Consider the following 56,345-nt stretch of genomic DNA (forward strand, 5'->3'; position numbering starts at 1 on the left):
GCCCGACGCCGGGGGTGGAGGCGGTGGTGCTGGAGTCGGCGCCGCAGGCCGCCGCGCGATGGGAGCTGCCGGCGGTCGCCCGGGGGGCGGGCGCCCCGCCGCCGCAGGGCCCGGAGGTCTGCCCGCTGTGGTCACCGCTGCCGTGCACGACCGGGCCGACACCGCACTGACGGCGCCCGCGGACGCGCGAGCGCCCCTGCCCGTGAAGGGCAGGGGCGCTCGCTGCGCGGTCGACCGACGTCAGCCGGCGATGATCTCGCGCGCCAGGCGGGCGGTCTCGGACGGCGTCTTGCCGACCTTGACACCGGCGGCCTCGAGGGCCTCCTTCTTCGCCTGGGCGGTGCCCGAGGAGCCGGAGACGATGGCGCCGGCGTGGCCCATGGTCTTGCCCTCGGGAGCGGTGAAGCCCGCGACGTAGCCGACGACCGGCTTGGTGACGTGCTCGGCGATGTAGGCCGCGGCACGCTCCTCGGCGTCGCCACCGATCTCACCGATCATGACGATGAGCTCGGTCTCCGGGTCCTCCTGGAACGCCTTGAGGGCGTCGATGTGGGTGGTGCCGATGACCGGGTCACCGCCGATGCCCACGGCCGAGGAGAAGCCGATGTCCCGCAGCTCGTACATGAGCTGGTAGGTCAGGGTGCCGGACTTCGAGACCAGGCCGATCTTGCCGGAGGTGGTGATGTCGGCCGGGATGATGCCCGCGTTCGACTGTCCGGGGCTGATCAGGCCGGGGCAGTTCGGGCCGATGATCCGGGTCTTGTTGCCCTTCGAACCGGCGTACGCCCAGAAGGCGGCGGTGTCGTGCACCGGGACGCCCTCGGTGATGACGACGGCCAGGCCGATCTCGGCGTCGATGGCCTCGACGACGGCGTCCTTGGTGAACTTCGGCGGCACGAAGATGACGGTGACATCGGCACCGGTCTTCTCCATGGCCTCGGCGACGCCGCCGAAGACGGGCACCTCGGTGCCGTCGACGTCGACCGTGGTGCCGGCCTTGCGCGGGTTGACACCGCCGACGATCTGGGTGCCGGAGGCGAGCATGCGGCGGGTGTGCTTCATGCCCTCGGAGCCGGTCATGCCCTGGACGATGACCTTGCTGTCCTTGGTAAGGAAGATAGCCATGGTGTGAAAGTCCCCTTCCTTACTTGTTGGCCAGCTCGGCGGCGCGGTCAGCGGCGCCGTCCATGGTGTCCACGCGCTGGACCAGCGGGTGGTTGGCGTCGTCGAGGATCTTGCGACCCAGCTCCGCGTTGTTGCCGTCCAGACGGACGACCAGCGGCTTGGTGACGTTCTCGCCCTTGCTCTCCAGGAGCGCGAGGGCCTGCACGATGCCGTTGGCGACCGCGTCGCAGGCGGTGATGCCGCCGAAGACGTTGACGAACACCGACTTGACGTCGGGGTCGCCCAGGATGATCTCCAGGCCGTTCGCCATGACCTCGGCGGAGGCGCCGCCGCCGATGTCGAGGAAGTTGGCGGGCTTGACGCCGCCGTGGTTCTCACCGGCGTAGGCGACCACGTCGAGGGTGCTCATCACGAGGCCCGCGCCGTTGCCGATGATGCCGACCTGGCCGTCGAGCTTGACGTAGTTCAGGCCCTTGGCCTTGGCGGCGGCCTCCAGCGGGTTGGCCGCGGCCTTGTCCTCCAGGGCCTCGTGCTCGGGCTGGCGGAACTCGGCGTTCTCGTCCAGCGAGACCTTGCCGTCAAGCGCGATGATCTTGCCCTCGCCGGACTTGATCAGCGGGTTGACCTCGACGAGGAGCGCGTCCTCGGCGATGAAGACCTTCCACAGCTTCTGCAGGACGTCGGCGACCTGGTCGGCGATCTCGGCCGGGAACTTCGCCGCGGCGACGATCTCGGCGGCCTTCTCCGGGGTGCAGCCCTCGTTGGCGTCGACCGGGATCTTGGCGAGCGCGTCGGGGTTCTCCTCGGCGACGACCTCGATCTCCACGCCGCCCTCGACGCTGGCCATCGCCAGGAAGGTGCGGTTGGTGCGGTCCAGCAGGAACGAGACGTAGTACTCGTCCTTGATGTCCGCGGTCTGGGCCAGCATCACCTTGTGGACGGTGTGGCCCTTGATGTCCATGCCGAGGATCGCCTCGGCCTTGGCGACGGCGTCAGCCGGGTCGGAGGCGAGCTTCACGCCACCGGCCTTGCCTCGGCCACCCACCTTCACCTGAGCCTTGACGACGGCGCGGCCGCCGAAGCGCTCCGCGATGGCGGCAGCGTCTGCGGCGGTCTCGATCACATCACCGTCAAGCACGGGCACACCGTGCTTGGCGAAGAGGTCCCTCGCCTGGTACTCGAACAGGTCCACGTGTTTGTCCTTGTTCGTGGTCGCGGATTGTGTCTCTACGAGCGTGCCACGGCAGGATCTTCGCTGCGGGTCGTCGGGGCGGTGCGGGTACGCAGAGGTACGGCCTTGCGGCCCACACAGCCACGGGCGCACACGTCAATCAACACGCGCGTCACGTCCGTCTGGCAGGTTATCCCCGTACGACGGGACTGTTTCGCCCGGGGCCTGCCCGTCCGTGGTGAGAACCGTCACAGACAGCCTACGGGGGCGGTCGGCGCACCCCCCGTCCGCCGGTCGGCCGGTTCGCACGTCCGGGTGAATCCTCACACTCCCTGGTCAGGCACCGGCAGCGGGCGCTTCTCGATCGCCGCGGCCATGATCTCCGGAAAGGCGTCCGGGGTGCAGGCGAAGGCCGGGGCTCCCAGGGCGGCCAGGGCGGCGGCGTGGGCGTGGTCGTAGGCGGGCGCGCCTTCGTCGGAGAGCGCCAGCAGGGCGATGAACTGGACGCCGGCCGCCTTCATCGCGGCGACGCGCCTGAGCATGCCGTCCCGGATACCGCCCTCGTAGAGGTCGCTGATCAGCACCACCACGGTCTCGGACGGCCGGGTGATCCTCGACTGGCAGTAGGCGAGCGCGCGGTTGATGTCGGTACCGCCGCCGAGCTGGGTGGCGAACAGGACGTCGACCGGGTCGGTGAGCTGTTCGGTGAGGTCGACCACCGAGGTGTCGAAGACGACCAGCCGGGTGTCCAGCGTGCGCATCGAGGCGAGCACCGCGCCGAACACCGCCGAGTGCACCACCGACGGGGCCATCGAGCCGGACTGGTCGATGCAGAGGATGACGTCCTTCTTCACCGCGCGCTGGGCGCGGGCGTAGCCGACCAGCCGCTCGGGCACGACGGTGCCGTGCTCGGGCAGGTAGTTCTTCAGGTTGGCCCGGATCGTGCGGTCCCAGTCGATGTCGCGGTGGCGGGGCCGGTTGACCTTGGCGCTGCGGTCGAGGGCGCCGCCCAGGGTGGCCCTGGTGCGGTCGGCGAGCCGGCGCTCCAGATCGGCGACCACCTTGCCGACCACGGCCCGGGCGGTCTCCCGGGTGGTCTCGGGCAGCGCGTGCTTGAGCGACAGCAGGGTGCCGACCAGGTGCACGTCCGGTTCGACGGCCTCCAGCATCTCGGGCTCCAGCAGCAGCCGATCCAGGCCGAGCCGGGCGATCGCGTCCTGCTGCATCAGCTGGACGACGGTGGACGGGAAGTACTCGCGGATGTCGCCCAGCCAGCGCGCCACCTGCGGGGCCGAGCCGCCCAGCCCGGCGCTGCGCCGACCGCCGCGGGCCGCCCGGCCGCCCTCCTCGGGCGCGCCGCGGTAGAGCGCGGCCAGGGCGCCGTCCATCGCGGCGTCCCGGCCGCGCAGGGCGCAGCCGGTGCCGTCGGCCTCGCCGCCGAGCACCAGCCGCCAGCGGCGCAGCCGTTCGTCGGTCGTGGTCGCCATCAGGTCCTCCTTCACGGGTGTCAGGTGTTGCGGCCGGCGGCCTGCCGGGGGATCCGGGGGCGGGCGCCGAGCAGCAGGGCCACCACCGGGACGGCGGCGTCGGCCCGGGCCCGGTCGAGGGTGCCGCCCGGGGTCCGGGCCGCCGGGGCCTCGCCGAGCGGGCCGGCCGCGACCCGGCCGCCGATGGTGCTGCGGACGCCCGCCTCCAGCCCGGCGAAGGTGCGGCGCAGCAGCGGCAGGACGTCGGTGAAGACCTCGCCGGGCACGCCGGTCAGCCAGTCGTCGACCAGGGCGAGCAGGCGCGGGTCGTGCAGCAGCAGGGCGCCGCCGCCGGTGAGGAAGCCCTCGATCCAGCCGGCCGCGTCCGCCGGGGCGTTGGCGGTGGACAGGACCAGCCGCAGCCGGCCGGCGGCCTCCTCGGAGTCGAGCCGGCCGTCGTCCAGCAGCAGCCGGACGGCGCGCCCGCGCAGCAGGCCGGGGGCTCCGGTGGCCGGGCCGCCGGCCGGCTCTCGGCGGGCCAGCGAGCGCAGGGCGGCGGCCCAGCGGTCGGCCAGGCCCTCGGAAACGGCCGGGCCGTCGGAGCCGTCCGGGCCCGGGGAGGCTGCCGGGGCGTCCGGACCTTCCTGGGCGTCCGGCTCCGGACGGGCGGCCGGGCCGAGCAGGCCGATCGCGCCGTGCACCTCGTCGAGCCGGCCGCGCATCGCCGCCGCCCCCTCGGCGTCCAACCCGACGCAGGCGGGCGGCAGCCCGACGCAGATCCGGTCGGCCAGGCCGGTGGCGACCTCGCCGAGCGCGCCGTGGTCGGTGCCGCGCACGTCGCCGTAGCGCAGCGCCCGGACCAGCGCGGGCAGCGCCCCGGCCAGGTGCGCGACGTCGGTGTCCAGGGCGGCGCAGTCGGCGAGCACCCGCATCACGGCGGGCAGCGCGCCGGCCAGCCCGGCCAGCAGGCAGGTCTCCACCAGGCCGGTCAGCTCGGCGAGTTCGACGGCGGCGCGGGCGGTGCCGACGGCCTTGCCGGTCGCCGCCTCCTCCACCGTGGTGCCCCACTGGGCGGCCTCGGCGATCCGGACCGCGAACTCGGGCTGCCAGCACAGCCGCCAGCTCTCCCGGAACGTCCCGGTCGAGTTGACCGCCGAACGGGCCGGCACCCCCCAGTCGACGCCCAGCAGCCGCAGCCGGTGCAGCAGCCGCGAGCGGGCCGCGTCGGTGTCCTTGCGCAGGTCGAGGTCGAGGTCCTTCGGCGCGGCCTCGGGCTTGAGCCGTAGCGTGCGCTGCCAGCGGGTGAGGTCCCGCTGGAGCGGCACCGCCGGTGCCTCGTCCGGGACTTCGCCGAGCGCGTCGCCGACCACCAGGCGGTCCCGGACGAGCTCCAGGGCGACGTCCGAACCCTCGCAGAGCACCGCGCGGACGGCGTCCAGGGTCTCGGTCAGCCCGGCCAGCGGGCGGCCGCGCAGCACCGCCAGCGTGCGGGCGAGCCGGACCGCCTCGATGACGTGGGCGGAGGAGACCGGGTGGTCCTCGGCGCGCAGCAGTTCGGCGGCCCGGGTGAGCCAGCTCGGCACCGGATCGCCCTCGGTGCCGAACAGGTGGTGGTACCAGCCCGGTGACCGCACGCCCGCGCCGTAGCCGGTGGCCTGGGAGAGCCGGCGGTGCGTCCACGGCACCCAGGTGATGTCCGTCCGCACCTTCCGCGGCAGTCCGGCGAGCAGCGCCCGGTCGTGCGCGACCGTCGGCAGCACCGCCAGCGCGGGCACGTGGAAGGCCCCGCACACCACGGCGATCCGGCGGTGCCCGGCGCGGCGGGCGGCCCGGATCTGCTGGCGCATGTACGCCTCGCGCAGGTCGTCCCGCCGGGACTCGCCGAGGCCCTCCGCGCGCAGCGCCGCCATCGCCTCCGCGACGGCGGCGAACGGCGCCAGTCCGTCCGGGTCGTCCGCGCCGGGCGCGCGGTGCTCGACCACGTCCTCCCACCAGCGCTCCGGGTCGTCGTACCCGGCCGCCTCGGCGAGCAGCGCCAGCGGGTCGGCGACCGGCCCTGCGGGCTCCCCCGGCTCCCCAGGCTCCCCCGGCTCCCCGGCCTCGGCGGTGGGGCCGAGGCCGTACCCGGCGGGCAGGTCGATGAAGCGGACCGGCAGCTCCCGCTCGACGCCGTAGCGGATCGCCACCCACTCCGGGGAGAACTCGGCGTACGGCCAGAACGCGGCCCTCGCCGGGTCGTCCACCGCGTGCGCCAGCAGCGCCACCGGCGGCACCAGGCCGTTCCCGGCCGCGAGGTGGACGATGCCGTCGGCCTCCGGCGGGCCCTCGATCAGCACCGCGTCCGGCCGCCACCGCTCCAGCGCGGCGGCCACCGCCCGGGCCGAGCCCGGGCCGTGGTGCCGGATGCCGAGCAGCGCGACGTCCGCGGTCATCGCACCTCCTCGCGGGCGGCCCGGTAGAAGTCCTTCCAACCGTCGCGCTCGCGCACCACCCCTTCGACGTACTCGCGCCACACCGCGTGGTCCGCCACCGGGTCCCGGACGACGGCGCCGAGGATGCCGGCCGTCACGTCCCCGGCGCGCAGCACGCCGTCCCCGAAGTGGGTGGCCAGGGCGAGGCCGTTGGCCACCACCGAGATCGCCTCCGCCGTGGAGAGGGTGCCGCTCGGGCTCTTGACCTTCGTCCGCCCGTCCGTCGTGATCCCGGCCCGCAGCTCGCGGAACACGGTGACCACCCGCCTGATCTCCTCGGCGCCACCGGGCAGTTCGGGCAGTTCCAGGGAGCGGCCGAGCTGGTTCACCCGGCGGGTGACGATGTCGACCTCCTCCTCCAGCGAGCCCGGCAGCGGCAGCACGACGGTGTTGAACCGCCGGCGCAGCGCGCTGGACAGCTCGTTGACGCCGCGGTCGCGGTCGTTCGCGGTGGCGATCACGTTGAAGCCGCGCACCGCCTGCGTCTCACCGCCCAACTCCGGCACCGGCAGCGTCTTCTCGGACAGGATGGTGATCAGACTGTCCTGCACGTCGGCCGGGATCCGGGTCAGCTCCTCGATCCGGGCGAGCTTGCCGTCCGCCATCGCCCGCATCAGCGGCGAGGGCACCAGGGCGTCCCGGCTCGGGCCGTCGGTGAGCAGCCGGGCGTAGTTCCAGCCGTACCGGACGGCCTCCTCCGGGGTGCCGGCGGTGCCCTGCACCAGCAGGGTGGAGTCGCCGCTGATCGCCGCGGCCAGGTGCTCGGACACCCAGGTCTTCGCGGTTCCGGGCACGCCGAGCAGCAGCAGCGCGCGGTCCGTCGCCAGAGTCGTGACGGCGACCTCCACCACCCGGCGCGGGCCGATGTACTTGGGGGTGATCGGGGTGCCGTCGGGCAGTTCGCCGCCGAGCAGGTACGTCGCCACGGCCCACGGCGAGAGCTTCCAGCGCTCCGGTCGCGGACGGTCGTCCTGCGCGGCCAGCGCGGCCAGTTCACCGGCGAAGGCGTCCTCGGCATGCTGCCGCAGAACGTCGGTCACGGGGGCTCCTTCGGGTCGGCCGCCGGGCACACGGGTGCCCCGGCGGCAGGGTGATCGGGGGGAGCTGGGGCCGGCGTCCCGGCCTGTGGGAACCACCCTGCACCCCGGCACTGACAAACCCCGGGGCGCTCCCGACGGGCAGTCAGCCGATGTCAGTGGCACCGCCTACCGTCGGTCGCATGGAGGAACGCTGGAGCACCGAACACGTCCTGTCCCTGGCACCTGACGCCGCGTCGCAGAAGGCGGCCGGCAAGCTCTCCTCGCCCGCGCCCTGGTCCGGGGCGGGCACCGACGGCACCGCGCTCTGGGGCGAGTGCAAGGGCAGCGGCAGCACGCCGTACCGCACCGTGATCGAACTCGCCACGCCCGCCTACCAGTGCAGCTGCCCCAGCCGGAAGTTCCCGTGCAAGCACGCGCTCGGGCTCCTCCTGCTGTGGAGCGGCGCCCCGGAGGCCGTCCCCACCGCCGAACCCGCCGCGTGGGCGGCCGACTGGCTCACGTCCCGCGAGGAGCGCGCCGAGAAGCGCGCCGCGCCCCCGGCCGACCCGGCCGCCGCCCGCCGCCGGGCCGAGAAGCGCGGCGCCCGGGTGGCGGCCGGCGCGGCCGAACTGCGGCTGCGCCTGGCCGACCGGATCCGGCACGGCCTGGCCGACCAGTCCACCGCCGGGCCCTGGGAGGAGGTCGCCGCCCGGATGGTCGACGCCCAGGCCCCCGGCCTGGCCACCAGGGTCCGCGAACTCGACGCCGCCCCGCAGGACCGGCTCCTGGAGGAGTACGCGATGCTGCACCTGCTCGCCACCGCCGCCACCCGCGTCGACGAGCTGCCGGCCGAACTGGCCGCCACCGTCCGCACCCGGGTCGGCTACCCCACCGACACCGCCGAGATCCTGGCCGGCCCCACCGTGCGCGACCGCTGGCAGGTGCTCGGCAGCCGCGACTTTGCCGACGAGCGGCTCACCACCCGCCGGGTCTGGCTGCGCGGCGCCAAGACCGGCCGCCCCGCCCTGCTGCTCGCCTTCGGCCGCCCCGGCCAGGCCCCCGACCTCGCCCTGCCCACCGGCCACCTGCTGGAGGCCGACCTGGCCTTCCACCCCGGCGCCCGCCCGCTGCGCGCCGCCCTCGGCACCCGCTACGGCGCCCCCGGGCCCGGCCCGGCCGGCCCGCCCGACGGCCTGACCGTCGCCGAGGCGGTGGCCGGCTACGGCACCGCCGTCGCCGACGACCCGTGGCTGGACAGCTGGCCGACCGTCCTCGCCGGCGCCGTGCCCGTCCGCACCCCGGACGGCTGGTACCTGACGGACGGCCACCACACCCTGCCCGTCCGCGCCTCGGCCCTCCCGGAGGCGGCCCTGTGGCGGCTGGCCGCGGTCTCCACCGGCCGCCCGCTGACGGTCTTCGGCGAGTACGGCCACCAGGGCTTCACCCCGGTCACGGCCTGGGCCGGCCACGACCGCCCGATCGGCCTCACCACCGCCTAGCGTCCAGCACAGTCAGGAGCATCGAAGATGACGATCACCCAGGACCCGTGGGAGACCCTGCACACCACCGCCCTGCTCGGCACCGACCGCCGTCCGCTCCCGGCCACCACCCTGCCGCTCGCCGACACCGTCGACCAGGCCGACCCGGCCACCGCGCTGCTGGAGCTGGCCGCCCTCGCCACCGTCCGCCGCCGGGCCGGCGCCCTGCCCGTCCCCGCCGCCGGACCGCCCGGCCCGCCCGCGCCCGAGGACGGGCGCCCCGAGCTGCCCGCGGCGGCCGCCCGCCGGCTCGCCGTCCTGCTGGCCGGCCGGTCCGGCGGCAGCGGCGGCGCCACCCTGGCCAACCTCGCCGAACTGCTCCCGCAGTGGCTCGCCACCGCCCGCGCCCGGGGCCTGCGCCCGCCCGGCGCACTGATACCCGGCCTGCTCGACGCCGCCCGCGCCCGCAGCGAACTGCGCTCCGACGCCGTCGCGCTGGCCGGACCGCTGGGCCGCTGGCTGGCCGAACAGAACCCCGACTGGCGCTTCGTGCTGCGCACCGCCACCCCCGATCCGGCCGAGCAGCCCGGCGGGCCCGTCGACCACCAGCTGTGGCACGAGGGCCTGTTCGCCGAACGGGTCACCCACCTCACCCTGCTGCGCCGCCGCGATCCGGCCGCCGGCCTGGAGCTGCTGAGCGGTACCTGGTCCACCGAGCGTGCAGAGGACCGCCTGCTCTTCCTGGACTCCCTCCAGGACGGCCTCTCCGCCGCCGACGAACCCTTCCTGGAGGCCGCCCTCGGCGACCGCAGCAAGAACGTCCGCGCCACCGCCGCCGAACTGCTCTCCACCCTGCCCGGCTCGGCCCTCGCCCGGCGGATGGCCGAGCGGGCAGGGGCCGCCGTCCGCCTCGCCACGGCCGGGACGCACCTGCTGGTCACCCCGCCCGCCGAGTGCGACGCGGCCATGCAGCGCGACGGCATACCGCTCAAGTCCCCCACCGGGCGCGGCGAACGGGCCTGGTGGTTCGGCGAGGTGATCGCCGCCGCACCGCTACGGCTCTGGCCCGAGAGCACCGGCCTGACACCCGAGCAGCTGCTCGCCCTGCGGGTCGGCGACAGCATCGACGAGACCAGCAGCAGCTGGGCCGACGACCTGCGCGAGGCCTGGGCGCGCGCCGCCGTCCGCCAGCACGACGCCGACTGGGCCCGGGCGCTGCTCGGCCCGGCACCCGCACCGCCCACCCGCGGCGCCGGACGGGCCCGCGCGCCCCGCGTCACCGGCGCCCCCGCCAAGCTGCTGGCCGTCCTTCCCGCCGAGGAACGGGCCGCCTGGACGGCCGCGTTCATCGAGGTGCACGGCCTGGGCGAGGCCTTCCAACTGCTCGGCGCCTGCGGCACACCGTGGACGCCGCCGCTGTCCACCGCCGTGGCGACGGCCCTGGCCCGCGCCGCCGGCTCCGGCGCGTACCCGTGGAGCCACAGCGGGGTGCTCGGGATGACGGAACGCGCGCTCGCCCCGGAGACGGCGGCCGCCGTGGAGGAGCTGGCCGCCGGGGCCGCGCCCGACTCCGCCTGGTCGGAGACCTTCGCCCGGCTGGCCGGGACGCTGCGCTTCCGGGCCGCGATGCTCGCCGAACTCGGCGCCTGACGCCCACTCCCGAAGCGACGGGACGGCGGAACGACGGGACGGGCCGGCCCCGCCGAAGCCTGGGGCCGGCCCGTCCCGCGCCGTCAACCTCAGCCGGCCGCCCGCAGGTTGGCCGCGACCCAGGCCACGACGTCCCGGGTGGACGTGCCCGGGGTGAAGATGTCCGCGACGCCCATCGCCTTGAGCTCGGCGATGTCGTCGTCCGGGATGATCCCGCCGCAGAAGACCTTGATGTCCGCCGCGTCGCGCTCCTTCAACAGCTCCAGCACCCGCGCGCACAGCGTCATGTGGGCACCGGAGAGGATCGACAGCCCGATGCCGTCCGCGTCCTCCTGGATCGCGGTGTCGACGACCTGCTCGGGCGTCTGGTGCAGCCCGGTGTAGATGACCTCCATACCGGCGTCGCGCAGGGCGCGCGCAATGACCTTGGCGCCACGGTCGTGACCGTCGAGCCCCGGCTTGGCGACCACCACACGGATCGGCCCCGACACACTCATGACTGCCTCCTGGACCTCGTCGTCCACCATCCGACCGGACCTCGCGGGCCACGGGTGCGGTTAACGGTCAATAACCAACCTGAGGGGAGGTTAGCGCCACCCGGCCCGGTTGGCCGCGCCACCTCCCAAGAGGAGGGCAAAGTCACAGCCCCCGGCCTTGCTACCAGTGGGTATACCCGTCCACCCGTCCACCGCACAGACCCCCGGCCGACCTCTTGACAACCGGAGGTTTTTCCGGGGCGTCGGCCTTGCGGATACAGTCTCGGCTGTTTTCTCCCTGCTTCCCCGGTACCGCTTCTCCCCGCCGCTTTTCCCCGCCGCTCCCCCTGCCGCTCCCCCTGCCCGACGACGCGCCCCAGGCCCACCGAGGAGGCAGCCCCCGATGGCTCCCGACGCAGCCGCCCGCCCGACCCGTGCGGAGCTGCGCCTCGCCGCCCGCGAGCAGTCCCGCGCCCAGCGCCGCGGCGCCGCCAAGGCTGCCACCAGAACCGCGCTGCTGCGGGTCGCGCTGCCGTCGGTGGCCGCGCTCGGGGTCGCCGCCGCGGCGGCCGTCACCGTACAGGGCGAGGCCGATCAGCACGCCCAGGCGGCCGGCCGGACGGCACGGTCGGCGGTCGACGCCCCGGGCACCCAGGACAGCCCGAACGGCCCGGACAACCCGGCCGACGGCGGCGCCGAGGCCGCCAAGGCGGCCGCCCGGCAGGCGGTCGCGGCCGGCGACCCGGCCCAGGCCTCCCGCGGTGACGCCCGCCGGCCGCTGGCCGGCGCCCAGCCCGCCGACGCCCAGGGCACCCGGGACGCGCAGCCGAGCGCCGAGCCCGTCAAGCCCAAGGTGGTCATGCCGGTCGCCCGGCACGGCCTCGGCGAGCTGTTCGGCGAGGCCGGCACCCACTGGGCCAACCGCCACACCGGCATCGACTTCCCGGTGGACGGCGGTTCCGAGGTGATGGCCGTCACCGACGGCACGATCCGCACGCAGTGGAACCCGTCGTACGGCTACATGACGGTGCTGAAGATGTCCGACGGCACCGAGGCCTGGTACTGCCACCTGCGGGCGTACAAGGTCCGCAAGGGGCCGGTGAAGCAGGGCGACGTCATCGCCTTCGTCGGCAGCAGCGGCAACAGCACCGGGCCGCACCTGCACTTCGAGATCCGCCCGGCCGGCAGCGGGCCGGTCGACCCGCTGCCGTGGTTCCTCTCGAACGGGCTCGACCCCCGCTAGGGCTAGGGCGCGCTAGAGCTTCTCCACCGGCGCGTAGCGCAGCAGCAGTTGCTTGCGGCCCTCCGAACCGAAGTCGACCGTGGCCTGCGCCCGGTCGCCGACGCCGGTGACGCCCACCACCGTGCCCAGCCCGAAGGTGTCGTGGGTGACCCGGTCCCCGACCGCGAGCGAGACGGCGTCCCGCTCCACGACCTGGCCCCCGCGCCGCGCCGACTGACCCCAGCCCGCCTTGGGCTTCGACGAGGCCGAGGAGCCCGAGGAACCCGACGAGGAGCGCGAACCGCCGCCCCCCGACGAGGACTTGCCCCAGGACGACCCCGAGGAGAAGCCGCGCGCGGCCGGCGCCTGCGCCGCCCCCGTCCGCTTCCACTCCACCAGGTCCTCCGGGATCTCCTCCAGGAACCGCGAGGCCGGGTTGTACGCGGGCTGCCCCCAGGCACTGCGCAGCACCGAGCGGGTCAGGTAGAGCCGCTGCCGCGCCCGGGTGAGCCCCACGTAGGCGAGCCGCCGCTCCTCCTCCAGCTCCTTGACCTGGTTGAGCGCCCGCATGTGCGGGAAGATCCCGTCCTCCATGCCGGTCAGGAAGACCACCGGGAACTCCAGGCCCTTGGCGGTGTGCAGGGTCATCATCGTGATGACGCCCCGGCCCTCCTCGTCGTCCGGGATCTGGTCGGAGTCGGCGACGAGCGCGACCCGCTCCAGGAAGTCGGGGAGCGAGCCGACCGGCGGGGTGCCCTCCTCGTCGGCGTCGGGCCGCTCGCCCGGGTCCTGCTCGTACTCCAGGGCGACGGAGGCGAGTTCCTGGAGGTTCTCCACCCGGGTCTCGTCCTGCGGGTCGGTGGAGGCCTGGAGTTCGGCCAGGTAGCCGGTCTCCTCCAGGACGGCCTCCAGCACCGCGGCCGGGCCCGCGCCCGACTCGACGACCTGCCGCAGCCCGGCCATCAGGACGTTGAACTTCTTCACCGCGTTGGCCGAGCGCGCGGCCATCCCGTACGCCTCGTCGACGCGCAGCAGCGCCTGAGCGAAGGAGATCCGCTCCCGCGCGGCCAGCGCGTCGACCATCGCCTCGGCCCGCTCGCCGATGCCGCGCTTGGGCACGTTGAGGATCCGGCGCAGCGGCACGGTGTCCTCCGGGTTGGAGAGCACCCGCAGGTACGCCAGGACGTCCCGAACCTCCTTGCGCTCGTAGAAGCGCACCCCGCCGACCACCTTGTACGGCAGGCCGACCCGGATGAACACCTCCTCGAACACGCGGGACTGGGCGTTCGTCCGGTAGAAGATCGCGACGTCACCGGGCTTGGCGTCGCCCGCGTCGGTGAGCCGGTCGATCTCGTCGGCGATGAACTGGGCCTCGCCGTGCTCGTCGTCCGCGACGTAGCCGACGACCTTCTCGCCGTGCTCGCCGGCCGTCCAGAGCTTCTTCTCGCGCCGGTTGGCGTTGCGCTCGATGACGGCGTTGGCGGCGCTCAGGATGGTCTGCGTGGAGCGGTAGTTCTGCTCCAGCAGGATCGTGGTCGCGTTCGGGTAGTCCTCCTCGAACTGGAGGATGTTGCGGATCGTCGCGCCTCGGAAGGCGTAGATCGACTGGTCCGCGTCACCGACGACGCACAGCTCGGCCGGCGGCACCTCGGACAGGCGCCCGGCGGCCGGGTTCACGAACTCCCCGTCCACGGTGCGCTTCGGCGCGGCCGCGACGGATCCGCCGCTCAGCTCGCGGACGAGCATGTACTGGGCGTGGTTGGTGTCCTGGTACTCGTCGACCAGGATGTGCCGGAACCGGCGCCGGTAGTGCTCCGCGACGTCGGGGAAGGCCTGGAGCAGGTTCACCGTCGTCATGATGATGTCGTCGAAGTCGAGCGCGTTGGCCTCGCGCAGGCGCCGCTGGTAGAGCGTGTACGCCTCGGCGAGCTTCTTCTCCATCGGGTTGGCGGCCTGGTCGGCGAAGGTCTCCTCGTCGATCAGCTCGTTCTTCAGGTTGCTGATCTTCGCGGTGAAGGACTTCGGCGGGAACTGCTTCGGGTCCAGGTCGAGGTCGCGGCAGACCAGCGACATCAGCCGCTGCGAGTCGGCCGAGTCGTAGATCGAGAAGCTGGAGGTGAAGCCCAGCACCTTGGACTCGCGGCGCAGGATCCGCACGCACGCGCTGTGGAAGGTGGACACCCACATCGCCCGGGCCCGCGGGCCGACCAGCGCCTCGACGCGCTCGCGCATCTCGCCGGCGGCCTTGTTGGTGAAGGTGATCGCCAGGATCTCGCCCGGCTGCACGCCGCGGGCGCCCAGCAGGTGGGCGATCCGGTGGGTCAGCACCCGGGTCTTGCCGGAGCCGGCGCCGGCCACGATGAGCAGCGGCGAGCCCGCGTGCAGCACCGCCTCGCGCTGCGGGTCGTTCATGCCCTCCAGCAACTGCGCCGGATCCACCACCGTGCGGGCGGCGCCGTTGCGGTACCAGGCGTCCCGCGCGGTCTCGGCGGCATGGTCGGTCTGGAACAGCCCCTCCGGGATGGCCTCCTCGTAGGCCTCGTACGGGGCGTCGTCCTCGTACGGCGGGGGCTCCTCGTCGAGGGGCACGGCGGGCTGCTTCGACCCGGCGGCGGGTGCCTCGAAACCGGGGAGCGGGAGGTCGTCAAAGAGGCTACTCATGGCACTCCGAGTCTATGGCCACCCACCGACAAGCCCGCCCGGCCCGGAGAAACCGGACCGGACGGGCTCGCGACCGGGGCGCGCGACCGGGGCTCAGACCAGACGGCGGGCGGTGGCCCAGCGGGTCAGTTCGTGCCGGTTGCTCAGCTGGAGCTTGCGCAGGACGGCGGAGACGTGGCTCTCGACCGTCTTCACCGAGATGAAGAGCTGCTTGGCGATCTCCTTGTACGCGTAGCCGCGCGCGATCAGCCGGAGCACCTCGCGCTCGCGCTGGGTGAGGCGGTCCAGGTCCTCGTCGACCGGCGGGGTGTCGGTGGCGGCGAAGGCGTCCAGGACGAAGCCGGCCAGCCGGGGCGAGAACACCGCGTCGCCGTCGGCGATCCGGAAGATCGCGTTGACCAGGTCGGTGCCGGTGATGGTCTTGGTGACGTAGCCGCGCGCGCCGCCGCGGATGACGCCGATCACGTCGTCGGCGGCGTCCGACACCGACAGGGCGAGGAACTTGACCCCGCCCTGCTCGCCCATCACGCCGGCCGAGCGGCGCAGCACCTCGACACCGCCGCCGCCGGGCAGGTGGACGTCGAGCAGCACCACGTCCGGCCGGGTCTCGGCGACGACCCGGACCGCCGACTCGACGTCGTCGGCCTCGCCGACCACGTCGATGCCGGTCGCCTCGGTGCGGCCGATCTCGGCCCGGACCCCGGTGCGGAACATCCGGTGGTCGTCCACCAGGACGACTCTCGCGGTGCGCTCCGGCGCTGCCTCAGTCATTCGTTCTCTCCATCTCCAGCTCGACCTCGGTCCCGCCGTCCGGCGCGGGCCGCACCCGTGCGGTGCCGCCGTTGCGCTTCATGCGGCCGATGATCGACTCCCGTACGCCCATCCGGTCCTCGGGCACCGTGTCGGGGTCGAAGCCGGGACCGTGGTCGCGGACGAACACCGACACCGTCTTCCCCTCCACCTCGGCGTAGACCTGGACCGGTCCCCCGCCACCGTACTTGGCCGCGTTGACGGTCGCCTCCCTCGCGGCCTGCATCTGGGCCGCGATCCGCTCGTCCATCGGACAGTCGCCGACGATCACGACCTCGACCGGGACGCCGTGCCGGTCCTCGACCTCGGCGACGACGGCGCGCAGGCTCTCCGCCATGGTGTCGGGCGCGGCCTCGGCGGCGGCCTCCGGGCGGTACAGCCACAGCCGCAGCTCGCGCTCCTGGGCCCGGGCCAGCCGCAGCACCTCCTTGGGGTCCTCGGCCCGGCGCTGGATCAGGGTCAGGGTGTGCAGCACCGAGTCGTGGACGTGCGCGGCGATCTCGGCCCGCTCCTGGGCGCGGATGCGCGCGGTGCGCTCGGCACCGAGGTCCTGCCACAGGCGCAGCCCGTACGGCCCGAGCAGCACCAGCACCCCGGCGAGCACCGCGAGCGACGCCTCGACCACCGAGCCGAGCGTCGAGCCGCTGCCCTGCATGACGAGGAAGGCGATGGTGCCGGCCACCACGAGCAGCACGCCGGCGCCGACCCGGGTGTAGGCGCCGCGCCGCTTGTCGCCCTCCTCCAGGCCGAACCAGCGCTGCCAGCGCGAGTCGTCGGCCTGCCGCCAGACCAGCGCGACGCCGACGCCGATCGCCAGCAGCGGCCAGGTGTACGGCTTGGCGGTCTGCAGGCCGAGCGCGTTGAGCAGGGCGGTGATGCCGATCACCATCATCACCAGGGCCGCGAGCTGGCCGAGGCCGCCCTGCCCGGTCTTGCCGCCCGCGCCGTCCTCCCCCTCCGCGGGGGCCGCGGCCGGCTCGCCCTGGAGGGCGTGCTGGAGCAGTTCGCGCAGCCGGCCGAGCCAGCCGCCGCGGCCCTTGCTCAGCGCGCCGCCCGGCTGCTGCCCCGACCCGGTCGGGACGAAGGTGCCGTTGACGTACACCCAGTGGGCGGCGCCGCGCTGCGCGGGCTCGCCGATGCCGATCGGCACCACGAACCAGAACGCCGCGTACAGCAGGGTGCCGATCCCCTGCGCGAAGAACAGCAGCACGAACGCGAGCCGCACCCACCGCACCGGGAGCCCGAGGTGCACCGAGAGCCCCTGCGCGACGCCGCCGAGCATCCGCCGCTGCGGGCTGCGGTAGAGCCGGCGGTACGGCGGCCGTCCGCCGTCGGGCGCGGTCGGGTCGGTGCCGCCCGCCGGCACGGCGTCGGGGGCGAGGGATCGGGGGTCGGAACCGGGTGCTGCCACGCCACCGATGGTTCCACGCCCGCGCACGCGGACGCATCAGGGTGTGCCCCTGACCCCTTCTCAGGGACAAGTCAGGGTCCGGGCAGGGCTCGCACCGGTTGGGCCGGCCCGGGGCAGCCGGGAGGATGGTGCCCATGACCGACGACCACCGCATCCAGGAGACCGGGCCCACCGCCCCGCCGGAACCGGACCGCCCCCCGCTGACCAGGACCGAGCACCACCGCGTGGTGGCAGGCGTCTGCGGCGGCCTCGGGCGGCACCTGGACATCGACCCGGTGGTCTTCCGGGTGGTCACCGTGGTGCTCTGCCTCTCCGGCGGCCTCGGGCTGTTCCTGTACGGCCTGGCCTGGCTGATCGTCCCCACCGAGCCGGTGCCGGACGGCCGGGGCGGCACCCGGCACGGGCGCACCGAACTCCAGCGGGTGCTCACCGGCCGGGTGGACGGCCAGTCGGTCGGCGCGGTGCTGCTGGCCGTGATCGGCACCGGGGTGTTCTTCTCCTCGATGGGCCAGGACGACCAGCTGTTCCCGCTGCTGCTGCTCGCCGGCCTGGTCTTCCTGGCGGTGCGCTACGACCCGGACCGCCGCCGCGGCCGGCGGCGCCGGCGCCGCGGCGGCCCGTACGACCGCCACTACCCCGACGGGGACCAGTACGGCCCGTACCCGTGGTCCGGGCCGGAGGACGACGAGGCCGCCCGCGCCCGGCACGCGGCCGAGCGCGCCGCCGGAACGGTGCCCGCCGACTCCCCCGCCCCGGGCCCGACCGGCTACCTGTGGGACCCGCGCCACCCCGAGCGCAACCCGTACGGCGCCGGCCCCACCCCGCCGTTCGGCACCCCGGTGCCGCCGGCCGGCGGCCCGGCCCAGCCCTGGTGGCAGCGCGCCGACCTGCCCGCAGGCGACCCGCTGCGCAAGGACGGCCCGCCCGGCCGGCCCCGGCCCGCCGCCGTCCGGCACCCCCGGGAGCGGTCCGCGCTCGGCTTCTTCGGCCTGCTGCTGGCGATCGGCGCGGGTGCCGCGGTCTGGTCCGTCTCGGCCGGCCACACCGACGCCACCGTGCTGAGCGCGACCGTACTGGCCACCGCGCTGCTGGTGATCGGCCTGACGCTGCTGCTCGGCGCGAAGTTCGGCCGGGCCCGCAAGCTCGCGGTGACGGGCCTGCTGCTCACCCTGGCGCTGGTCTTCGTCGGCCACTCCCCGAACTCCATGCGCAACGCCGTCGGCCAGCGCGACTTCACCGTCGTCACCTCGGCCGAGCTCCACCCCCGGTACTCCCTGGGGGCCGGCCAGCTCCGGCTGGACCTGAGCAGGCTCGACCCGGCCGGGAGCACCCTCACCAGCAAGGTCGAACTCGGCGCCGGCGAGCTGACCGTCATCCTGCCGCCGGACGTGACGGTGAACCTGGTGGCCCAGGTGGGCCTCGGCGACGTCTCCACCCCCGGTGAGCGCAACAACGGCACCGGCCGCCACACCTACCTGCTGTCACCCGGCAGCGGCCATCCGTCCAAGGGCACATTCGATCTCGAACTCGCGGTCGGGATCGGCAACATCAAGGTGGTCCAGCAGTGAGGAAGCACCGGCTCGACCTGTTCTCGCTGATCGCGGGGGCGCTGTTCAGCACGATCGCGGTGGTCTACCTGGTCGCGGCGCTCAACGACCAGGCGGTGAACGGCCGGGTCGTCATCCCGGTCACCTTCATCGTGCTCGGCCTCGGCGGCCTGGCCGGCGCGGTCGCGGCGGTCGCCCGGCGCGGCCGCACCGACCACCGGGACTGACCCCTGGAAACCGCCCTGGCCCGAGACCGGGCTCAGCTCCGCAGCGGCCCGAGGTTCAGCTTGTCGCCGTCCTGGGTGACGGTGTACTTCGGCAGCGGCTTGACCGCCGGCCCGTTGACCACCGCGCCGGTCGCGGCGTCGAACCGGGAACCGTGGCAGGGGCAGTACAGCTGGCCGTTCTTCGGGGCGTCGACCGCGCAGCCGGAGTGGGTGCACACCGCGGACAGGCCGCAGTACTGGCCCGCCTTGGGCTGCACGATGTAGACGGCGTCCCCGGTGGCCGGGTCCTTGACCTGGGCCGAGCCGCCGACCGGCACGCTCGCGGCGGCCACCGAGGGGGCCGGTCCGGACTGCGCCGGGGTGGTGGCCGGGGCCGCGGACTGCTGGGGCGCGGAGTGCTTGGCCCGGCCGAAGGTGCGGGTGAGCGAGCCGGTGAGCAGTCCGGCGCCGCCGATCGCGACGGCGGCGATCCCGCCGTCCACCAGCGCCCGGCGCCTGACGCGGTCCTCGCCCAGTCCGCGCCCCCGGTCCCGGCCGGCCCGCCGGGCGAGGTAGCCGTCCACCGACAGGTCCGGGGTGCCGGCCAGCAGCAGCGGCGTCCAGGCCATCAGGTAGCCGAGGTCGTTGCCCAGGTAGTAGGGCGAGACGCTCCAGCTGATGGACAGCCAGAGGCTGAGGTTGATCAGCGCGCCGCCGAGCGCCGCGACCCGGCCCCAGAGGCCGAGCAGGGTGCCGAGGCCGACCGCCAGCTCACCGAAGGCGACGGCGAGCGCGAACAGGGTGGGCGCGTCCAGGGCGGCGCCGAGCAGGAAGGAGATCGGGCTGCCGCCCCTGGCCGCCTGGGCCTGCGAGACGAACGACGCCGGGTCGGCCGCCCCGGCCAGGTAGTGCGCGTCGGACAGTTTGTCGAGGGCGGCGTACACGAAGGTGACGCCGAGGAAGAGCCGCAGCGGCAGCAGCGCGTACCGGGACGCGGACGCCCTCCACTGCGCCGCCCGGTCGGCCAGGCCGGCCGCTCCCCCCTCGCCCGCTTCCCCGTCACCCGCCACGGAGTTGCCAGCCTCCGACATCGCTCACACCTTCCCTCGCGGCCCGCCACTCCCTGACAGGTCCGGTCCGCATTCTGCCCGCTCCCGATCGCTTTCGGTGGGAGGTCCCCACCCGGGCGGCGACCGCCCCACCGCGAACGGCCGCGCCGCCGCTCCCTGGTACGGGAACGACGGCACGGCCGTTCAGCAGCGGCTCAGCGGCCGGCGGGAGGGGTCACTCCCACTCGATGGTGCCCGGCGGCTTGCTGGTGACGTCGACGACGACGCGGTTCACATCGCGGACCTCGTTGGTGATCCGGGTGGAGATCTTGGCCAGCACGTCGTACGGCAGGCGCGACCAGTCCGCGGTCATGGCGTCCTCGGACGAGACCGGGCGCAGCACGATCGGGTGACCATAGGTGCGGCCGTCGCCCTGCACGCCCACGCTGCGCACGTCGGCGAGCAGCACGACCGGGCACTGCCAGATCTCGCGGTCCAGGCCGGCCGCGGTCAGCTCCTCGCGGGCGATCGCGTCGGCGTCGCGGAGCAGGTCCAGCCGCTCCTGGGTGACCTCGCCGACGATCCGGATGCCCAGGCCCGGGCCCGGGAACGGCTGGCGCTGGACGATCTCCTCCGGCAGGCCGAGCTCCTGGCCGACCATCCGGACCTCGTCCTTGAACAGCTTGCGCAGCGGCTCGACCAGCTGGAACTGGAGGTCCTCGGGCAGGCCGCCGACGTTGTGGTGGGACTTGATGTTGGCGGTGCCGGTGCCGCCGCCGGACTCCACCACGTCCGGGTACAGGGTGCCCTGGACCAGGAAGTCGACCGACTCGCCGTGCTCGCCGGCCTCGGCGACGATCTCGGCCTGGGCCTGCTCGAAGACCCGGATGAACTCCCGGCCGATGATCTTGCGCTTCTCCTCGGGGTCGGTGACCCCCTTCAGCGCGTTCAGGAAGCGCTCCGCGGCGTCGACGACCTTCAGCTGCACGCCGGTGGCCGCGACGAAGTCCTTCTCGACCTGCTCGGTCTCGCCCTTGCGCATCAGGCCGTGGTCGACGTACACGCAGGTCAGCTTGGAGCCGATGGCCTTGTTGACCAGGGCCGCCGCGACCGCGGAGTCCACGCCGCCGGAGAGGCCGCAGATCGCGCGCTTCTCACCGACCTGGGCGCGGATCAGCGCGACCTGCTCCTCGACCACGCTGCCGGTGGTCCAGGTCGGGGCGATGCCGGCGCCGCGGTAGAGGAAGTGCTCCAGGATCTGCTGGCCGTGGTCGGAGTGCAGCACCTCGGGGTGGTACTGGACGCCGTAGAGGCGGGCCTCGTCGTTCTCGAAGGCCGCGACCGGGACCACCGCGGTGGACGCGGTGACGGTGAAGCCCTCCGGGGCGGCGGAGCAGGCGTCGCCGTGCGACATCCACACCGAGTGCTCCGCCGGAACGCCCTCGAACAGGGTGGAGCCGGTGCGGCTGACGGTCAGCGGGGTGCGGCCGTACTCGCGGGCGCCGGTGTTGTCGACCGTGCCACCGAGGGTCTTGGCCATCAGCTGGAAGCCGTAGCACATGCCGAAGACCGGGACCCCGGCCTCGAAGATCGCGCGGTCGAGCTGCGGCGCACCCTCTTCGTAGACCGACGACGGACCGCCGGAGAGGATGATCGCCTTCGGGTTCTTGGCGAGCATCTCGGCGACCGGCATGCTGCTCGGCACGATCTCGCTGTAGACCCGCGCCTCACGCACCCGACGGGCGATGAGCTGGGCGTACTGGGCGCCGAAGTCGACCACCAGGACGGTGTCGTTGTCCGGCGCGGACTGGACGGGAATTGCAGAGGACACAGACGGCCTTCCGGCAGCGGTACGAGAGGTGTCACACCGAACCGCTTCCCCGGCGGGGGCCGCGGCGGCGACGGGTGGGGGTGTCTGGACACCGATTCTACCGGGCTGTCCGGTTTCACTCGTCTGCCCGTCCAAACGACCGTGACCGGACGGGGCCGCCTTTCGTTGCTTCAGACGACCGTACGACCGCGCCGCGCCCGCCAGACGCGCCGCCTTCGCCCCGGCCAGGGGCGCCGCCGTACGGACTGCAGGACCACGCGTGGAGCTTCATCCCAGTCCACCGGCGCATGTGGCACCGCCGCCCCGGCCCCGCCGGGAGCGCGGTGCCGTGGGACCGTGCGCGGGTGCCGCGGCCGGACAGCAGGGGACAGCGACCCCGGCCGCGACTGGACCGAGAGGTGGGGCGGCCGGTCCCCGGGGACGCCCGGGCCGGTCGTCGCACCCCCCGCCGCGAGCCGGGCACACCCGGGCGCACACCCTTTCCCGTCCCGCGCCGCTACGCGCGTCCCCGTGCGCCGCAGCCACCCACACCGCTACGCACCGTGATCATCGACGCCTCGCGTCGACACCTGCCCGCAACCGCCCGACGGGGCGGAACGGGGCCCGCGCCCATGCCCGGCCCACACCGGGGAGTCGGCACCCGCACCAAATGCGCTGGGCCGAACTATGCCGAATCGGTTGCAGAGCAAGCCCTTCGTCCAGCACGATGCTGCGTGGAAGCGGTTCTCCCGGCGGCCGGCAGGCTCACCGCGGAGACCCCGACCGCTGCCGCCGCACTGGGCGACAGCCCCGTACGCCACCTCACGCTCCGTGAGCGAAGGCCCGGCGCAGACCTGCGCGCCGACCTGCCGCACCGCGAGCGTGCGCGCCCCGCGCCACCGGCCACCCACGCCGGCCCGCGACGGCGCGGTCCCTGAGCCGACCGACCCGACGGCGCCCCTCCCCCGGCGCCGTCACCCCCAGCACCGGCGCAGCCCTGACGCCGCGTGCTGAGCGACAAAGGGCCCCGTTCCCCCGCGGGGCCCTTTGCCCTGTCCGGGCCGCTCACGGCTGCCCGGCTCAGGACTGCCCGGCTCAGGGCTGCTTGCGCCAGACGCTCGGATCGACCGGCTCCTCGGTCGGCGCCCCGGGCGGAGGCACCAGCGGCACGTCGTCCGAGCCGACCACGTCGCCCACCCCCGCCCCGGAGGCGTACGGCTGCGGCTCCGGCCCGGCCTCGTACGGCGCCCCCGGCGACGGCACCGCACCGTACGGGGGCGCGCCGTAGGCGTCCTCGCGGGCCACCGCGCCCCGGCCGCGGACGGCCGCCAGCAGCGGCGGCACCAGCAGCGCGCCGATCGCCGCCCAGACCAGGTCGGCCACCAGCACGCTGGCGAAGCCCAGGTCGATCGAGGTGTCCCGGGACAGCGCGGTCCGGTTCGCGAAGGTGTCCCACCCCGCGACCGCCGAGGGCGTCGAGGTCGTCATCAGCGCGCCGCCCACCGCCATCAGCGCGGTGAGCGCCACGGCGTGGACGGCCGCCAGCCGGAGCCGGTCGGCCGCGTCCAGCCGCCGCCGGTACGCCGACCAGCCGAGGACGCCCGCCGTGGCGAGGGCCAGCAGGCCGGTCCAGCGCCAGTCGGCGGTCTGGCCGTGCAGGTCGAAGAAGGAGAGCTCCATGCTGTCGGGGGTGTCCTGCCAGGCGCCGCCGATCGCGACCGCGGCGTCGCTCGCCCCGCCGCTCGCCCCGCTGAACGCCTGCAAGGTCGCCCCCGAGCCCAGGCCGAGCAGGCCCAGGCCGAGGTTGGGCAGGAAGGCCGCCGAGACCGGGGTCTGCCAGCCCTCGTCGCTGTTGACGGCGACCAGCACGAAGCCCGTCACCGAGGCCAGGCCCAGTGACAGTGCCAGCGCGCGACCGGCCGTGAGCGCGGCGACCGCCCAGCCGCGCACCGCCCGGCTGCGCCAGGCGGCCCAGCGCAGCGCGTCGGTGCCGTGGACGGCGAAGGCCGTCAGCGCGGCGAGCAGGGCGGTCCAGCCGACCGCCTCCGGCCAGCCGGAGTCCACGGTGTACGTCACCCCGAGGGCGCGGCCGACGAGGCCGGTGCGCTGCGGCTCCCAGGACGCCCCGCCGGCCAACCCGAGCAGCGCGGTCACCGCCGCCAGGACCACCGCGGTGCGCAGCGCCTCGCCCGCGGCCTGGGCCCGGGTGAGCTGGAGGCCGGCGGCCCGGCGGCGGCGCGCCGCGGTCCGCAGGCCGAGCCAGAGCGCCAGCGCCCACAGCACGGTGACCGTCAGCGGCACCGCCCGGAGCAGCGCGTCCATGCCCTGCGCGTCGCCGCGTCGCAGCGCGCTGGTGTACCCGAGCTTGAACGGCGCGCCGAGCGCGCTCAACGCCATCGACAGGGCGGCGCCGAAGCGCTCGCCGAACCCGGGCGCCCGGACCAGGTAGGCGTACCGGTAGTCGCTCGGGACCGCCACGATCAGCGCCGCCAGCAGCAGCACGGCGGTCGGGGCGGCGGCGACCAGGAGCGCCGGGCGCCAGTCCGCGCCGAGCAGCCGGCTCAGCACGGACGGCCGACCGGCCCGCGGGTCGTGCGGCCGCCCGGCGCCCCAACTGCCCAGCGTGGGCGGCCCGGCGGGCTGCGGGTGGCCCGGGCCGTACCCGGGCGGCGGACCGTAGCCGGGCGGCGGACCGTAGCCGGGCGGCGGAGGCGGGTACCCGGGCGCGGCGGACGGCGGACCGTACGCCGGCGGAGGCGGTACGGCGGGCGGAACGGCAGGCGGTACGACGGGAGGTACCGCGGGCATGGCGGCCGTCGGCGGGGGCGGCGTCAGCGGCCGCCCGCACGAGACGCACGCGGACGCCCCTTCCACCGATGCCGCGCCGCACGATGCGCAGATGGCCATGGACCGGTTTCCCCCCGCTCGACGAGTTCCTGGTCCCCCAGAAAGCCCGTTTATCCCATCGGATCCGAACGCATGTCAACCGGGTACCGAGCCGGGCGGGTTGGCCCGTCCAGGCCTGCTCAGCCCCGCTTCTTCGGGACCTCCGGGACGGGCAGCAGCGGAAGCCGGAGCGCGCCGAACGCGTCCTGCGGGACGGCCGGCCGGGCCGGCGCCACCGGGGCGACCCGCCGGTAGGCCTCGTCCTGGGCCGGGCGGCGGTCCGCCTCGCCCTTGTTGGGCCACATCGACATGGCGCGCTCGGCCTGCGCGGTGATGGTCAGCGAGGGGTTCACCCCGAGGTTGGCGGAGACGGCCGCGCCGTCGACCACGCTGATCCCCGGGTGGCCGTAGAGCCGGTGGTAGGGGTCGACCACGCCGGTCTCGGGGGCGTCGCCGATCGGGCAGCCGCCGAGGAAGTGGGCGGTCATCGGGATGTCGAAGATCTCGCCGGCGCTGCTGCCCGCGAAGCCGTTGATCTGCTCGGCCAGCGCCTGGGCGCCCTGCTCGGCGGCCGGGATCCAGGTCGGGTTGGGGGCGCCGTGGCCCTGGGCGGAGGTGAGCCGGCTCTTGCCGAGCAGGTCCTTCTTCAGCGAGACGGTGATCGAGTTGTCCAGCGACTGCATCACCAGGCCGATGATCGTCTTCTCGGACCAGCGGTGCTGGTTCATCGAGCGGGCGAAGGTCACCGGGTGGCGCACCGACCCGCCCAGGTAGCGCAGCCAGCGCGGGGCCCGTCCGCCGCCCTTGACCTGGGCTATCGACAGCGCGCCCATCGCGTTGGAGCCCTTGCCGTAGCGGACCGGCTCGATGTGGGTGCTGGCGTCCGGGTGGATCGAGGAGGTGATCGCCACGCCCTTGGTGAAGTCCACCCGGCTGCCGTAGCGCCGGTCGGTGGTCTGCGCGCCCACCAGCGCCTCGGAGTTGGTGCGGGTCAGCTCGCCGAGCCGGGCGGAGATCCGGGGCAGGTGCCCCCCGTCACGCATCCGGTGCAGCAGCGACTGGGTGCCGTACGTCCCGGCCGCGACCACCACCCGGGCGGCGGTGATGGTCCGCGCGCCCGCCTTCACCCGGTCGGTGCGGGAGCGGGAGTCGGTCCGGCGCACGTCCACCGCGTAGCCGCGGCTCCCGTCGGCGCCGGGGAGCTCCCGAATCCGCGCCACCGTGGTGAGCGGGTGGATCTCGGCACCGCCCCGCTCGGCCAGGTGCAGGTAGTTCTCGGTGAGCATGTTCTTGGCCCCGTGCCGGCAGCCGGTCATGCACTCACCGCACTCCACGCAGGCCTTGCGGGCCGGCCCGGCACCGCCGAAGTACGGGTCGGCGACCTCGTCCCCGGGCGCCGCCTCGGCCCTGCCGCCGCCGTCCTGGCCGTCCCCGAAGAAGACCCCGACCGGCGCCATGTGGAAGGTGTCGCCCACCCCCATCTGCTCGGCGGCGGCCTTGAGGTGCACGTCGGAGGGGGTGACGGTCGGGTTGAGCCGGACCCCGAGCATCCGCTGCGCCTGGTCGTAGAACGGCGCCAACTCCTCCTGCCAGTCGGTGATGTGGCGCCACTGGCGGTCCTCGAAGAAGGCCTTCGGCGGCACGTACAGGGTGTTGGCGTAGTTCAGCGAGCCGCCGCCGACCCCGGCGCCGGCCAGGATCAGCACGTTGGCCAGCAGGTGGATCCGCTGGATGCCGTAGAGGCCGAGCTTCGGCGCCCACAGGTAGTTCGGCAGGTCCCAGGAGTTCCTGGGCAGTTCGTCCCGCTCGAAGCGCCGGCCGGCCTCCAGGACGGCGACCCGGTAGCCCTTCTCGGTCAGCCGCAGCGCGGCGACCGAACCACCGAAGCCGGAGCCGACCACGACCACGTCGTAGTCGAACTCCGCCGCACCGCCGGACTCCACCATCTGCCACTGCTCCTTCGGGACGCGAACCTGACTGCGGGACGGGCGAACCTGACTGCGGGACGGAACCCGACCGCGGGACAGCCGGATCGGACGGGCCGGGACGGCTACTTGAACCGCAGCGCCTTCAGCACCCGCAGCCCGCCGGTCATCACCGCGGCGAACTGCCGGTCGTCCAGCCCGAACGAGGGCGCGATCGGCATCAGCCGCTGGGTCGCGACGGTCTGCGCCTCGGTGAAGCGCAGGATGCCCTCGGCGCCGTGGCGGCGGCCGAGCCCGGAGTCGCCCATGCCGCCCATCGGCGAGCCGATCGAGCCGTACGCGGCCGCGTAGGCTTCGTTGACGTTGACCGTGCCGGTGCGCAGCCGGGCCCCGACCGCCCGGCCGCGCCGGGTGTCCCTGGTCCAGACGCTGGAGTTCAGGCCGTACGGCGTGGAGTTGGCGGCGGCCACCGCCTCGTCGTCGGTGTCGAAGCGGTAGACGGAGACGACCGGGCCGAAGGTCTCCTCGCCGCAGACCGCCATGTCCGGGGTCACCCCGTCGAGGATGGTCGGCTCGAAGAAGTACGGGCCGAGGTCGGGCCGGGCCCGGCCGCCGGCCAGCACGGTGGCGCCCGCCTTGACCGCCTCCTCCACGTGCCGGGTGGTGGTCTCCAGCTGGCGGACGGAGACCAGCGAGCCCATGTCGGCGCCGTAGGCGAGGCCGCCGCCGAGGCGCAGCGCCCGGGTGCGGGCGGCGAAGCGCTCCAGGAAGTCGTCGGCCACCGAGCGGTGCACCAGCAGCCGCTCGATCGAGATGCACAGCTGCCCGGCGGAGGAGAAGCAGGCCCGCACGGCGCCCGCGGCGGCCCGGTCGAGGTCGGCGTCGGAGAGGACCAGCATGGCGTTCTTGCCGCCGAGTTCGAGCGAGGCGCCGACCAGCCGGGCGGCGGCGCGCTGGGCGACCTCCCGGCCGGTGCGGGTGGAGCCGGTGAACGAGACGTAGTCGGCGTGCTCCACCACGGCGGGGCCGATCACCGGGCCGTCGCCGATCACGACCTGCCACAGGTCGGCGGGCAGCCCGGCCTCGATCAGCAGCTCGCGGGCCCACAGCGCGGTCAGCGCGGTCTGCGTGTCCGGCTTGTTGACCACGGCGTTGCCGGCCGCGAAGGCGGGCAGGACGTCGCCGACGGACAGCTCCAGCGGGTAGTTCCAGGGCGAGATGTGGCCGATCACGCCCTTGGGCCGACGGGCCTCGACCGCGTGGGTGAGCACCGGCAGCGCCCCGCCGCGCCGCTTGTCCCGGAGGTAGCCGTGCGCGGCCCGCCCGTAGTGCCGGGCGGCCATGGCGGCGGCCAGCACCTCCTCGAAGGCGTGCAGCCGGGCCTTGCCGGTCTCGGCCTGGACGAGGTCCAGCACTTCGTCCTGCCGCTTGAGCAGCAGGTCGTGGAAGCGCAGCAGGACGGCCGCGCGGCGGCGCACCGGCAGCGCGGCCCAGGCCGTCTGGGCGCGGCGGGCCAGCTCGAAGGCGACCTCGACGTCGGCCGGGGTGGACTGCGGCAGGCTCGCCAGCCGCTCGCCGGTCAGCGGGGCGACGGTCTCCACCAGGCTGGGCTCGCCGGTGGCGGTGACGCCGGCGGCCAGCCGGGCGACCAGGGACGGCGGGACGGCCGCCGCGACGGTCCGGCCCCCGCCGGGGGCGGGCGGGTTCCCGGTCGCGGGGTGTTCGGTGGCCGCTGCGCCTGCTGTGAGGTCCGACATACGGCGCAGCCTAGGCGCTCGGCGGCCGGTCCGGTACCCGTCGGTAACAAGAATCTGCCGCGGCCGGGTGGAGCGGGCACCCCCCGGTCAGCGGGTCGGCGCGAAGTAGTGCAGCACCGCGTTGAAGCGCTGCTCCGCCTCGTTCCACTCGTTGCCCCGGTCCGGGCTGGACGAGTAGATCGCGTAGCTGGTGCCGTCGTCGTCGATGAACTCGGCCTCGACCGCCCGGCGCCGGCCGCCCTCCTTGGCGAGGTAGCTGAACTCCCAGACGGCCGCCTCGTGGCCGTTCACCGCGACGCCGGTCATCTTGTGCTGCTTGTAGTCCTTCAGGTTCTTGGAGACGGTGGCCTCCATCTGCCGCAGGTGGTCCAGCGGCTTGACCGACTGGCCGACGGTGACCGCGAACTGCAGGTAGTGCACCTTGTTGTCGGGGCTGTAGTAGACCTGGTTGTCGGGCGTGGCGCTGCGCTGCCAGGCCGGGCTGCCCGAGGGAAGCGGGAAGCGGAAGCCGGCCGGGTCGTCGACCCAGTGGTAGCCGCTGGGCGCCGCCGGCCCCGGGCTGGCGTCACCGCTGGGGTCCGGGCTGGTGGAGGCGGTCGGTACGGGCTCGTCGACCGTGGAGGCGGCGGCGTGCCCGGTGGTGGTGTTCCGGGTGGCGAGGAAGGTCGCGCCGGCCGCCAGCAGGCCGACGGCCACCGCGATCACGACGATCTTCAGGGTGCTGCGGCGCTTGGCCGGCCCGCGCGCGGGCGTGACGGGGTGCGCCACCGGCGCGACCTCGGCGGTGAGCGCCCCCGCCTCGTCGGCCACGCCCCCGGTGGTGTCCGGAACGGCCGCCGGGCGCACCCCGGTCGGCTCCTCGGCCTCCTCCACCGTCGTCCCCGGCGCGGCCACCTCCGCGTGGTCCTCCTCCGTCGCCGGGCGCTCGCTGCGGTCCACCAGCGGCACCGACCGGGTGGGCGAGCGCAGCGGCGCCACCGACTTCAGGCCGATGGTGTGCCCGGCCTTCACCTCGTCCAGCATCCGGGCGGCCTCGTCCGCGTTCGGTCGCTCGGCCGGGTCCTTGGCCATCAGCGCGGCCAGGACCGGGCCCAGCGGCCCGGCCCGGAGCGGCTCCGGCAGCGGCTCGCCCACCACGGCGGCCAGCGTGGTGATCGGCGAGGTCCGGCGGAACGGCGACTGGCCCTCCACCGCGGCGTACAGCGTCGCCCCGAGGCCCCACAGGTCGGAGGCCGGCCCGGGCCGCTCGCCCTGGGCGAGCTCCGGCGCCAGGTAGTCCGGCGAGCCGACCAGGTCGCCCGGCCGGGTCAGTTCGGCCGAACCCTCGTACGTCGCGATGCCGAAGTCCAGCAGCACCACCCGCCCGGTGCCGCGCTCCAGCAGCACGTTGGCCGGCTTCACGTCGCGGTGCAGGACGCCGAGTTGGTGGCCGCGGTGCAGTGCGGCGAGCACCTGGCTGCCGACCTCGGCGACAGCGCGCGGCTGCAGGGTGCCGTCCTGGCTGATCACGTCGGCCAGCGAGCGGCCGTCCACCAGCTCCATGACGATCCACGGCCGGCCGTCCTGCTCCAGCACGTCGTGCACCGTGATCACGCCGGGGTGCTTGATCCGGGCGGCCGCGCTGGCCTCCCGCTTCATCCGGGCGTGCAGGATCTGCAGCTCGTCCTCGGGCAGGTGGTTGACGGTCAGTTCCTTGACCGCGACCTCGCGGTTCAGCATCCGGTCCCAGGCCCGCCAGACGGTCCCCATCCCACCGCGGCCGAGCCGGTCGCCCAGCTCGTACCGCCCGGCCAGCAGCCGCTCCGTCTCGGCCGTCTCCGGCCGGTCCTGCACGCCCATCGGCGACCACTCCCCCTCACATCCGTCTGCCGTCACAGCGACGGAGGGCCTGGTGCAGACCACTGTTCGAACAAATCCCACGCACACATTAGGCGCACCTTGCCAGCCCCGGTAATCACGCTCACCCGTCGGACCGACGGCCCGGGGCGCTGCGGGGCCGTCAGCCTGCGAACAGCACCACCGCGGTCACTCCCAGCACCAGCAGCAGGAACACGCCCCCGACCAGCAGCGGGCCGAGCAGCGCCGGAGGTATCCGCGGCGGCCTCGCCTCGTCCGGCCGCCCGGCGCCCACCCCGGCGCCCACCTCGACGTTCGCGCCCACGACGGCCTCCGGCCGCCCCCGTCCACCACCCCGCCCGCGTCGGCGCCGCACCAGCGGGGCCTCCGGTCTCAGCACCAGCGCCCGCGCCGTCTCCTCGACCGGCTCCGGCGCGCCCGCCAGCAGCGCCGCCAGCTCCCGGCGGACCTCCTCGGCGGTCGGCCGCAGCGAGGGGTCGGGCTGCAGCAGCCGCTCGACCAGTGGCGCCAGCGGCCCGCAGACCGCTGCGGGCTCCCGCCGCCCCTCCCGGACCGCCGACACCAGCTCCGGCACGCCGCCGTCCGGGAACGGCGAGCGGCCGGTGACCAGCCGCTGCACCAGCACCCCGAGCGCCCAGCAGTCGCCCGTCGGGCCGCCGTCCAGCGGCCAGCGCTCCGCCACCGGGCCGACCAGGGTGGCCCGCACGTCGTACCGGTGGCGCCCGCCCGGGCCGCCGAGGTCCTCGGCCAGCGCCTCCTGCGCCACTCCGGACAGCAGCCCGCCGAGCATCGCCGCGCCGTCCTCGCAGACCAGCACGGACTCGGGGGTCAGGTTCCCGTGGACGAGCCCGTCCTCGTGCAGCGCCCGCAGCGCGCCGGCCAGGTCCGCCGCCAGTTCGGCCGCCCGGTAGGGCGGCACCGGTCCGGCCGCCACCAGGTCCGCCAGCGTCATGGCGCCCGACCGCTCCTCCACCGTCCACAGCAGTTCGCCCTCGACGAAGGCGCCGAGCCCGCGCAGCAGCCGGGGGTGCCCGGTCGGCGCGGACGAGCCGACCGCCGCCACCCGGCGGACCAGTCGGTCGGCGTGCGCGGGCACCTCGCCTCCCAGGTCCTGACCGGTGGTCAGCAGTGCCGGCAGCTCCAGGGCGCGCAGCAGCACGGACTCCCCGGTGCGGTCGTCCACCGCCAGGGCCCGCAGGAGTTCGGGACGGTCCGTCAGCCGGTACCGCCCCGCCAGCAACTGCCCCGGGCCGCCTCGCATGCCAGTTCCTCTCGCTCACCGAGCAGCCTACTGAGCGGCTCCTTTACGCTCGGTCCCATGGACTGGACCGATCTGATCGACACCGCCTTCAAGGTGGCGGGAAACAACAGCCAAGCCCATCAGGCCGAGGCCGTGCGCACCGTGGAGGCGGCCGTCATCGACGGCGAGAATCCGGTCGCCTCGACGGCCGGGCGCCATCCCGACCACTTCCGCAAGGGCGTGCTCGTCCTCACCACCCACCGACTGCTCTTCCTCAAGGACGGTAAACCGCCGGTCCCGGTTCCGCTTACGGCGGTCACGGACGCGGTCGTGGCCCGGACCAAACTCAACGGCGACGTGCTCACCGTCGTCGCGCTGACCGGCTCCCACCGGTTCGAGGACGTGGGCAAGGCCGACGTCTTCGCCGAGCAGCTCCGGGAGGCCGCCCGGCTCGCCCGCAAAGCCGCGTCGGCCGCCGACCCGGCGGCCGACACCACCCCCGCCGACCTCAGCGCGGGCGACCAACTCCTCGGCCAGCTGGAGCGGTTGGCCGCCCTACACACCTCCGGCGCGCTCACCGACGAGGAGTTCACCCGGGCCAAGGCCCGCCTGATCGGCTAGGTCTCCGGCCGAGGTCAGGACCTACGGCGCGGGCTGGAAGGTGGCGAAGGCCGTGTCCCTGGCCTGGGAGTTGGCCGGGGCGCTCCAGTCCGCGTCCGGGGTGATCCAGTAGATCGCGTAGCCGTACTTGGCCGGGTTCCCGGTCACGAAGCCCCGGTTGAGCGAGTGCGTGCGCGGCGTGCCGCTGATCCACTCCCAGTCGGCCGCGTTGCTCCACTGCCGGTAGTTGACCGCGGCCAGGTTGACCCGCTGGTAGTTGGTGACCTTCGACCGCAGGCCCGGCTCGGACTCCTGCCAGTCGGCGACGGCGCTGGGGCCGGGAGTGGTGGTCCACTCGATGGTCAGGGTGCTGCCGTTGCCCTTGAAGATCCGGCGGACGCCCTCCGAACCGGCCGGCTGGAGCCAGTCCGGCAGGACGACCGAGAAGCCGGTCGGGTCCTTGTACTCGTGGTACCCGGCCGGCACGGCGGCCGCCGGCGGGGTCGGGGACGAGGGCGCGGGGGTGGTGGCGGGCGAGCCCGCGGCCGGCGGGTTCGCCGCCGAGGGGCCGGGCGTGTCGGCCGGCTTGTCGGGGGCCGGTGTGTCGGTGGCCGGCTTCTCCGGGGCGGGCTTGTCGGTGCCCGGCTCCGGCTCCACGGGCGGAACGGACGCGGCCTGGGTCCCGCTCGGCCCGGCCTCGGGGCCGGTCGAGACCGACGAGGTGGTGCCCGCGCCGTTCGCCGAGGCGTCGTCCCCGTTGCCGACGGCCTGGAGCACCGCGACCACCCCGGCGATCAGCAGCAGGACCAGCACCACGGTGACGACGGCCAGCCGCCGCCGTCCGTTGCGCGGGTCGGCACCGGCCGCCTGCGTGGCGCCCAGGGTCCACTCGCTGGTCACCGGCCGGATCGGATCGGCCGCCGGAGCCGAACCCGGCGTCGGGCCCGACGCCGCCTCCGAGGACGGCGAAGCGGGCTCGGACGCCGGCTCCGCGACGGGCTCCGCCGGGGCGGCGGGCTTCTCGTCCTTGGCCCGGCTGCCCACCCGGACCGTCCCCAGCAGCCCGCCGATGGACCGCTTGCGGCCCTCCTCGGCCTCGGCCGGGGCCTCCTCCGGCTCCGCCGCGGCGGCGACCGGCCGCTCGACCGGCAGCGCGTGCACGGTGGTCGACTCGGCCTTCGAGGTGGCCTCCGCGACGACCCGCTTCAGCATCGACCGGGTCTGCGAGGCGTCCAGCCGCTCGGCCGGGTCCTTGGCGAGCAGCCCCTCGATCACCGGCCGCAGCGCCCCGGCGTTCACCGGGGCGGTCAGCTCCTCGGTCATCACCGCGGTCAGGGTGGCCAGCGCCGAGCCCCGGTCGTACGGCGGCCGGCCCTCGACCATCGCGTACAGCGTGCCGCCCAGCGACCACAGGTCGGCCGGCGGCCCGGGCTTCTGCCCGCGGGCCCGCTCCGGGGATATGTACGAGGGCGCGCCGACCAGCATGCCGGTGGAGGTGACCGAGGCGTCGCCCTCCACGCTGGCGATGCCGAAGTCGGTGAGCACGACCCGGCCGTCGTCGCCGATCAGCACGTTGGACGGCTTGACGTCCCGGTGCAGGATGCCCAGCGCGTGCGCGGCGCTCAGCACGCCGAGCACGTCGAGCGCGATCTCGGCGGCCCGGGCGGGGGCCAGCGGCCCGTCCTCCCGGACGACGTCGGCCAGCGAGCGGGACTCGACCAGCTCCATGACGATCCACGGCCGGTCGTCCTCGTCGACCACGTCGAAGACGGTGACCGCCGAGTTGTGCCGGATCCGTGCGGTGGCCTTGGCCTCGCGCAGCGTCCGGACGATCAGCCGGTGCTTCTCCTCCTCCTCGACGCTGGCGTTCATCCGCAGTTCCTTGACCGCGACGGTCCGCCCCAGCATCTCGTCCTCGGCGCGCCAGACGGTGCCCATGCCGCCGCGCCCGAGCACGCCGTTCAGCCGGTAGCGGCCGGCCAGGAGGCGGCCGGTGGAACCCTGCGCCTGGGTCATTCGGAACGTTCCCCCATGTGCTGCTGGCGGTCGTGGTGACGGCGTGTCGGCCCGGCCTCAGGCCCGAACGCCCAAGTCTCCATCATCCCCTGTCCCCGGGGGCCGGGACCACCCGGCCCCCGCACCCGATCCGGGGCGGTCCGGATCGGGCTCGGCGCTCCGTGCCCGATCTGTGATCGAAAACTCGCCAAGATCCGGCCGGGGCGCTGCTACCGTTCGGCAGTTCATCGTCTTTCCGGGGGGATCCGACGCCCATGACCGCACCCGCACCGGGCACTGACGGCCAGTCGGGCCGGCCGCGCACCGCCCAGCACTACTCGGTCACACCCACCCTGGATTCCCCCGAGGGCTACGTCGCGCCCGGTATGCCCGGTGTCCCGGTGGCCGGATACGTCCCCGCCGTCCGCTCCCACCGGACGGGCCCGCGCCGCCGCACCACCCTGGCGGTCGTCCTCGCCGTCCTCGCCATGCTGCTCGGCGGCCTGGCCTACGGCTGCGCGCCGGCCCGGGCCGCGGACAGCCTCGGCTGGATGGCCATCGCCCTCGCCGCCCTGGTCGCCTTACCGCTCGGCCGGCTCGGCGGCCGCAGCCGGGTGCTACCGCTGCTCGGCGCGCTGCTCGCGGCCTGCGCGCTGCTGCTCGGCCAGCTGACCGGCCAGCTCCGCCGGGTGCACGCGGCCGGCCCCGGCCCGCGCGGCCTGCCGCACGACGCCCTGGCGCACTGGCGCGCCGAGCTGCGCGCGCTCGACCTCGCCTTCTACGGCATCGCCCTGGTCGGCGGCTTCCTCCTCACCCGCCGCACCGCCAACCGCGGCTGACTCCGGCCCGGACAGCCCGAGGCCCCCGCCGGCGGAACCGACGGGGGCCTTCACCAGGACGCGTCTCAGCGGTGGTTGAGAGCCGGGTTGACGGTCACCTCGACCCGCTGGAACTCCTTGAGCTCGGTGTAGCCGGTGGTGGCCATCGCGCGGCGCAGCGCACCGAACAGGTTCATGGTGCCGTCGGGGGTGTGCGAGGGGCCGGTCAGGATCTCCTCGGTGGTGCCGACCGTGCCGAGGTCCACCCGCTTGCCGCGCGGCAGCTCCTCGTGGACGGCCTCCATGCCCCAGTGGAAGCCCTTGCCGGGCGCGTCGGTGGCGCGGGCCAGCGCGGCACCGATCATCACCGCGTCGGCGCCGCAGGCGACGGCCTTCGGGATGTCGCCGCTGTAGCCGACGCCGCCGTCCGCGATCACGTGCACGTAGCGGCCGCCGGACTCGTCCATGTAGTCCCGGCGGGCGGCGGCCACGTCGGCGACGGCGGTGGCCATCGGCACCTGGATGCCGAGGACGCCCCGGGTGGTGTGGGCGGCGCCGCCGCCGAAGCCGACCAGCACGCCGGCCGCGCCGGTGCGCATCAGGTGCAGGGCCGCGGTGTACGTGGCGCAGCCGCCGACGATCACCGGGACGTCCAGCTCGTAGATGAACTGCTTGAGGTTGAGCGGCTCGGCGCCGCTGGACACGTGCTCGGCCGAGACGGTGGTGCCGCGGATGACGAAGACGTCGACGCCGGCGTCCACGACGGCCTTGGAGAACTCGGCGGTGCGCTGCGGCGAGAGCGCGGCGGCGGTGACCACGCCGGAGTCGCGGACCTCCTGGATCCGCTGCTTGATCAGCTCGGCGCGGATCGGCGCGGCGTAGATCTCCTGGAGGCGGCGGGTCGCGGCGGCCTCGTCGGTGATCGTGGCGATCTCGTCGAGCAGCGGCTGCGGGTCCTCGTAGCGGGTCCAGAGGCCTTCCAGGTTCAGCACGCCGAGGCCGCCGAGGCGGCCGATGGCGATGGCCTGCTGCGGCGAGACCACGCTGTCCATCGGGGCGGCCAGGAACGGCAGCTCGAAGCGGTAGGCGTCGATCTGCCAGGCGATCGAGACCTCCTTCGGGTCCCGGGTACGGCGGCTGGGGACGACGGCGATGTCGTCGAAGGAGTACGCCCGTCGGCCGCGCTTGCCTCGCCCGATCTCGATCTCAGTCACTTCGAGCCCTTCTGGTTTGTTGCTCATGCCCGCCGGGTCACCCCGGCCGCCCCCAGTATCCCGCACCCCGGTTGCCTCGCGCGCTCGCCTCCGGGGCGCGGGGTCCGCTCCGGAGGCCCGCCCCCGCTCCCGGGCGCGCCGAAGGGCCCGTCGCCGCGGCGACGGGCCCTCGGTGTCCGCGGACTCAGCGGTTGGAGTAGTTCGGCGCCTCGACGGTCATCTGGATGTCGTGCGGGTGGCTCTCCTTGAGGCCCGCCGAGGTGATCCGGACGAAGCGGCCCTTGCTCTCCATCTCGGCGATGGTGGCGGCGCCGACGTAGCCCATGGTCTGGCGCAGGCCGCCGACCAGCTGGTGCAGCACGGCCGAGAGCGGGCCGCGGTAGGGCACCTGGCCCTCGATGCCCTCGGGGACGAGCTTGTCGTCCGAGGCCACCTCGGCCTGGAAGTAGCGGTCCTTGGAGTACGAGCGGCCCTGGCCGCGGGACTGCATCGCGCCCAGCGAGCCCATGCCGCGGTAGGACTTGAACTGCTTGCCGTTGATGAACATCAGCTCACCCGGGGACTCCTCGCAGCCGGCCAGCAGCGAGCCCAGCATCACGGTGTCGGCGCCGGCGGCCAGCGCCTTGCCGATGTCGCCGGAGTACTGCAGGCCGCCGTCGCCGATGACCGGCACGCCGGCCGCCTGACAGGCCACCGCGGCCTCGTAGATGGCGGTGATCTGCGGGACGCCGATGCCGGCGACCACGCGGGTGGTGCAGATGGAGCCGGGGCCGACGCCGACCTTGACGCCGTCCACGCCGGCGTCGATCAGCGCCTGGGCGCCGTCACGGGTGGCCACGTTGCCGCCGACCACGTCGATCCCGACGGCCGACTTGATCTTGCCGATCCAGGCCAGCGCGTTGTGGCTGTGGCCGTGCGAGGTGTCCACGACCAGGAAGTCCGCGCCGGCCTCGACCAGGGCCTGGGCCCGGTCGAACGCCTCGGCGCTGGCACCGACGGCGGCACCGACCAGCAGACGGCCCTCGGCGTCCTTGGCGGCGTTCGGGTACTGCTCGGCCTTGACGAAGTCCTTGACGGTGATCAGGCCCTTGATCCGGCCCTCGTCGTCGACCAGCGGCAGCTTCTCGATCTTGTGGCGGCGCAGCAGCGCCATCGCGTCCACCCCGGAGATGCCGACCTTGCCGGTGATCAGCGGCATCGGGGTCATGATCTCGCGGACCTGGCGGCTGCGGTCCGACTCGAAGGCCATGTCCCGGTTGGTGACGATGCCGAGGAGCTTGCCGGCCTCGTCCGCGATCGGCACGCCGGAGATGCGGAACTTGGCGCACAGCGCGTCGGCCTCGGCCAGCGTGGTGTTCGGGCCGACCGTGATCGGGTCGGTGACCATGCCGGACTCGGAGCGCTTCACCAGGTCGACCTGGTTGGCCTGGTCCTCGACCGACAGGTTGCGGTGCAGCACGCCGACGCCGCCCTGGCGGGCCATCGAGATCGCCATCCGCGCCTCGGTGACCTTGTCCATCGCGGCGGAGAGCAGCGGGATGTTGACGCGCACGTTCCGGGAGACCCGCGAGGAGGTGTCGACCTGGTTCGGCAGCACCGCGGAGGCCCCGGGCAGCAGCAGGACGTCATCGAACGTGAGCCCGAGCATGGCGAACTTCTCGGGTACGCCTGCGGCGTTGTAAGACATTTGGGGGGTACCTTCCGTGGCCGGCCTATTCCGCTCACGCCCTGAGGGTGGGGCGCGTTCATCGCTCACTCGCAGCAGACCGCCGAAGCCGGGTGGTTTTGGAGGAACCTCCAGGGGAACCCCGCGCGCACCCGCGAAACTTTGGCAACCCGCCCAGGCGCCGATACCCCATGGTACTGGCACCGCGAATGTGTCCTCGTGTGCCCTTGACAACACCGGCCCCCCGTGGCTCATTCCGGCCGGTCAGGGCTTCAGGAGGACTCCTCCGCCAGTGCCCGCAGCCGGCTGAGCGCCCGGTGCTGCGCCACCCGGACGGCACCCGGGGACATCCCCAGCACCTCGCCGGTCTCCTCCGCCGAGAGCCCGGCGGCCACCCGCAGCAGCACCAGTTCGCGCTGACGGGCCGGCAGGTTGGAGAGCAGTTCCTTGGCCCAGGCCGCGTCGCTGCTCAGCAGCGCCTGCTCCTCCGGGCCGAGCGCCTCGTCCGGCACCTCCGGCAGGTCGTCCTGCGGGACGACCGTCGAGCCGGGCCCGCGCATCGCGGCCCGCTGCAGATCGGCGATCTTGTGCGCGGCGATGCCGTAGACGAAGGCCTCGAACGGCCGCCCCTGGTCCTTGTACCGGGGCAGCGCGCACAGCACCGCGACGCAGACCTCCTGCGCGACGTCGTCCACGTGGTGCCGGGCGCCGCCGGGCAGCCGGACCAGCCGGCCGCGGCAGTAGCGCAGCGCCAGCGGATGGACGTAGGCGAGCAGGGCGTCGATGGCCGGGCCCTCACCGCGGACGGCGGCCGCGACGAGCTCGCCCACCAACGGGGAGCCGCCCGCGCCGAGCACCGGCGGTCGACCGGGGCCGGGCACCGCACCGGGGCCGCCGGGGTCGGCGTACGACGGATCGCCACCCGGGCCGGAGGGCTCGGCCTCCACCGGGTCCGCCTGGCCGGCCGCACCGGCGACGTCGTCACGCATCGGTCCATGGTGCCTGGTCGCGCGGGAAAACGCGGCACCGCGTCCGGAGTTGTGCACCGGAACGTTATGCGCTGCGGCGCCGTACGGCGTGCCGCCGCGCACCACCGGCCCCTCGTGCACCGTGCCGCCTCCCGCCCCGCCGCCGTCGGTGGTCCCGTCCTTCGCGCCGTCCGCCGAATGTCCCGCGGCCGTGTGGTTCGCCGCAGTGCCTGTCCGCTGGTCCCCGAGGTGCTCCACTCCTCCATGGTGCAACCTCGGGACCGTAACGTCACACGCCCGGACGACGTCCGTCCCGGGAATCGCCGGCGGCGCGCCGCAGCCGGCGACGCCACCGGCGGTCAGCGGACCAGGCCCCAGCGGAAACCCAGCGCCACCGCGTGCGCGCGGTCGGAGGCCCCGAGCTTCTTGAACAGCCGTCGGGCGTGGGTCTTGACGGTGTCCTCGGACAGGAACAGCTCGCGGCCGATCTCGGCGTTGCTGCGACCGTGGCTCATGCCCTCCAGCACCTGGATCTCACGCGCCGTCAACGTGGGCGCCGCGCCCATGTCGGGGCTGCGCAGCCGGCGCGGGGCGAGCCGCCAGGTCGGGTCGGCGAGGGCCTGGGTGACGGTGGCCCGCAGTTCGGCGCGCGAGGCGTCCTTGTGCAGGTACCCGCGGGCGCCCGCGGCCACCGCGAGCGCGACCCCGTCGAGGTCCTCGGCGACGGTGAGCATGATGATCCGCGCGCCCGGATCGGCGGACAGCAGCCGCCGGACCGTCTCGACCCCGCCGAGGCCGGGCATCCGGACGTCCATCAGAACGAGATCGGAGCGGTCGGCCACCCAGCGGCGGAGGACCTCCTCCCCGTTCGTCGCGGTGGTGACCCGGTCCACACCGGGTACGGTCGCGACCGCGCGGCGAAGCGCCTCGCGGGCGAGCGGGGAATCGTCGCAAACGAGAACGGAAGTCATGACCGTCGTCCTCCGCAGCTGATCCGCGTCACGTTGAGCCTCCTGGCTGGTACGAACCTCTCCGACACGGCCGATCGGCGACGGACTCCGTGCTGATCGCCTCGAATTCCGCGCGATCGTTCCCGACGTCCGGCGCCCGCTAACCGCCTCCGCACTTCCAACGACCGTCACTCGAATGAGTTACGGCCTTCGGGGCCATCTCCACCACTGTACGTGGCCAACCCATTACCGATCAGCCGCATCGCGGTGCACACGCCGCACTTTTGCCCAGCTCGCGCGCGGTCGGCGCACGACCCGCACACCGGTGCGGAGTGTCGCGCGCCCGTCGGCCACCCGAATGCCACGCCCGCGCCCGCCGAACCCCTTGCCCACTTTGCCCGTTTTTATAGCTTTCGTATGGTCATTGACTGTTGTGCCACTCTGTGGGTGACTTGTCCATGGAGTTGCCGTAAGTCATATTTCCAGGTGTCCACACCAGTGCATCGACGCCCGCCGTGCCGCCCAGCAGCAGCCCGCTGAGCGCCGGCCCACGGCCGACGAGCCTCTGAAGGGAATGAGCCATGGCAGATTTCTCCCGCCTCCCAGGTCCCAACGCGGACCTCTGGGACTGGCAGCTCTCCGCAGCCTGCCGTGGCGTGGACAGTTCGCTCTTCTTCCACCCCGAGGGCGAACGCGGGGCCGCGCGCAGTTCGCGCGAGGCCAGTGCCAAGGAGGTCTGCATGCGCTGCCCGGTGATCACCGAGTGCGCGGCGCACGCGCTGGCGGTCCGCGAACCGTACGGCGTCTGGGGCGGGATGACCGAGGACGAGCGCGAGGAGATGCTGGGGCGTTCGCGGCACCGGCTGGTGGAGGTCCCGCTGACCCCGCCGGCGATCGCCCGGCGCTAGCCCCTCCTCCACGGCGCGCCGTGAAGAAACGTTTCCCCTGGGCATCCCGGGCTGTTCAAGCCCGGTCCAGAACGCTCAGGCCCCGGACGTCAGCGCCCGGCCGACCCCGACAGCCGCTCCAGCATCAGCGCCACGGCCGGCACCTCGGCCAGATCCGGCAGGGTCAGCGCGACCACCTGCCGCACCGCCGGCGCCCCCGCGGCCGTCCGCACCGGCACCGTCGACACCCCGTCCGGACGCACCGACTCCAGCGCCAGCCGGGGCAGCACCGCCACCCCCAGCCCGGCCGCCACCAGGCCGACCACCGCCGGATAGTCGTCGGTCGCGAAGTCGATCCGGGGCTCGAAGCCCGCCCCCGCGCACAGCTCCACCAGGTGCCCCCGGCACTGCGGGCAGCCCGCGATCCACTGCTCCCCCGCCAGCTCGGCCAGCTCCACCGGCCTGCCGCGCCCCGCCAGCCGGTGCGCGGCGGGCAGCAGGCCCACCAGCGGGTCGTCCAGCAGCGGGGTGACCACCAGATCGGACCAGTCGGAGCCGGCGCTCAGCTGCTGCGCCTCCAGGTTGGCCTCGGCCCGCGCCTCGCGCGGCGTCCCGTGCGCGGGCGCCGGCAGCGCGGCGCCGCCGTCGGACTGCGGGTAGCGGAAGGCCAGCGCGATCTCGCACTCGCCACCGCGCAGCATCGCCAGCGACTCCGGCGGCTCCGCCTCGACCAGCGACACGCGCACCCCCGGATGGCTGTCCCGCAGCCGGGCGACCGCGGGCGGCACCAGGGTGGAGCTCGCGGTCGGGAAGGAGACCAGCCGCACCCGCCCGGCCCGCAGCCCGGCGATCGCGGCGATCTCCTCCTCGGCGGCGGAGAGCCCGGCCAGGATCCCGGTGGCGTGCTTGAGCAGCACCCGCCCCGCCTCGCTGAGCTGCATGCCCCGGCCGGAGCGGACCACCAGTGGGGTGTCCACCGACTTCTCCAGGGCCTTCATCTGCTGGCTGATGGCGGGCTGCGTACAGCCCAGCTCGCGGGCGGCGGCGGAGAAGGAGCCGGTGCGGGCGACGGCACGCAGAACGCGCAGGTGACGGGCCTCGATCATGCCTCAGTTATAAGGCAATCTTTGCCAATGGCAAAATTCTGCTGATGATTGAAGCCTCAAACGCCGGACACGCCGGAGGCCCGGCCGCACCCCGAGGGGCGCGGACCGGGCCTCCGGTCGACCGTCAGGCGTCAGTGCGAGTGGCCGTGACCGTGGCCGTGACCCGCCTCGGCCTCCTCTTCCTTCTTCTCCACCACGAGGGTCTCGGTGGTGAGCAGCAGGGAGGCGATCGAGGCAGCGTTCTCCAGGGCGGAGCGGGTGACCTTGACCGGGTCGATGACGCCGGCCTTCACCAGGTCGCCGTACTCGCCGGTGGCCGCGTTGTAGCCCTGGCCGAGCTCCAGCTCGGAGACCTTGGAGGTGATGACGTAGCCCTCCAGGCCGGCGTTCTGGGCGATCCAGCGCAGCGGCTCGTGCAGCGCCTTGCGGACGACCGCGACACCGGTCGCCTCGTCACCCGACAGGCCCAGGCCGCCGTCCAGCACCTTGGCGGCGTGCACCAGGGAGGCGCCACCACCGGCGACGATGCCCTCCTCGACCGCGGCACGGGTCGCCGAGATGGCGTCCTCCAGGCGGTGCTTGCGCTCCTTCAGCTCCACCTCGGTGGCGGCGCCGACCTTGATGACGCAGACGCCGCCGGCCAGCTTGGCCAGGCGCTCCTGCAGCTTCTCGCGGTCCCAGTCGGAGTCGGTGGCGGCGATCTCGCCCTTGATCTGGGCGACGCGGCCGGCCACGGCCTCGGTGTCACCGGCACCGTCGACGACGGTGGTCTCGTCCTTGGTGATGGTCACGCGGCGGGCGGTGCCCAGCACGTCCACGCCGACCTGGTCGAGCTTGAGGCCGACCTCCTCGGAGATGACCGTGCCGCCGGTCAGGGTGGCCAGGTCGCCGAGGATCGCCTTGCGGCGGTCGCCGAAGCCCGGGGCCTTGACGGCGACCGCGTTGAAGGTGCCGCGGATCTTGTTCACCACGAGGGTGGACAGCGCCTCGCCGTCGACGTCCTCGGCGATGATCAGCAGCGGCCGGGAGGCACCGCCCTGGAGGATCTTCTCCAGCAGCGGCAGCAGCTCCTGGATGGAGGAGATCTTGCCCTGGTTGATCAGGATGTACGGGTCCTCCAGGACCGCCTCCTGCCGCTCCGCGTCGGTGACGAAGTACGGCGACAGGTAGCCCTTGTCGAACTGCATGCCCTCGGTGAAGTCGAGCTCCACGCCGAAGGTGTTCGACTCCTCGACGGTGATGACACCGTCCTTGCCGACCTTGTCGATCGCCTCGGCGATCAGCTCGCCGACCTGGGTGTCCTGGGCGGAGAGGGACGCGACGGCGGCGACGTCGTCCTTGCCCTCGATCTCGCGGGCCACCGAGAGCAGGTGCTCGGAGACGGCGGCGACGGCCTTGTCGATGCCCTTCTTCAGGGCGGCCGGGCCGGCACCGGCGGCGACGTTGCGCAGACCCTCGTTGACCAGGGCCTGGGCCAGCACGGTGGCGGTGGTGGTGCCGTCACCCGCGACGTCGTTGGTCTTGGTGGCGACCTCCTTGACGAGCTGCGCGCCAAGGTTCTCGTACGGGTCGTCCAGCTCGACCTCACGGGCGATGGTGACACCGTCGTTGGTGATGGTCGGGGCGCCGAACTTCTTGTCGATGACGACGTTGCGGCCCTTGGGGCCGATGGTCACCTTGACGGTGTCGGCCAGCTTGTTGACACCGCGCTCCAGCGAGCGGCGGGCGTCCTCGTTGAACTGCAGGATCTTCGCCATGTTCCCTATTCCCTCGGGGCTTCGGCCGGCCCACCGGCCGCCGGACTACGTGAACCAACAACCACGCCCCGGGCCCCTGTCACTTGGGACACGGATCCGGGGCGGGTCTGAACGACTTACTTCTCGATGATGGCGAGAACGTCGCGAGCGGAGAGAACCAGGTACTCCTCGCCCTGGTACTTCACCTCGGTGCCGCCGTACTTCGAGTACAGGACGATGTCACCGACGGCGACGTCGAGCGGCAGACGCTGGCCGTCCTCGAAGCGGCCCGGGCCGACGGCCAGGACGACGCCCTCCTGGGGCTTCTCCTTGGCGGTGTCCGGGATAACCAGGCCGGAGGCCGTGGTGGTCTCGGCGTCGAGCGGCTGGACCACGATGCGGTCCTCAAGCGGCTTGATGGCAACCTTGCTGCTGGTGGTCACGTCCGAGCTCCCCTTCGGAGATTACGGGGTTTCTAACGGGTAGGAGCGAACCTGCGTGCCTGCCGTCGCGGGGGTCAGGCACACGTCTTCGCGTTAGCACTCCCCCAGTGGGGAGTGCCAAGGACGACCATAGGCCGGTGTTAGCACTCAGTCAACCAGAGTGCCAACGGCGCGCCCGGGCATCCCGAACCGCGGGCGCGGAGCCGTACTCCTGTGCGACCACCCGCCCCCGGGCGGGCTCCCGCCGCGGACCGCGACCCCGCCCACCGCGCCGGCCGTCGGAGCCGGTGGGGCCGCCAACCCGCCAGAATGGCCCCGTGGACACCGAGAACCTCCAGCCCCTGCTGACCCCCGAGGGCCAGGCCCTGCTCGCCGAACTGCGCGAGTTCACGCCCGAGGAGGAACTGGCGCTGGCCACCAGGCTGCGGCGGGAGCACCCGGCCGAGCTGGTGTCGGCGGCCTTCGGGCAGGCCCGGCTGCGGCAGCGGGCGCGGGCGAAGTTCGGGGCGGACGCCGACCTGATGTACTTCACGCCCAACGGCGTCGAGCAGTCCACCCGGCGCAGCGTGGCCGAGTGGCGGGCACGCCGCTTCGCCGAGCTGGGCGTCCGCCGGCTGGCCGACCTGTGCTGCGGCATCGGCGGGGACGTGCTGGCGCTGGCCAGGGCCGGGATCGAGGTGCTGGCCGTCGACAAGGACCCGGCGGCCTGCGCCGCCACCGCCGCCAACGCGGCCGCGCTGGGCCTGTCCGACCTGGTCCGGGTGCGCTGCGCGGACGTCGCCGAGGTGGACGTCACCGGCTACGACGCGGTGTTCACCGACCCGGCGCGGCGGACGGCACGCGGCCGGGTGTTCGACCCGGAGGCGTACGCCCCGCCGCTCTCCTGGGCGATCGAGGCCGGCCGCCGGACCCCGATCGGCGCGCTGAAGGTCGCCCCGGGAATCCCGCACGAGGCCGTCCCGGCCGACGCCGAGGCGGAGTGGGTCTCCGACCACGGCGACGTGAAGGAGGCGGTGCTCTGGTTCGGCACCGGGGCCGCCCGCCCGCACCGCGCCACCCTGCTGCCGCAGGCCGCCAGCCTCACCGGCGGCGACCTGCCCGACCCGCCGGCCGGCCCGGTCGGGCGCTACCTGTACGAGCCGGACGGCGCGGTGATCCGGGCCCACCTGGTGGCCGAGGTGGCCGAGCAGGTGGGCGGCCGGCTGATCGACCCGAAGATCGCCTACCTGACCTCGGACCAACTGGTCGCCACCCCGTACGCACACGCCTTCGAGCTCACCGACGTGCTGCCGTTCCACATCAAGCGGCTGAAGGCGCTGCTGCGCGAGCGCGGGGTCGGCACGGTGGTGATCAAGAAGCGTGGGATGGCGATCACCCCGGAGGAACTGCGCCGCCAGCTCAAGCCCTCCGGGCCGAACGCCGTCACGGTGATCCTCAGCCGCACCGACAACGGGCCGCTGATGATGCTCGGCCGGCCCGCCTGAGGCGGCTGCGGGGCGGGCGCCCGGACTACGAGGCGGGCGCCTGGATGTAGTCCTCCAGCCGGGCCACCGAGAAGCCCTGCTCCTGGATCCGGGCCAGCAGGTCGCCGAACATCTGGGTCATCGTGGCGCCCTTGAGCTCCTTCGGGCCGCGGAAGTGCGCCAGGATGATGTCTCCGGACTTCAGCTTCTTGTCCGCCGCCTGGTACTGCATGTCGTGGATCTGCATCGACTCGCGCCAGAGCACCATCGCGCGCGGGCCGCACTGCTGGACCGAGTTGTTCAGCGTCGGGGTGTTGGCGCCGTCCCCGAACGGCGGGCGGAACAGCAGCGGGGCGGTGCCGTACTGCTGGGTGAGCGCGGACTGCGCGTCGCAGATCTCGGACTTCTGCTTTTCCGCCGGGATCTTGCTCATCACCGGGTGGTCCACGGTGTGGTTCTGGATGTGGTTGCCGAGCGCCTGGAGCGGCTTGAAGTAGCCGTAGTCGTTCTTGACGATGTCCCGGGTCAGGAACATCGAGATCGGCACCTTGAGCTCGGTCAGCATCTCGACGAACTTCGGGTCCTTCTCGGCGCCGTCGTCGATGGTGATGAAGACGACCTTGTCGCTCGTCTTCACCTCGCTGAACACCGGTACCGGGCCGGTCCGTTCGAGCTTGATGGGCTTGTCCGCGGGCGGCGCGGGGGCCGGCGTCAGCGGCTTGAGGTTCCACTTCGCCCAGGCCGCCGGGTCCCCGCCGGCCGGGGCCGGGGTGGTGGGCGTGCCGGCCGGGCTGGTCGGCACGGCGCCTCCGCCGGTGGGCTGGGGCGCGGCCGCCGAGCTGCCGCCGGCCGCCGCCGGGGCGCCACCGCCCCCGTTGTCGCCGCATCCGGTGGCCAGGGCCAGCAGGGCCAGCGCCCCCACCGCGTACGTCCTGGTCCTGCTCCGACCGTCCCTGTTCACCGCAGCGCGCTCCCGGTTCCCGTCCAGCTTCTTCTCAGCTATGCACGGTAGCGGTCGGGGCGGCGGTTCCCGGACAGCGCCTATTCGACGTGCTCGCTGGTGAAGGACCAGCGGTGCACCGGGCGGCCGAGCAGGTCGGCCGGCGGGTCGGCGACCGGCACCGGCTCGCCGGTCCACCAGGTGATCAGCAGTACCCGTTCGCCGGGCGCGCCGAGCAGCTCGGTGCGGACCAACCCGGCCGAGCCGCGCACCGACGGCAGCGCCACCTCCCGGGCCCAGGAGGCGAGTTCGGCCCCGCGACCGGCGGCGGCGCGGGCCTCCCACATCGCGGCGACGGTCACTCGGCGCCGCCGGTGAGGGCCTGGTACGCCTGGCCGTGGACGTCGCCGTGCCGGACGTCCGCAGCCGGCACGTGCGCCTCGGTCACCGGCAGCGAGGAGTCGGCGGACAGGTCGAGCGCGGACGGCGTGCGGTCGCGCCACACCATCTCGGAGCCCAGCGCGGCCACCATCGCGCCGTTGTCGGTGCACAGGCCCGGCCGGGGCACCCGCAGCCGGATGCCGGCCCGGTCGCAGCGCTGCTGGGCCATCTCGCGCAGCCGCGAGTTGGCGGCCACCCCGCCGCCGATCATCAGGTGGTCGACGCCGTTGTCCCGGCACGCCTTGACGGCCTTGCGGGTGAGCACGTCGGTGACGGCCTCCTGGAAGGACGCCGCCACGTCGGCGATCGGCACCTCCTCGCCGGCCCGGCGCTTGGCCTCCACCCAGCGGGCGACGGCGGTCTTCAGGCCGGAGAAGGAGAAGTCGTACGCCGGGTCGTTGCGGCCGCTCAGGCCGCGCGGGAAGGCGATCGCCTTGGGGTCGCCCTCGCGCGCGGTGCGGTCGACCACCGGACCGCCCGGGAAGCCCAGGCCGAGCACCCGGGCGACCTTGTCGAAGGCCTCGCCGGCCGCGTCGTCGATGGTCGCGCCGAGCGGGCGGACGTCACTCGTGATGTCCTCGCTGAGCAGCAGCGAGGAGTGCCCGCCGGAGACCAGCAGCGCCATCGTCGGCGACGGCAGCCGGCCGTGCTCCAGCTGGTCGACGCAGATGTGCGAGGCGAGGTGGTTGACCCCGTACAGCGGCTTGTCCAGCGCCCAGGCGTACGCCTTGGCGGCGCTGACACCGACCAGCAGCGCGCCGGCCAGGCCGGGGCCGGCGGTGACCGCGATGCCGTCCAGGTCGCTCGCCTTGACGCCGGCGGTGTCCAGGGCGCGCTGGATGGTCGGGACCATCGCCTCCAGGTGGGCGCGGCTGGCGATCTCCGGGACGACGCCGCCGAAGCGGGCGTGGTCGTTGACGCTGGAGGCGACCGCGTCGGCCAGCAGCGTGGTGCCGCGCACGATGCCGACGCCGGTCTCGTCGCAGGAGGTCTCGATGCCGAGGACGAGCGGTTCGTCAGCCATGGCGGGTGTCCTTAAGGTCCTTCGGGTCAGTGCTGGGGTGGTCGAGGCGCATCACCAGCGCGTCGACGTTGGCGGGCTGGTAGTAGCCGCGCCGGATGCCCACCGGTCGGAAGCCGAAGCGCTCGTACAGCTGCTGGGCGCGCGGGTTGTCCACCCGCACCTCCAGCAGCAGTTCGGCGCAGCCGCGGCGGGCGGCCTCCCGGATCAGGTCGGTGAGCAGCGCCGCGCCGAGGCCGGCGCCCTGGTGGCGCTGGTCGACGGCGATGGTCTGGACGTCGCCCTCGCCGGCGATCGCCATCAGCCCGGCGTAGCCGACGATGGCGCCGTCCGCGTCGGTGGCGACGGTGTAGTGGCGGGTGCCGCCGGGGTGGGTCTCGGCCAGCTCGGACCAGTACATCCCGGTGGACCAGGCGTCCTCGGGGAAGAGTCGCAGCTCCAGCTCCATCACCGGCGCGATGTCCCACCAGCGCATCGGGCGCAGGGTGGTGCCGTGTGTCACGCCGGGAGCACCGCCTTGCCCCCCAGAACGTTCTTGAAGGCGGCCGGCACCTGGGCATCCGGGCGGCGCAGGTACAGCGGGACGTTCGGCAGCAGCTCGCGGCCGGCCGCCAGCTCGGCGGCGGCGAAGCCCGCCAGGGCGCCGGCCGACACGTGCTCGGGGCCGTGCGCGCCGGGGAAGGTCTCGGGGTAGAGCAGCGCGCCGGCGCCGACCGACCGCGGGCGCGGGGCCAGCTCGGCGGGGCGGTCCACGCCGGGGCCCTCGGTGCGGTGGCCGTCGGCGTCGTAGGAGGCCCAGTAGACCTCCTTGCGGCGCGCGTCGGTGGCCACCGTGAACGGCTGCCCGGCCAGGCCCTCGGCGCGGGCCTGGTGGGCGATCGCGTCCAGGGTGCAGACGCCGTGCACCGGCAGCCCGAGGGCGTGGCCGAGCGCGGCGGCGGTCACCAGGCCGACCCGCAGGCCGGTGTACGGGCCCGGGCCGACGCCCACCGCGATGCCGGTGAGCCGGTGCTTGTCCACGCCGGCCGCCCGCAGGACCTGGTCGATCGCGGGTAGGAGCAGTTCGCCGTGGCGCCTGGCGTCGACCTGGTGGGTCTCGGCGAGGACGGCCGTGCCGTCGTGGACGGCGGCGGTGACGGCGGGGGTGGCGGTGTCGAACGCGAGCAGCAGCACGGGTCAAGGTTAGACCGACGTTGGTCCGACCGGCTGATCGACCGGATGTGCCACCCGGGAACACACATCCGGGGCGCCGCGCCCCGGCTGGACGGACCTGGCACGATGGGGCCGTACGTAAAGGGACGGCGGCGGGAGTGGCACGTGGCGAAGATGGGTCCTGGTGTGGTGGTCACGGGGCTGACCCTGGGGGCCCTGGCGGTGGTGAGCCTGCTGGCCTTCCAGGCCAACGGAGCTCAGGACCGGGCGGCCGGCGCCAAGCCGACCGCCAGCACCGCGACGTCCAGCGGGCCGGCCGCCTCCGCGACGCCGAGCGCCTCGGCCACCCCGACGGCCCCGCCGCTGCCGACCGTCTCGGGCAGCGGCACCCGGGTGGTCTACTCGATCAGCAGCCACTACGTCTGGCTGGTCGACCCGAAGAAGAACCCGCAGGTCACCCCCGGTTTCCCGGTCACCCCGGGCTCGGTCGAGCCGGCTCCGGGCAGCTACTCGGTCTACAGCCGCACCCCGACGACCACCGGCACGGACGGCAAGCAGATCGAGCACGTGGTGCGCTTCGCGCAGCAGAACGGCGTGGTGTTCGGCTTCAGCGCCGCCATGGACGGCGCGACCCCGACCGCCGAGCCGAACGCCAAGACCGGCGGCATCCGCAGTGGCCGCCCGGACGGCCAGTTGCTCTGGGACTTCGCGCCGAACGGCACCAAGGTGGTCGTGGTCGCCTGAGCGCGGCCCGGGCGGGTCAGGCCGCGCGGGGTGTGCCCGTCTCCGGCTCCTCGGCCCGCCGGGGCTCCGGCTCGGGCGGGGTGGACACCGCCTCGGCGGCCGCACAGGCGGCCAGCAGCGCCCGCATCGGCGCCCCCTGGACGCGGCGGGCGGACTCTCCGGCCCCGGCGCCGTGCCCGGCGCGCTTCGGGGCGGGGGTGGTGCTCGACATGGCGCCTCCCTAGTTAGGCAGACCTAACCGCAGCACCCATCCCACCACGCCCGGCACCCCGCCCGCAACACTTCCCGACAGCCCGTCGGCAAAACGGCGCACACCCGGGTGCGGGCCTCAGCCGAGCGCCTCCAGCGCGACACCCGCCCAGCGCGGACCGAGGCCGGTCAGCACCACCCGGCGCGGGTCCAGGTCGTCCTCGTCGACGGTGTCGCCGAGGGCGCGCTCGATCCGCACCTCCAGCCGGTCCTCGGACAGCCGCTCGACCTTGCCCTCGCCCCACTCGACCACGACCACCGACTCCGGCAGCGAGACGTCCAGGTCGAGGTCCTCCATCTCGTCCAGGTCCCCGCCGAGCCGGTACGCGTCCACGTGCACCAGCGCCGGGCCGCCGACCAGCGACGGGTGCACCCGGGCGATCACGAAGGTCGGCGAGGTCACCGCCCCGCGGACCCCCAGCCCCTCCCCCAGGCCCCGGGTCAGCGTGGTCTTCCCCGCTCCCAGTTCACCGGAGAGCAGCACCAGGTCCCCGGGCCGCAGCAGCGCGGCCAGCTCCCGGCCGAGCCGGCCCATCCGCTCCGGGGTGGGGACGGTGAGAGTGGCGTGCGAGCCCATGCGCGTGTCTTGCCCTTCGGTCCGTACCGGCGTGCCGACCGCCGGCCGCCACCGCTACCGTGCCACATCGCCGGCCCCGCGCGCGCCGGGAAGGGGTCAGGAGCCGTCCAGGGCCGCCGGGGGCGGCTCGGCGGCGGCGAAGTCGGCGGCCCGGCGCAGCAGCGCCACCAGCTCGTGGTCGACCAGCTCCGGGCGCTCCAGCATCACCAGGTGCCCGGCGCCCTCCACCAGGACCAGCTCCGCGCCGGGCAGCCGCGCGACCATCGCCTCGCTGTGCGCCGACGGCGTCAGCAGGTCCTTGGTACCCGCCAGCACCAGTGTCGGCAGGCCGCTCAGGGCGGCGAGCGCCGCGTACTTCTCGTGCGTGCCGAACACCGGGTAGAACTCGGCGACCACGTCGATCGGGGTGGCGTCCAGCAGCTGCTCGGCGAACCGCACCACGCCCGGGTCGACGTCCCGCCCGCCGAAGGAGAACCTCCGGTAGAAGACGGCGGCGACGTCCGCGCCCAGCCGCCGGCTCGCCTCCACCAGCTCGACCTGACGGCCCAGCAGCCGCATCATCCCGGGCGCGACCTTCTTGAACAGCTTCGCGCCGGCCGACGGCAACCCGAGGCTGACCTCGTTCCAGTCCCCCGCCAGCGTGCCGATCAGCGCCACCCCGGCGACCCTCTCCCGGAACAGCTCCGGGTGCTGGTCGGCCAGCGCCATCACCGTCATGCCGCCCATCGAGTGGCCCACCAGCACCAGCGGCCCGGTCGGCGCGACGGCGTCGATCACCGCCTTCAGGTCGCCGCCCAGCTGGTCGATGCTGGCCGGCTCACCGGTCAGGTAGGAGCGGGAGCGCTCGGAGCGGCCGTGGCTGCGCTGGTCCCAGAAGACCAGCCGCAGTCCCTCGCGCAGCGCGGCCCGCTGGAAGTGCCAGCTGTCCTGGTTGAGGCAGTAGCCGTGGCAGAACACCACGGTCAGCGGCTCGGGGCCGGAGGTGTCGCCGTCCGGCTCGGGGCCGGTGCCGTCCAGCTCGACGTACAGCTCGGTGCCGTCCGGCGCGGCCACCGTCCGCGGGCGCCCGCGCAGCGAGCCGTACGGGGCTTCGGCGTCCAGCTCGGCCCGGGCCCGGCGGCGGGTCGCCCGGCCGACGGTCAGCCGCTCTATCGCCACCCCGGCGGCCGCCCCGGCCGCCAGCACGCCGACCGAGATCCCGATCACACCGGCCCGGCTCACCCCGGAGGCCGCGCCGGCCGCCTTGGCCACCGCCGCGACCGGGCTGTTCTCGGCCGGTCCCTCCGTCATGCGCCCGCGCCCTCGGTGCGGCTGCCGCCCAGGTAGCGGCGCGGGACCCGGGCGCCGATCCGGGTCACGATCTCGTACGAGATGGTGCCGCAGGCCCGGGCCCAGTCCTCGGCGGTCGGCTCGCCCTGCTCGCCGTTGCCGAACAGCAGCACCTCGTCGCCGATCGCGGGGGTGTCCCCGCCCAGGTCCACGACGAACTGGTCCATCGCCACCCGGCCGGCGATCGTGCGCCACTTGCCGCCGATCTGCACCGGGCCGGTGCCGCTGGCGTGCCGCGGGATGCCGTCGCCGTAGCCGACCGGGACCAGGCCCAGCGTGGTCGGGCCCGGCGTCACGTAGTGGTGGCCGTAGCTGACCCCGTGCCCGCCCGGAACGTGCTTGACCAGCGCCAGCCGCGCGGTCAGCGCCATCACCGGGCGCAGCCCGAAGTCGGCCGGCGACCCGACCTCCGGCACCGGCGACAGCCCGTACGCGGCCAGGCCGGTGCGGACCAGGTCGAAGTGCGACTGCGGGAGCAGCAGGGTGGCCGGCGAGTTCGCCAGGTGCCGCACCTCCGGGCGCAGCCCGGCGGCCTCGGCTCGGGCCAGCGCCGCGTGGAAGGAGTCCAGCTGGGCCTGGATCGACGGGTGGCCCGGCTCGTCGGCGGCGGCGAAGTGCGACCAGACGCCGACGACGGTCAGCAGCCCCTCCGCCTCGGCGCGGCGGACGGCGGCCACCAGGTGCGGCCAGTCGTGCGGCTGGCAGCCGTTGCGGCCCAGACCGGTGTCCGCCTTCAGGTGCACCCGGGCCGGGATGCCGGTCTCCCGGACGGCCGGCAGCAGCTCGTCCAGCGCCCACTGGCCGCTCACCGAGATGTCGATGCCCGCGCGCAGCGCCTCCCGCCACGGCCCGCCCGGCGTCCACAGCCAGCACAGGACGCGGGCCTGCTCCGGGCGGATGCCCGCGGCCCGCAGTGCCAGCGCCTCCTCGGGCGTCGCGCAGCCGAGCCAGCCGACCCCGTTCGCGACCGCCTCCCGGGCGCACTCGACGGCGCCGTGGCCGTAGGCGTCCGCCTTGACCGCGAGCATCACCGCCGAGCTGCCGACACGCTCGCGCAGCGCGGCGAGGTTGCCGCGCAGGGCGGCCAGATCGATGGTCGCCTCGGCCCGTACGCCGTCGGTCAGGGTGGCCGTGCCGGTCGTGTTCGCAGTTGTCATCAGGGTCAGTCTCCCAGACATCCCGGAGTCCTCGCCGAACGGCCCGTCCGTGCGGCGGCCGGTGCCGGGGGCCCCGGCACCGCGCCGACCTGCGGCGCACCGCTCGTCACCCTGTCCGGACGCCCACGGAGGAGTGATCGGTTCCGCACCGCCCACCCCGGCCGCCCCGGGCCTACGCCTCCCGCACCGCCCGCCACACCGCGGGCAGCGCCTGCGCCACCGCGGGCGCCGTCACCGGCGCGCCCGGATCGCCCGCCGCGTGGCGGCCCGCCAGGCCGTGCAGGTAGGCGGCCACCGACGCGGCGTCCAGCGGCGACAGGCCGGCCGCCAGCAGGGAGCCCGCCAGGCCCGCCAGGACGTCGCCGCTGCCGGCGGTGGCCAGCCAGGACGTGCCGGTCGGGTTGACCCGGACGGCGCCGCCCGGGTCGGCGATCACCGTGGTGGAGCCCTTGAGCAGGACCGTCGCCCGGTAGGCGGCCGCCAGTCGGCGGGCGGTGGCCAGCCGGGCGGCGGCCAGCGAGTCGGCGGGCGGCGGCGCGGTGCCGTCCGCGCCCGCGAGCAGCCGGGCGGCCTCGCCGGTGTGCGGGGTGAGCAGGGTGGGGGCCGTCCGGCCGGCCAGCGCGTCCGGGCCGAGCCGGGCCAGCTCGGTCAGCCCGTCCGCGTCCACGAGGACCGGGACGTCGCTCGACAGCGCCTCGGCCAGCGCCTGCCGCGCCCCCTCGCCGCCGCCCGGCCCGACCACCCAGGCCTGCACCCGCCCGGCCCCGGCCGGCCCCCCCTCGGTGACCAGCACCTCCGGGAAGCGCCGCACCACCTCCTCGGCCGCCGTGCCGACGTACCGGACGGCGCCCGCGCCGCCGTGCAGCGCCCCGGCGACCGCCAGCAGCGCCGCGCCCGGGTACGTCGCCGAACCGGCCGCCACCCCGACCACGCCCCGCCGGTACTTGTCGCTCTCGGCACCCGGCAGCGGCAGCAGCGCCGCCACGTCCGCGTGCTGCAGCGCCGTCACCTCCGGCGCGGGCGGCTCCAGTCCGATCCCGACCAGCTGGACGGCGCCCGCGTAGGAGGCGCCCGGGTCGACCAGCAGGCCCGGCTTGTACGTGCCGAAGCAGACCGTGACGTCCGCGCGCAGCGCCTCGCCCGGCACCTCGCCGGTGTCGGCGTCGACCCCGCTGGGCAGGTCGACGGCCACCACGACCCCGCGCCGCCCGGCCCGCGCGTACGGCCGGGCCCCGTCCCGCAGCCCGCCCCGGCCGCCGATGCCGACGATGCCGTCCAGCACCAGGTCGGCGCGCGAGAAGTCGGCCAGGCCGACTTCCTGATCTACCACCACCCGCCCGCCGGAAGCCCGCAGCGCGGCCAGCCCACCCGCGTGCGCACGCTCCGGCGCGAGCAGCACCGCCGTCACCCGCGCGCCCCGCCGGGCCAGCGCCGCCCCGGCGTACAGGGCGTCACCCCCGTTGTCCCCGCTGCCGGCCAGCACCACCACCCGACTGCCGTACACCCGCCCCCGACGCCCCGCCAGCAGCCGGGCACAGGTCGCCGCCAGCCCGGCGGCCGCCCGCTGCATCAGCGTCCCCTCCGGCAGCCGCGCCATCAGCGCGGCCTCGGCGGCCCGGACGGTTTCCACAGGATGTGCATGACGCATGGGGAGAACTCCTTCAGCGGTCGCGGGCTACCCGCCGACGCTAGCCCGCGTCACCGTCCCACGGGCCGGGCCTGCGGCACACTTTCGAGTGACACCCACTTCGTTCCCCTGCCGGTGTCGGTCCGTACGCCTACCTTGTCGCTCGGCACGGACCCACAGGAGGGAGAAGGGCCATGGTCGCCATGCCGGCAATCGAGCACCCGCTGGGCGAGGACAGCCTCCTCCAGGCGTTTCTGGAGCTGGACACCCCGCTGGGAAGCAAGGCTGAATTCATCGAAGGGGAGATCGTCGTGACGCCGCCGCGGGACGGAGCCCACGAGACCGCGTTCTCGCTGCTCAACCGTCAGTTCATGCGCAAGGTGGAGGCTGAACTGGACATCTCCGGGAACAAGGGGCTGGTCACACCCAAGGGGCGCTTCATCCCGGACGGCACGGTCAGCCCGGCCGGTCACTTCGAGCATGCGGATTCGTGGGCCTCCGCAGAGGGAGTCCTCCTGGTCTTCGAGATCACCTCGACCAACCCGTACAAGGACCGCGAGCCGAAGCGCAAGGGCTACGCCGCTGCGGGCATCCCCTGCTACCTGCTGATCGACCGCACCGCCGGCAAGGTCACCCTCTTCACCGAGCCCGAGAACAGCGACTACACGGCCCACACCCGGACCGACTTCGGCAAGCCGGTCGACCTGCCCGCCCCCTTCTCCTTCACGCTCGACACGGCGCCCCTGCGGCAGGGCACAGCCACCGCAGGGACGCCGTGAGCGCTACTACTCGACGGTGACCGACTTGGCCAGGTTGCGGGGCTGGTCGACCTCGTGGCCCTTGGCCGTCGCCAGCTCGCACGCGAAGACCTGGAGCGGCACGGTGGAGACCAGCGGCTGGAGCAGGGTCGGGGTGACCGGGATGCGGATCAGGTGGTCCGCATACGGGACGACCGCCTCGTCACCCTCCTCCGCGATCACGATGGTGCGGGCGCCACGGGCCCGGATCTCCTGGATGTTGGAGACGATCTTGTCGTGCAGGATCGACCGCCCGCGCGGCGAGGGGACGACCACGACGACCGGCAGCCCCTCCTCGATCAGCGCGATCGGGCCGTGCTTGAGCTCGCCCGCCGCGAAGCCCTCGGCGTGCATGTACGCCAGCTCCTTGAGCTTGAGCGCGCCCTCCAGGGCCACCGGGAAGCCGACGTGACGGCCGAGGAACAGCACCGAGCGCGCGTCGGCGAGCGAGCGGGCCAGCTCGCGCACCGGCTCCATGGTCTCCAGGACCTGCTCGACCTGCTTGGGCGCGTCGCCGAGCTCCTTGATGACGGCGAAGATCTCGTCGCCCCACTTGGTGCCGCGCACCTGGCCCAGGTAGAGGGCGACCAGGTAGCAGGCGACCAGCTGGGTCAGGAACGCCTTGGTGGAGGCGACGGCGACCTCGGGGCCGGCGTGGGTGTACAGCACCGCGTCCGACTCGCGCGGGATGGTGGAGCCGTTGGTGTTGCAGATCGCCAGCACCTTGGCGCCCTGCTCCCGGGCGTGCCGCAGGGCCATCAGGGTGTCCATGGTCTCGCCGGACTGGGAGATGGCGATGACCAGCGTGCCCGGGCCCATGATCGGGTCGCGGTAGCGGAACTCGGAGGCGACCTCGACCTCGCAGGGGATGCGGGTCCAGTGCTCGATCGCGTACTTGGCGATCATGCCGGCGTGGAAGGCGGTGCCGCAGGCGACGATGACGACCTTGTCGACCGAGCGCAGGTCCGCGTCGGAGATGCGCAGCTCGTCGAGGATGAGCCGGCCGTCGGTGCCGATCCGGCCGAGGAGGGTGTCGGCGACGGCCTTCGGCTGCTCGGCGATCTCCTTGAGCATGAAGTAGTCGTAGCCGCCCTTCTCGGCGGCCGAGGCGTCCCAGTCGACGTGGTACTCGCGCACGTCGGCCGGGGTGCCGTCGAAGTTGGTCACCGTGACGCCGTCCCGGCGCAGCTCGACGACCTGGTCCTGACCCAGCTCGACGGCCTCGCGG

Annotated in this window: 47 protein-coding genes and 1 pseudogene (2 of these 48 running past the window's edge); 12 read left to right on the plus strand and 36 right to left on the minus strand. The window is 74.3% G+C overall.

The features are described from left to right. On the plus strand, positions 1-170 hold the final stretch of the coding sequence (locus ACIQVZ_RS15780; protein ID WP_402450423.1) for a sigma factor-like helix-turn-helix DNA-binding protein. 1,585 nt of this gene lie to the left of the window's left edge; 170 of the gene's 1,755 nt are visible here — the last part of the coding sequence; its start codon lies beyond the left edge, outside the window; the stop codon is at positions 168-170. Positions 171-240: 70 nt separating this feature from the next. Here the strand turns inward: ACIQVZ_RS15780 and sucD are convergent, their stop codons facing one another. From sucD to ACIQVZ_RS15805, 5 genes are all read right to left on the minus strand, one after another. Further along, a complete protein-coding gene (sucD, locus tag ACIQVZ_RS15785) occupies positions 241-1,125 on the minus strand; it encodes a succinate--CoA ligase subunit alpha (protein ID WP_063349021.1) in 885 nt (294 codons plus the stop codon). A 19-nt stretch (positions 1,126-1,144) separates the two neighbouring features. Further along, on the minus strand, positions 1,145-2,317 hold the full coding sequence (sucC, locus tag ACIQVZ_RS15790; RefSeq protein ID WP_063349020.1) for an ADP-forming succinate--CoA ligase subunit beta: 1,173 nt from the start codon (positions 2,315-2,317) through the stop codon (positions 1,145-1,147). A gap of 302 nt (positions 2,318-2,619) precedes the next feature. After that, on the minus strand, positions 2,620-3,783 hold the full coding sequence (locus ACIQVZ_RS15795; RefSeq protein ID WP_350877202.1) for a VWA domain-containing protein: 1,164 nt from the start codon (positions 3,781-3,783) through the stop codon (positions 2,620-2,622). Between the two features lie 20 nt (positions 3,784-3,803). Beyond that, the gene (locus ACIQVZ_RS15800) at positions 3,804-6,194 is read right to left on the minus strand and encodes a DUF5682 family protein (RefSeq protein WP_402450426.1); all 2,391 of its coding nucleotides are present in this window, start codon (positions 6,192-6,194) and stop codon (positions 3,804-3,806) included. Then, a complete protein-coding gene (locus tag ACIQVZ_RS15805; RefSeq protein ID WP_063349017.1) occupies positions 6,191-7,303 on the minus strand; it encodes an AAA family ATPase in 1,113 nt (370 codons plus the stop codon). Before ACIQVZ_RS15805 ends, ACIQVZ_RS15800 begins: the two co-directional genes overlap by 4 nt. Before the next feature lie 149 nt (positions 7,304-7,452). Here ACIQVZ_RS15805 and ACIQVZ_RS15810 point away from each other — a divergent pair, with 149 nt between their 5' ends. Together ACIQVZ_RS15810 and ACIQVZ_RS15815 are read left to right on the plus strand one after the other, a co-directional pair. After that, a complete protein-coding gene (locus ACIQVZ_RS15810) occupies positions 7,453-8,751 on the plus strand; it encodes an SWIM zinc finger family protein (RefSeq protein WP_402450429.1) in 1,299 nt (432 codons plus the stop codon). A gap of 27 nt (positions 8,752-8,778) precedes the next feature. Beyond that, positions 8,779-10,380, plus strand: coding sequence for a DUF5691 domain-containing protein (locus tag ACIQVZ_RS15815; protein WP_402450431.1), 1,602 nt, complete (start codon positions 8,779-8,781; stop codon positions 10,378-10,380). A gap of 89 nt (positions 10,381-10,469) precedes the next feature. On the opposite strand, the gene ACIQVZ_RS15820 is transcribed toward ACIQVZ_RS15815, so the two are convergent. Then, positions 10,470-10,877: a cobalamin B12-binding domain-containing protein gene (locus tag ACIQVZ_RS15820; protein ID WP_063351339.1), complete on the minus strand. Its 408-nt coding sequence runs from the start codon at positions 10,875-10,877 to the stop codon at positions 10,470-10,472. Between the two features lie 382 nt (positions 10,878-11,259). On the opposite strand from ACIQVZ_RS15820, the gene ACIQVZ_RS15825 reads away from it, so the two are divergent. Beyond that, positions 11,260-12,099 (plus strand): peptidoglycan DD-metalloendopeptidase family protein, encoded by an 840-nt coding sequence (locus ACIQVZ_RS15825; protein ID WP_402450434.1) that lies wholly within the window; start codon positions 11,260-11,262, stop codon positions 12,097-12,099. Between the two features lie 12 nt (positions 12,100-12,111). Here ACIQVZ_RS15825 and pcrA read toward each other — a convergent pair whose 3' ends face one another. The 3 genes from pcrA to ACIQVZ_RS15840 all read right to left on the minus strand — a co-directional run bounded on the left by pcrA (position 12,112) and on the right by ACIQVZ_RS15840 (position 16,960). Further along, complete coding sequence (pcrA, locus tag ACIQVZ_RS15830) at positions 12,112-14,739, minus strand: DNA helicase PcrA (protein WP_350877189.1); 2,628 nt, start codon at positions 14,737-14,739, stop codon at positions 12,112-12,114. A 93-nt stretch (positions 14,740-14,832) separates the two neighbouring features. Further along, entirely contained in the window at positions 14,833-15,510 is a 678-nt protein-coding gene (locus ACIQVZ_RS15835; RefSeq protein ID WP_350877187.1) for a response regulator transcription factor, read from the minus strand. Then, on the minus strand, positions 15,503-16,960 hold the full coding sequence (locus ACIQVZ_RS15840) for a PspC domain-containing protein (protein WP_402450437.1): 1,458 nt from the start codon (positions 16,958-16,960) through the stop codon (positions 15,503-15,505). The genes ACIQVZ_RS15835 and ACIQVZ_RS15840 overlap by 8 nt, the downstream gene beginning before the upstream one ends. 134 nt (positions 16,961-17,094) lie before the next feature. On the opposite strand from ACIQVZ_RS15840, the gene ACIQVZ_RS15845 reads away from it, so the two are divergent. After that, positions 17,095-18,528 carry a PspC domain-containing protein gene (locus tag ACIQVZ_RS15845; RefSeq protein WP_350877185.1) on the plus strand — a complete coding sequence of 478 codons (1,434 nt, stop codon included), beginning with the start codon at positions 17,095-17,097 and terminating at the stop codon, positions 18,526-18,528. After that, a complete protein-coding gene (locus ACIQVZ_RS15850; RefSeq protein ID WP_350877183.1) occupies positions 18,525-18,734 on the plus strand; it encodes a hypothetical protein in 210 nt (69 codons plus the stop codon). Before ACIQVZ_RS15845 ends, ACIQVZ_RS15850 begins: the two co-directional genes overlap by 4 nt. 32 nt (positions 18,735-18,766) lie before the next feature. Here ACIQVZ_RS15850 and ACIQVZ_RS15855 read toward each other — a convergent pair whose 3' ends face one another. The 8 genes and pseudogenes from ACIQVZ_RS15855 to ACIQVZ_RS15890 all read right to left on the minus strand — a co-directional run bounded on the left by ACIQVZ_RS15855 (position 18,767) and on the right by ACIQVZ_RS15890 (position 31,258). After that, complete coding sequence (locus ACIQVZ_RS15855) at positions 18,767-19,216, minus strand: Rieske 2Fe-2S domain-containing protein (protein WP_402450510.1); 450 nt, start codon at positions 19,214-19,216, stop codon at positions 18,767-18,769. 48 nt (positions 19,217-19,264) lie between these two features. Further along, positions 19,265-19,804 (minus strand): annotated as a pseudogene (locus tag ACIQVZ_RS15860) (DoxX family membrane protein); the annotation flags it as partial. A gap of 193 nt (positions 19,805-19,997) precedes the next feature. Beyond that, positions 19,998-21,593: a glutamine-hydrolyzing GMP synthase gene (guaA, locus tag ACIQVZ_RS15865; protein WP_350877181.1), complete on the minus strand. Its 1,596-nt coding sequence runs from the start codon at positions 21,591-21,593 to the stop codon at positions 19,998-20,000. A 1,074-nt stretch (positions 21,594-22,667) separates the two neighbouring features. Continuing rightward, positions 22,668-24,140, minus strand: a complete 1,473-nt coding sequence (locus ACIQVZ_RS15870; RefSeq protein ID WP_402450442.1) for a hypothetical protein — start codon at positions 24,138-24,140, stop codon at positions 22,668-22,670. Positions 24,141-24,598: 458 nt separating this feature from the next. Further along, positions 24,599-26,404 (minus strand): GMC oxidoreductase, encoded by a 1,806-nt coding sequence (locus tag ACIQVZ_RS15875; protein ID WP_402450443.1) that lies wholly within the window; start codon positions 26,402-26,404, stop codon positions 24,599-24,601. Positions 26,405-26,508: 104 nt separating this feature from the next. Next, the gene (locus ACIQVZ_RS15880) at positions 26,509-28,140 is read right to left on the minus strand and encodes a succinic semialdehyde dehydrogenase (protein ID WP_350877175.1); all 1,632 of its coding nucleotides are present in this window, start codon (positions 28,138-28,140) and stop codon (positions 26,509-26,511) included. Between the two features lie 87 nt (positions 28,141-28,227). After that, positions 28,228-29,979 carry a protein kinase gene (locus ACIQVZ_RS15885; protein WP_402450445.1) on the minus strand — a complete coding sequence of 584 codons (1,752 nt, stop codon included), beginning with the start codon at positions 29,977-29,979 and terminating at the stop codon, positions 28,228-28,230. 160 nt (positions 29,980-30,139) lie between these two features. Beyond that, positions 30,140-31,258: a protein kinase gene (locus ACIQVZ_RS15890; RefSeq protein ID WP_402450446.1), complete on the minus strand. Its 1,119-nt coding sequence runs from the start codon at positions 31,256-31,258 to the stop codon at positions 30,140-30,142. A gap of 57 nt (positions 31,259-31,315) precedes the next feature. On the opposite strand from ACIQVZ_RS15890, the gene ACIQVZ_RS15895 reads away from it, so the two are divergent. After that, the gene (locus ACIQVZ_RS15895; protein WP_402450449.1) at positions 31,316-31,858 is read left to right on the plus strand and encodes an SHOCT domain-containing protein; all 543 of its coding nucleotides are present in this window, start codon (positions 31,316-31,318) and stop codon (positions 31,856-31,858) included. Between the two features lie 21 nt (positions 31,859-31,879). On the opposite strand, the gene ACIQVZ_RS15900 is transcribed toward ACIQVZ_RS15895, so the two are convergent. Beyond that, on the minus strand, positions 31,880-33,853 hold the full coding sequence (locus ACIQVZ_RS15900; protein ID WP_402450452.1) for a protein kinase: 1,974 nt from the start codon (positions 33,851-33,853) through the stop codon (positions 31,880-31,882). 254 nt (positions 33,854-34,107) lie between these two features. Between ACIQVZ_RS15900 and ACIQVZ_RS15905 the strand changes: the two genes are divergently transcribed. Beyond that, positions 34,108-34,671 carry a hypothetical protein gene (locus ACIQVZ_RS15905; RefSeq protein WP_350877165.1) on the plus strand — a complete coding sequence of 188 codons (564 nt, stop codon included), beginning with the start codon at positions 34,108-34,110 and terminating at the stop codon, positions 34,669-34,671. A 65-nt stretch (positions 34,672-34,736) separates the two neighbouring features. Here the strand turns inward: ACIQVZ_RS15905 and ACIQVZ_RS15910 are convergent, their stop codons facing one another. The 4 genes from ACIQVZ_RS15910 to ACIQVZ_RS15925 all read right to left on the minus strand — a co-directional run bounded on the left by ACIQVZ_RS15910 (position 34,737) and on the right by ACIQVZ_RS15925 (position 39,469). Further along, positions 34,737-35,864 (minus strand): GuaB3 family IMP dehydrogenase-related protein, encoded by a 1,128-nt coding sequence (locus ACIQVZ_RS15910; protein ID WP_063348999.1) that lies wholly within the window; start codon positions 35,862-35,864, stop codon positions 34,737-34,739. A 184-nt stretch (positions 35,865-36,048) separates the two neighbouring features. Continuing rightward, on the minus strand, positions 36,049-37,551 hold the full coding sequence (gene guaB, locus ACIQVZ_RS15915; RefSeq protein WP_063348998.1) for an IMP dehydrogenase: 1,503 nt from the start codon (positions 37,549-37,551) through the stop codon (positions 36,049-36,051). 251 nt (positions 37,552-37,802) lie between these two features. Next, positions 37,803-38,519: an RNA polymerase sigma factor ShbA gene (shbA, locus tag ACIQVZ_RS15920; RefSeq protein ID WP_079135824.1), complete on the minus strand. Its 717-nt coding sequence runs from the start codon at positions 38,517-38,519 to the stop codon at positions 37,803-37,805. Between the two features lie 338 nt (positions 38,520-38,857). After that, positions 38,858-39,469 (minus strand): response regulator transcription factor, encoded by a 612-nt coding sequence (locus tag ACIQVZ_RS15925; RefSeq protein ID WP_014136228.1) that lies wholly within the window; start codon positions 39,467-39,469, stop codon positions 38,858-38,860. Positions 39,470-40,029: 560 nt separating this feature from the next. On the opposite strand from ACIQVZ_RS15925, the gene ACIQVZ_RS15930 reads away from it, so the two are divergent. Next, complete coding sequence (locus ACIQVZ_RS15930; RefSeq protein ID WP_063348997.1) at positions 40,030-40,356, plus strand: WhiB family transcriptional regulator; 327 nt, start codon at positions 40,030-40,032, stop codon at positions 40,354-40,356. Between the two features lie 89 nt (positions 40,357-40,445). Here the strand turns inward: ACIQVZ_RS15930 and ACIQVZ_RS15935 are convergent, their stop codons facing one another. The 3 genes from ACIQVZ_RS15935 to groES form a co-directional block, all read right to left on the minus strand. Then, complete coding sequence (locus ACIQVZ_RS15935; RefSeq protein ID WP_402450458.1) at positions 40,446-41,441, minus strand: LysR family transcriptional regulator; 996 nt, start codon at positions 41,439-41,441, stop codon at positions 40,446-40,448. Positions 41,442-41,572: 131 nt separating this feature from the next. Further along, positions 41,573-43,198 carry a chaperonin GroEL gene (groL, locus tag ACIQVZ_RS15940; protein WP_350877158.1) on the minus strand — a complete coding sequence of 542 codons (1,626 nt, stop codon included), beginning with the start codon at positions 43,196-43,198 and terminating at the stop codon, positions 41,573-41,575. Between the two features lie 116 nt (positions 43,199-43,314). Continuing rightward, positions 43,315-43,620: a co-chaperone GroES gene (gene groES, locus ACIQVZ_RS15945; RefSeq protein ID WP_014136232.1), complete on the minus strand. Its 306-nt coding sequence runs from the start codon at positions 43,618-43,620 to the stop codon at positions 43,315-43,317. A 317-nt stretch (positions 43,621-43,937) separates the two neighbouring features. Between groES and ACIQVZ_RS15950 the strand changes: the two genes are divergently transcribed. Further along, complete coding sequence (locus ACIQVZ_RS15950) at positions 43,938-45,104, plus strand: SAM-dependent methyltransferase (protein WP_402450461.1); 1,167 nt, start codon at positions 43,938-43,940, stop codon at positions 45,102-45,104. A 25-nt stretch (positions 45,105-45,129) separates the two neighbouring features. Here ACIQVZ_RS15950 and ACIQVZ_RS15955 read toward each other — a convergent pair whose 3' ends face one another. The 5 genes from ACIQVZ_RS15955 to tsaB form a co-directional block, all read right to left on the minus strand. Beyond that, positions 45,130-46,044, minus strand: a complete 915-nt coding sequence (locus ACIQVZ_RS15955; RefSeq protein ID WP_350877153.1) for a polysaccharide deacetylase family protein — start codon at positions 46,042-46,044, stop codon at positions 45,130-45,132. Positions 46,045-46,124: 80 nt separating this feature from the next. Further along, the gene (locus tag ACIQVZ_RS15960; protein ID WP_363618007.1) at positions 46,125-46,370 is read right to left on the minus strand and encodes a hypothetical protein; all 246 of its coding nucleotides are present in this window, start codon (positions 46,368-46,370) and stop codon (positions 46,125-46,127) included. An 11-nt stretch (positions 46,371-46,381) separates the two neighbouring features. Beyond that, positions 46,382-47,488, minus strand: a complete 1,107-nt coding sequence (gene tsaD, locus ACIQVZ_RS15965) for a tRNA (adenosine(37)-N6)-threonylcarbamoyltransferase complex transferase subunit TsaD (protein WP_350877149.1) — start codon at positions 47,486-47,488, stop codon at positions 46,382-46,384. Further along, positions 47,481-47,960 (minus strand): ribosomal protein S18-alanine N-acetyltransferase, encoded by a 480-nt coding sequence (rimI, locus tag ACIQVZ_RS15970; RefSeq protein ID WP_350877400.1) that lies wholly within the window; start codon positions 47,958-47,960, stop codon positions 47,481-47,483. The genes tsaD and rimI overlap by 8 nt, the downstream gene beginning before the upstream one ends. Positions 47,961-47,983: 23 nt before the next feature. After that, the gene (gene tsaB / locus ACIQVZ_RS15975; protein WP_350877147.1) at positions 47,984-48,658 is read right to left on the minus strand and encodes a tRNA (adenosine(37)-N6)-threonylcarbamoyltransferase complex dimerization subunit type 1 TsaB; all 675 of its coding nucleotides are present in this window, start codon (positions 48,656-48,658) and stop codon (positions 47,984-47,986) included. A 153-nt stretch (positions 48,659-48,811) separates the two neighbouring features. Here tsaB and ACIQVZ_RS15980 point away from each other — a divergent pair, with 153 nt between their 5' ends. After that, positions 48,812-49,381, plus strand: coding sequence for a hypothetical protein (locus ACIQVZ_RS15980; RefSeq protein WP_350877398.1), 570 nt, complete (start codon positions 48,812-48,814; stop codon positions 49,379-49,381). 16 nt (positions 49,382-49,397) lie between these two features. On the opposite strand, the gene ACIQVZ_RS15985 is transcribed toward ACIQVZ_RS15980, so the two are convergent. The 5 genes from ACIQVZ_RS15985 to ACIQVZ_RS16005 all read right to left on the minus strand — a co-directional run bounded on the left by ACIQVZ_RS15985 (position 49,398) and on the right by ACIQVZ_RS16005 (position 54,341). After that, positions 49,398-49,592: a hypothetical protein gene (locus ACIQVZ_RS15985; RefSeq protein WP_063348989.1), complete on the minus strand. Its 195-nt coding sequence runs from the start codon at positions 49,590-49,592 to the stop codon at positions 49,398-49,400. A gap of 117 nt (positions 49,593-49,709) precedes the next feature. Further along, positions 49,710-50,207: a tRNA (adenosine(37)-N6)-threonylcarbamoyltransferase complex ATPase subunit type 1 TsaE gene (gene tsaE / locus ACIQVZ_RS15990; protein WP_363580138.1), complete on the minus strand. Its 498-nt coding sequence runs from the start codon at positions 50,205-50,207 to the stop codon at positions 49,710-49,712. A gap of 96 nt (positions 50,208-50,303) precedes the next feature. After that, entirely contained in the window at positions 50,304-51,497 is a 1,194-nt protein-coding gene (locus ACIQVZ_RS15995; RefSeq protein ID WP_402450467.1) for an alpha/beta fold hydrolase, read from the minus strand. Next, entirely contained in the window at positions 51,494-52,693 is a 1,200-nt protein-coding gene (gene alr, locus ACIQVZ_RS16000) for an alanine racemase (protein WP_402450469.1), read from the minus strand. Before alr ends, ACIQVZ_RS15995 begins: the two co-directional genes overlap by 4 nt. A gap of 172 nt (positions 52,694-52,865) precedes the next feature. Then, positions 52,866-54,341, minus strand: coding sequence for an NAD(P)H-hydrate dehydratase (locus ACIQVZ_RS16005; RefSeq protein ID WP_402450471.1), 1,476 nt, complete (start codon positions 54,339-54,341; stop codon positions 52,866-52,868). Between the two features lie 182 nt (positions 54,342-54,523). Here ACIQVZ_RS16005 and ACIQVZ_RS16010 point away from each other — a divergent pair, with 182 nt between their 5' ends. Beyond that, positions 54,524-55,099 carry a Uma2 family endonuclease gene (locus ACIQVZ_RS16010; protein WP_402450512.1) on the plus strand — a complete coding sequence of 192 codons (576 nt, stop codon included), beginning with the start codon at positions 54,524-54,526 and terminating at the stop codon, positions 55,097-55,099. A gap of 6 nt (positions 55,100-55,105) precedes the next feature. Here ACIQVZ_RS16010 and glmS read toward each other — a convergent pair whose 3' ends face one another. Then, a protein-coding gene (gene glmS, locus ACIQVZ_RS16015) for a glutamine--fructose-6-phosphate transaminase (isomerizing) (protein WP_350877134.1) crosses the window boundary here: on the minus strand, positions 55,106-56,345 show its 3' portion. It continues 617 nt past the right edge of the window; 1,240 of the gene's 1,857 nt are visible here — the last part of the coding sequence; the start codon falls outside the window, past its right edge; the stop codon is at positions 55,106-55,108.

The sequence above is a fragment of the Kitasatospora sp. NPDC098663 genome, from assembly GCF_044760075.1.
GTDB lineage: Bacteria > Actinomycetota > Actinomycetes > Streptomycetales > Streptomycetaceae > Kitasatospora.

Excerpts from the sequence above, each read along its gene's own strand:
- ACIQVZ_RS15900 (WP_402450452.1), bottom strand. The coding sequence starts at position 33,853 with ATGACCCAGGCGCAGGGTTCCACCGGCCGCCTCCTGGCCGGCCGCTAC.
- ACIQVZ_RS15985 (WP_063348989.1), bottom strand. The coding sequence starts at position 49,592 with ATGTCGAGCACCACCCCCGCCCCGAAGCGCGCCGGGCACGGCGCCGGG.
- ACIQVZ_RS16010 (WP_402450512.1), top strand. The coding sequence starts at position 54,524 with ATGCCGGCAATCGAGCACCCGCTGGGCGAGGACAGCCTCCTCCAGGCG.
- shbA (WP_079135824.1), bottom strand. The coding sequence starts at position 38,519 with ATGCGTGACGACGTCGCCGGTGCGGCCGGCCAGGCGGACCCGGTGGAG.
- pcrA (WP_350877189.1), bottom strand. The coding sequence starts at position 14,739 with ATGAGTAGCCTCTTTGACGACCTCCCGCTCCCCGGTTTCGAGGCACCC.
- tsaD (WP_350877149.1), bottom strand. The coding sequence starts at position 47,488 with ATGGCTGACGAACCGCTCGTCCTCGGCATCGAGACCTCCTGCGACGAG.
- ACIQVZ_RS15980 (WP_350877398.1), top strand. The coding sequence starts at position 48,812 with ATGGGTCCTGGTGTGGTGGTCACGGGGCTGACCCTGGGGGCCCTGGCG.
- ACIQVZ_RS15825 (WP_402450434.1), top strand. The coding sequence starts at position 11,260 with ATGGCTCCCGACGCAGCCGCCCGCCCGACCCGTGCGGAGCTGCGCCTC.
- ACIQVZ_RS15820 (WP_063351339.1), bottom strand. The coding sequence starts at position 10,877 with ATGAGTGTGTCGGGGCCGATCCGTGTGGTGGTCGCCAAGCCGGGGCTC.
- ACIQVZ_RS15835 (WP_350877187.1), bottom strand. The coding sequence starts at position 15,510 with ATGACTGAGGCAGCGCCGGAGCGCACCGCGAGAGTCGTCCTGGTGGAC.
- ACIQVZ_RS15795 (WP_350877202.1), bottom strand. The coding sequence starts at position 3,783 with ATGGCGACCACGACCGACGAACGGCTGCGCCGCTGGCGGCTGGTGCTC.
- ACIQVZ_RS15960 (WP_363618007.1), bottom strand. The coding sequence starts at position 46,370 with ATGTGGGAGGCCCGCGCCGCCGCCGGTCGCGGGGCCGAACTCGCCTCC.
- ACIQVZ_RS15925 (WP_014136228.1), bottom strand. The coding sequence starts at position 39,469 with ATGACTTCCGTTCTCGTTTGCGACGATTCCCCGCTCGCCCGCGAGGCG.
- ACIQVZ_RS15845 (WP_350877185.1), top strand. The coding sequence starts at position 17,095 with ATGACCGACGACCACCGCATCCAGGAGACCGGGCCCACCGCCCCGCCG.
- ACIQVZ_RS15875 (WP_402450443.1), bottom strand. The coding sequence starts at position 26,404 with ATGGTGGAGTCCGGCGGTGCGGCGGAGTTCGACTACGACGTGGTCGTG.
- ACIQVZ_RS15995 (WP_402450467.1), bottom strand. The coding sequence starts at position 51,497 with ATGACGGAGGGACCGGCCGAGAACAGCCCGGTCGCGGCGGTGGCCAAG.
- ACIQVZ_RS15895 (WP_402450449.1), top strand. The coding sequence starts at position 31,316 with ATGGACTGGACCGATCTGATCGACACCGCCTTCAAGGTGGCGGGAAAC.
- ACIQVZ_RS16005 (WP_402450471.1), bottom strand. The coding sequence starts at position 54,341 with ATGCGTCATGCACATCCTGTGGAAACCGTCCGGGCCGCCGAGGCCGCG.
- ACIQVZ_RS15800 (WP_402450426.1), bottom strand. The coding sequence starts at position 6,194 with ATGACCGCGGACGTCGCGCTGCTCGGCATCCGGCACCACGGCCCGGGC.
- ACIQVZ_RS15885 (WP_402450445.1), bottom strand. The coding sequence starts at position 29,979 with ATGGGCGTGCAGGACCGGCCGGAGACGGCCGAGACGGAGCGGCTGCTG.
- sucD (WP_063349021.1), bottom strand. The coding sequence starts at position 1,125 with ATGGCTATCTTCCTTACCAAGGACAGCAAGGTCATCGTCCAGGGCATG.
- ACIQVZ_RS15935 (WP_402450458.1), bottom strand. The coding sequence starts at position 41,441 with ATGATCGAGGCCCGTCACCTGCGCGTTCTGCGTGCCGTCGCCCGCACC.
- ACIQVZ_RS15930 (WP_063348997.1), top strand. The coding sequence starts at position 40,030 with ATGGCAGATTTCTCCCGCCTCCCAGGTCCCAACGCGGACCTCTGGGAC.
- guaB (WP_063348998.1), bottom strand. The coding sequence starts at position 37,551 with ATGTCTTACAACGCCGCAGGCGTACCCGAGAAGTTCGCCATGCTCGGG.
- rimI (WP_350877400.1), bottom strand. The coding sequence starts at position 47,960 with ATGCGCTGGTGGGACATCGCGCCGGTGATGGAGCTGGAGCTGCGACTC.
- ACIQVZ_RS15810 (WP_402450429.1), top strand. The coding sequence starts at position 7,453 with ATGGAGGAACGCTGGAGCACCGAACACGTCCTGTCCCTGGCACCTGAC.
- ACIQVZ_RS15905 (WP_350877165.1), top strand. The coding sequence starts at position 34,108 with ATGACCGCACCCGCACCGGGCACTGACGGCCAGTCGGGCCGGCCGCGC.
- ACIQVZ_RS15815 (WP_402450431.1), top strand. The coding sequence starts at position 8,779 with ATGACGATCACCCAGGACCCGTGGGAGACCCTGCACACCACCGCCCTG.
- ACIQVZ_RS15890 (WP_402450446.1), bottom strand. The coding sequence starts at position 31,258 with ATGCGAGGCGGCCCGGGGCAGTTGCTGGCGGGGCGGTACCGGCTGACG.
- ACIQVZ_RS15880 (WP_350877175.1), bottom strand. The coding sequence starts at position 28,140 with ATGTCGGACCTCACAGCAGGCGCAGCGGCCACCGAACACCCCGCGACC.
- groL (WP_350877158.1), bottom strand. The coding sequence starts at position 43,198 with ATGGCGAAGATCCTGCAGTTCAACGAGGACGCCCGCCGCTCGCTGGAG.
- alr (WP_402450469.1), bottom strand. The coding sequence starts at position 52,693 with ATGACAACTGCGAACACGACCGGCACGGCCACCCTGACCGACGGCGTA.
- tsaE (WP_363580138.1), bottom strand. The coding sequence starts at position 50,207 with ATGGGCTCGCACGCCACTCTCACCGTCCCCACCCCGGAGCGGATGGGC.